Origin of the sequence: uncultured Sphingomonas sp. (assembly GCF_964237335.1) — a bacterium.
Classification (GTDB): domain Bacteria; phylum Pseudomonadota; class Alphaproteobacteria; order Sphingomonadales; family Sphingomonadaceae; genus Sphingomonas.
Map to the genome: position 1 here is coordinate 93,312 of NZ_CAXSHM010000002.1, position 55,631 is coordinate 148,942.

55 protein-coding genes (1 of these 55 only partly in view) are annotated in these 55,631 nt (G+C 68.3%); 31 read left to right on the forward strand and 24 right to left on the reverse strand.

Features of this window, described 5'->3' with window-relative positions; translation table 11 throughout:
• The first annotated feature begins 477 nt into the window (after nt 1-477).
• From ruvA to ACFE65_RS01895, 5 genes are all read left to right on the forward strand, one after another.
• Nucleotides 478-1,074, forward strand: a complete 597-nt coding sequence (ruvA, locus tag ACFE65_RS01875; RefSeq protein ID WP_375380634.1) for a Holliday junction branch migration protein RuvA — start codon at nt 478-480, stop codon at nt 1,072-1,074.
• A gap of 21 nt (nt 1,075-1,095) precedes the next feature.
• On the forward strand, nt 1,096-1,299 hold the full coding sequence (locus ACFE65_RS01880) for a type II toxin-antitoxin system HicB family antitoxin (RefSeq protein WP_375380635.1): 204 nt from the start codon (nt 1,096-1,098) through the stop codon (nt 1,297-1,299).
• On the forward strand, nt 1,292-1,513 hold the full coding sequence (locus ACFE65_RS01885; RefSeq protein WP_375380636.1) for a type II toxin-antitoxin system HicA family toxin: 222 nt from the start codon (nt 1,292-1,294) through the stop codon (nt 1,511-1,513). The genes ACFE65_RS01880 and ACFE65_RS01885 overlap by 8 nt, the downstream gene beginning before the upstream one ends.
• Before the next feature lies 1 nt (nt 1,514).
• Nucleotides 1,515-2,534 carry a Holliday junction branch migration DNA helicase RuvB gene (gene ruvB / locus ACFE65_RS01890; protein ID WP_375380637.1) on the forward strand — a complete coding sequence of 340 codons (1,020 nt, stop codon included), beginning with the start codon at nt 1,515-1,517 and terminating at the stop codon, nt 2,532-2,534.
• Nucleotides 2,535-2,605: 71 nt separating this feature from the next.
• On the forward strand, nt 2,606-3,766 hold the full coding sequence (locus ACFE65_RS01895) for a hypothetical protein (RefSeq protein ID WP_375380638.1): 1,161 nt from the start codon (nt 2,606-2,608) through the stop codon (nt 3,764-3,766).
• Between the two features lie 494 nt (nt 3,767-4,260).
• Here ACFE65_RS01895 and ACFE65_RS01900 read toward each other — a convergent pair whose 3' ends face one another.
• Nucleotides 4,261-4,620, reverse strand: a complete 360-nt coding sequence (locus ACFE65_RS01900; RefSeq protein ID WP_375380639.1) for a VOC family protein — start codon at nt 4,618-4,620, stop codon at nt 4,261-4,263.
• 142 nt (nt 4,621-4,762) lie between these two features.
• Between ACFE65_RS01900 and ptsP the strand changes: the two genes are divergently transcribed.
• The 5 genes from ptsP (at nt 4,763) to ftsH (ending at nt 12,341) form a co-directional block, all read left to right on the forward strand.
• The gene (gene ptsP / locus ACFE65_RS01905) at nt 4,763-7,033 is read left to right on the forward strand and encodes a phosphoenolpyruvate--protein phosphotransferase (protein WP_375380640.1); all 2,271 of its coding nucleotides are present in this window, start codon (nt 4,763-4,765) and stop codon (nt 7,031-7,033) included.
• 67 nt (nt 7,034-7,100) lie between these two features.
• Nucleotides 7,101-8,102, forward strand: a complete 1,002-nt coding sequence (locus ACFE65_RS01910) for a helix-turn-helix domain-containing protein (RefSeq protein WP_375380641.1) — start codon at nt 7,101-7,103, stop codon at nt 8,100-8,102.
• Nucleotides 8,103-8,179: 77 nt separating this feature from the next.
• Nucleotides 8,180-9,139: a YbgF trimerization domain-containing protein gene (locus ACFE65_RS01915; protein WP_375380642.1), complete on the forward strand. Its 960-nt coding sequence runs from the start codon at nt 8,180-8,182 to the stop codon at nt 9,137-9,139.
• A 100-nt stretch (nt 9,140-9,239) separates the two neighbouring features.
• Nucleotides 9,240-10,241, forward strand: a complete 1,002-nt coding sequence (tilS, locus tag ACFE65_RS01920) for a tRNA lysidine(34) synthetase TilS (protein WP_375380643.1) — start codon at nt 9,240-9,242, stop codon at nt 10,239-10,241.
• 102 nt (nt 10,242-10,343) lie between these two features.
• Nucleotides 10,344-12,341, forward strand: coding sequence for an ATP-dependent zinc metalloprotease FtsH (gene ftsH / locus ACFE65_RS01925; RefSeq protein WP_375380644.1), 1,998 nt, complete (start codon nt 10,344-10,346; stop codon nt 12,339-12,341).
• A gap of 41 nt (nt 12,342-12,382) precedes the next feature.
• Here the strand turns inward: ftsH and ACFE65_RS01930 are convergent, their stop codons facing one another.
• Nucleotides 12,383-13,456: a DUF3667 domain-containing protein gene (locus ACFE65_RS01930; RefSeq protein ID WP_375380645.1), complete on the reverse strand. Its 1,074-nt coding sequence runs from the start codon at nt 13,454-13,456 to the stop codon at nt 12,383-12,385.
• A 74-nt stretch (nt 13,457-13,530) separates the two neighbouring features.
• Between ACFE65_RS01930 and ACFE65_RS01935 the strand changes: the two genes are divergently transcribed.
• A complete protein-coding gene (locus ACFE65_RS01935) occupies nt 13,531-14,817 on the forward strand; it encodes a glutamate-5-semialdehyde dehydrogenase (RefSeq protein ID WP_375380646.1) in 1,287 nt (428 codons plus the stop codon).
• A 42-nt stretch (nt 14,818-14,859) separates the two neighbouring features.
• On the opposite strand, the gene ACFE65_RS01940 is transcribed toward ACFE65_RS01935, so the two are convergent.
• Nucleotides 14,860-15,210 (reverse strand): DUF6481 family protein, encoded by a 351-nt coding sequence (locus ACFE65_RS01940; protein WP_375380647.1) that lies wholly within the window; start codon nt 15,208-15,210, stop codon nt 14,860-14,862.
• A gap of 212 nt (nt 15,211-15,422) precedes the next feature.
• Here ACFE65_RS01940 and ACFE65_RS01945 point away from each other — a divergent pair, with 212 nt between their 5' ends.
• The 4 genes from ACFE65_RS01945 to ACFE65_RS01960 all read left to right on the forward strand — a co-directional run bounded on the left by ACFE65_RS01945 (nt 15,423) and on the right by ACFE65_RS01960 (nt 19,194).
• Entirely contained in the window at nt 15,423-16,451 is a 1,029-nt protein-coding gene (locus tag ACFE65_RS01945) for an aldo/keto reductase (protein ID WP_375380648.1), read from the forward strand.
• Entirely contained in the window at nt 16,448-17,092 is a 645-nt protein-coding gene (locus ACFE65_RS01950; protein WP_375380649.1) for a nicotinate-nucleotide adenylyltransferase, read from the forward strand. Before ACFE65_RS01945 ends, ACFE65_RS01950 begins: the two co-directional genes overlap by 4 nt.
• Before the next feature lie 80 nt (nt 17,093-17,172).
• Nucleotides 17,173-17,526, forward strand: a complete 354-nt coding sequence (gene rsfS / locus ACFE65_RS01955) for a ribosome silencing factor (RefSeq protein ID WP_375380765.1) — start codon at nt 17,173-17,175, stop codon at nt 17,524-17,526.
• A 138-nt stretch (nt 17,527-17,664) separates the two neighbouring features.
• Entirely contained in the window at nt 17,665-19,194 is a 1,530-nt protein-coding gene (locus ACFE65_RS01960; RefSeq protein WP_375380650.1) for a peptide chain release factor 3, read from the forward strand.
• 150 nt (nt 19,195-19,344) lie between these two features.
• Here the strand turns inward: ACFE65_RS01960 and ACFE65_RS01965 are convergent, their stop codons facing one another.
• The 5 genes from ACFE65_RS01965 to rpmF all read right to left on the reverse strand — a co-directional run bounded on the left by ACFE65_RS01965 (nt 19,345) and on the right by rpmF (nt 22,426).
• Nucleotides 19,345-19,656, reverse strand: coding sequence for a MerR family transcriptional regulator (locus ACFE65_RS01965; RefSeq protein WP_375380651.1), 312 nt, complete (start codon nt 19,654-19,656; stop codon nt 19,345-19,347).
• A gap of 74 nt (nt 19,657-19,730) precedes the next feature.
• Nucleotides 19,731-20,027, reverse strand: a complete 297-nt coding sequence (locus tag ACFE65_RS01970; protein ID WP_375380652.1) for an integration host factor subunit alpha — start codon at nt 20,025-20,027, stop codon at nt 19,731-19,733.
• A 101-nt stretch (nt 20,028-20,128) separates the two neighbouring features.
• A complete protein-coding gene (locus tag ACFE65_RS01975) occupies nt 20,129-21,091 on the reverse strand; it encodes a beta-ketoacyl-ACP synthase III (protein WP_375380653.1) in 963 nt (320 codons plus the stop codon).
• A gap of 10 nt (nt 21,092-21,101) precedes the next feature.
• Nucleotides 21,102-22,169 (reverse strand): phosphate acyltransferase PlsX, encoded by a 1,068-nt coding sequence (plsX, locus tag ACFE65_RS01980; protein ID WP_375380654.1) that lies wholly within the window; start codon nt 22,167-22,169, stop codon nt 21,102-21,104.
• Between the two features lie 77 nt (nt 22,170-22,246).
• Nucleotides 22,247-22,426 carry a 50S ribosomal protein L32 gene (rpmF, locus tag ACFE65_RS01985; protein WP_375380655.1) on the reverse strand — a complete coding sequence of 60 codons (180 nt, stop codon included), beginning with the start codon at nt 22,424-22,426 and terminating at the stop codon, nt 22,247-22,249.
• Nucleotides 22,427-22,640: 214 nt separating this feature from the next.
• Between rpmF and ACFE65_RS01990 the strand changes: the two genes are divergently transcribed.
• Nucleotides 22,641-23,078, forward strand: a complete 438-nt coding sequence (locus ACFE65_RS01990; protein ID WP_375380656.1) for an MAPEG family protein — start codon at nt 22,641-22,643, stop codon at nt 23,076-23,078.
• Here the strand turns inward: ACFE65_RS01990 and ACFE65_RS01995 are convergent, their stop codons facing one another.
• Nucleotides 23,079-23,765, reverse strand: a complete 687-nt coding sequence (locus ACFE65_RS01995) for an MBL fold metallo-hydrolase (protein ID WP_375380657.1) — start codon at nt 23,763-23,765, stop codon at nt 23,079-23,081.
• Between the two features lie 81 nt (nt 23,766-23,846).
• Between ACFE65_RS01995 and pabB the strand changes: the two genes are divergently transcribed.
• From pabB to msrA, 4 genes are all read left to right on the forward strand, one after another.
• Nucleotides 23,847-25,619 (forward strand): aminodeoxychorismate synthase component I, encoded by a 1,773-nt coding sequence (gene pabB, locus ACFE65_RS02000; protein WP_375380658.1) that lies wholly within the window; start codon nt 23,847-23,849, stop codon nt 25,617-25,619.
• 11 nt (nt 25,620-25,630) lie between these two features.
• Nucleotides 25,631-26,830 carry a pyridoxal phosphate-dependent aminotransferase gene (locus ACFE65_RS02005; protein ID WP_375380659.1) on the forward strand — a complete coding sequence of 400 codons (1,200 nt, stop codon included), beginning with the start codon at nt 25,631-25,633 and terminating at the stop codon, nt 26,828-26,830.
• Between the two features lie 129 nt (nt 26,831-26,959).
• Nucleotides 26,960-27,100, forward strand: coding sequence for a hypothetical protein (locus tag ACFE65_RS02010; RefSeq protein WP_375380660.1), 141 nt, complete (start codon nt 26,960-26,962; stop codon nt 27,098-27,100).
• Nucleotides 27,101-27,280: 180 nt separating this feature from the next.
• Nucleotides 27,281-27,937 (forward strand): peptide-methionine (S)-S-oxide reductase MsrA, encoded by a 657-nt coding sequence (gene msrA, locus ACFE65_RS02015; protein ID WP_375380661.1) that lies wholly within the window; start codon nt 27,281-27,283, stop codon nt 27,935-27,937.
• Nucleotides 27,938-28,064: 127 nt separating this feature from the next.
• Here the strand turns inward: msrA and pdeM are convergent, their stop codons facing one another.
• Nucleotides 28,065-28,727 carry a ligase-associated DNA damage response endonuclease PdeM gene (gene pdeM / locus ACFE65_RS02020; protein WP_375380662.1) on the reverse strand — a complete coding sequence of 221 codons (663 nt, stop codon included), beginning with the start codon at nt 28,725-28,727 and terminating at the stop codon, nt 28,065-28,067.
• Between the two features lie 111 nt (nt 28,728-28,838).
• Between pdeM and ACFE65_RS02025 the strand changes: the two genes are divergently transcribed.
• Together ACFE65_RS02025 and ACFE65_RS02030 are read left to right on the forward strand one after the other, a co-directional pair.
• Nucleotides 28,839-30,776 carry a potassium transporter Kup gene (locus tag ACFE65_RS02025; protein WP_375380766.1) on the forward strand — a complete coding sequence of 646 codons (1,938 nt, stop codon included), beginning with the start codon at nt 28,839-28,841 and terminating at the stop codon, nt 30,774-30,776.
• Nucleotides 30,777-30,790: 14 nt separating this feature from the next.
• A complete protein-coding gene (locus ACFE65_RS02030; protein WP_375380663.1) occupies nt 30,791-31,174 on the forward strand; it encodes a hypothetical protein in 384 nt (127 codons plus the stop codon).
• Nucleotides 31,175-31,178: 4 nt separating this feature from the next.
• On the opposite strand, the gene ACFE65_RS02035 is transcribed toward ACFE65_RS02030, so the two are convergent.
• The 3 genes from ACFE65_RS02035 to ACFE65_RS02045 form a co-directional block, all read right to left on the reverse strand.
• Complete coding sequence (locus tag ACFE65_RS02035) at nt 31,179-32,588, reverse strand: M20/M25/M40 family metallo-hydrolase (RefSeq protein WP_375380664.1); 1,410 nt, start codon at nt 32,586-32,588, stop codon at nt 31,179-31,181.
• A gap of 37 nt (nt 32,589-32,625) precedes the next feature.
• Nucleotides 32,626-35,043, reverse strand: coding sequence for a ligase-associated DNA damage response DEXH box helicase (locus ACFE65_RS02040; RefSeq protein ID WP_375380665.1), 2,418 nt, complete (start codon nt 35,041-35,043; stop codon nt 32,626-32,628).
• A gap of 105 nt (nt 35,044-35,148) precedes the next feature.
• Complete coding sequence (locus ACFE65_RS02045; protein ID WP_375380666.1) at nt 35,149-35,325, reverse strand: hypothetical protein; 177 nt, start codon at nt 35,323-35,325, stop codon at nt 35,149-35,151.
• Nucleotides 35,326-35,431: 106 nt separating this feature from the next.
• Between ACFE65_RS02045 and ACFE65_RS02050 the strand changes: the two genes are divergently transcribed.
• On the forward strand, nt 35,432-36,454 hold the full coding sequence (locus ACFE65_RS02050) for a ligase-associated DNA damage response exonuclease (RefSeq protein ID WP_375380667.1): 1,023 nt from the start codon (nt 35,432-35,434) through the stop codon (nt 36,452-36,454).
• A 1,782-nt stretch (nt 36,455-38,236) separates the two neighbouring features.
• On the opposite strand, the gene rpoN is transcribed toward ACFE65_RS02050, so the two are convergent.
• The 5 genes from rpoN to ACFE65_RS02075 all read right to left on the reverse strand — a co-directional run bounded on the left by rpoN (nt 38,237) and on the right by ACFE65_RS02075 (nt 42,736).
• Nucleotides 38,237-39,751 carry an RNA polymerase factor sigma-54 gene (gene rpoN, locus ACFE65_RS02055; RefSeq protein ID WP_375380668.1) on the reverse strand — a complete coding sequence of 505 codons (1,515 nt, stop codon included), beginning with the start codon at nt 39,749-39,751 and terminating at the stop codon, nt 38,237-38,239.
• Between the two features lie 168 nt (nt 39,752-39,919).
• A complete protein-coding gene (gene lptB / locus ACFE65_RS02060) occupies nt 39,920-40,708 on the reverse strand; it encodes an LPS export ABC transporter ATP-binding protein (RefSeq protein WP_375380669.1) in 789 nt (262 codons plus the stop codon).
• A 186-nt stretch (nt 40,709-40,894) separates the two neighbouring features.
• The gene (locus ACFE65_RS02065; RefSeq protein ID WP_375380670.1) at nt 40,895-41,446 is read right to left on the reverse strand and encodes an LptA/OstA family protein; all 552 of its coding nucleotides are present in this window, start codon (nt 41,444-41,446) and stop codon (nt 40,895-40,897) included.
• A 5-nt stretch (nt 41,447-41,451) separates the two neighbouring features.
• Nucleotides 41,452-42,105: an LPS export ABC transporter periplasmic protein LptC gene (lptC, locus tag ACFE65_RS02070; RefSeq protein ID WP_375380671.1), complete on the reverse strand. Its 654-nt coding sequence runs from the start codon at nt 42,103-42,105 to the stop codon at nt 41,452-41,454.
• Complete coding sequence (locus ACFE65_RS02075) at nt 42,098-42,736, reverse strand: ribonuclease D (RefSeq protein WP_375380672.1); 639 nt, start codon at nt 42,734-42,736, stop codon at nt 42,098-42,100. Before ACFE65_RS02075 ends, lptC begins: the two co-directional genes overlap by 8 nt.
• Nucleotides 42,737-43,082: 346 nt before the next feature.
• Here ACFE65_RS02075 and ACFE65_RS02080 point away from each other — a divergent pair, with 346 nt between their 5' ends.
• Together ACFE65_RS02080 and ACFE65_RS02085 are read left to right on the forward strand one after the other, a co-directional pair.
• On the forward strand, nt 43,083-43,997 hold the full coding sequence (locus tag ACFE65_RS02080) for a cold-shock protein (protein WP_375380673.1): 915 nt from the start codon (nt 43,083-43,085) through the stop codon (nt 43,995-43,997).
• A gap of 155 nt (nt 43,998-44,152) precedes the next feature.
• On the forward strand, nt 44,153-44,431 hold the full coding sequence (locus ACFE65_RS02085; protein ID WP_375380674.1) for a hypothetical protein: 279 nt from the start codon (nt 44,153-44,155) through the stop codon (nt 44,429-44,431).
• 10 nt (nt 44,432-44,441) lie between these two features.
• Here ACFE65_RS02085 and ACFE65_RS02090 read toward each other — a convergent pair whose 3' ends face one another.
• The 3 genes from ACFE65_RS02090 to ACFE65_RS02100 are packed head-to-tail and all read right to left on the reverse strand — an operon-like array spanning nt 44,442 to nt 47,019.
• Complete coding sequence (locus ACFE65_RS02090; RefSeq protein WP_375380675.1) at nt 44,442-46,067, reverse strand: cisplatin damage response ATP-dependent DNA ligase; 1,626 nt, start codon at nt 46,065-46,067, stop codon at nt 44,442-44,444.
• Between the two features lie 46 nt (nt 46,068-46,113).
• The gene (locus ACFE65_RS02095) at nt 46,114-46,677 is read right to left on the reverse strand and encodes a TMEM165/GDT1 family protein (RefSeq protein WP_375380676.1); all 564 of its coding nucleotides are present in this window, start codon (nt 46,675-46,677) and stop codon (nt 46,114-46,116) included.
• 15 nt (nt 46,678-46,692) lie between these two features.
• Complete coding sequence (locus ACFE65_RS02100; RefSeq protein ID WP_375380677.1) at nt 46,693-47,019, reverse strand: hypothetical protein; 327 nt, start codon at nt 47,017-47,019, stop codon at nt 46,693-46,695.
• Nucleotides 47,020-47,163: 144 nt separating this feature from the next.
• Between ACFE65_RS02100 and rpmG the strand changes: the two genes are divergently transcribed.
• Nucleotides 47,164-47,331 carry a 50S ribosomal protein L33 gene (rpmG, locus tag ACFE65_RS02105; RefSeq protein ID WP_375380678.1) on the forward strand — a complete coding sequence of 56 codons (168 nt, stop codon included), beginning with the start codon at nt 47,164-47,166 and terminating at the stop codon, nt 47,329-47,331.
• Nucleotides 47,332-47,523: 192 nt separating this feature from the next.
• Here rpmG and ACFE65_RS02110 read toward each other — a convergent pair whose 3' ends face one another.
• Nucleotides 47,524-47,886 carry a response regulator gene (locus tag ACFE65_RS02110; RefSeq protein WP_375380679.1) on the reverse strand — a complete coding sequence of 121 codons (363 nt, stop codon included), beginning with the start codon at nt 47,884-47,886 and terminating at the stop codon, nt 47,524-47,526.
• Between the two features lie 33 nt (nt 47,887-47,919).
• On the opposite strand from ACFE65_RS02110, the gene ACFE65_RS02115 reads away from it, so the two are divergent.
• The 3 genes from ACFE65_RS02115 to ACFE65_RS02125 are packed head-to-tail and all read left to right on the forward strand — an operon-like array spanning nt 47,920 to nt 49,390.
• Complete coding sequence (locus tag ACFE65_RS02115; RefSeq protein WP_375380680.1) at nt 47,920-48,216, forward strand: DUF3572 family protein; 297 nt, start codon at nt 47,920-47,922, stop codon at nt 48,214-48,216.
• Nucleotides 48,213-48,905 carry an HAD family hydrolase gene (locus tag ACFE65_RS02120; RefSeq protein ID WP_375380681.1) on the forward strand — a complete coding sequence of 231 codons (693 nt, stop codon included), beginning with the start codon at nt 48,213-48,215 and terminating at the stop codon, nt 48,903-48,905. Before ACFE65_RS02115 ends, ACFE65_RS02120 begins: the two co-directional genes overlap by 4 nt.
• On the forward strand, nt 48,902-49,390 hold the full coding sequence (locus tag ACFE65_RS02125; RefSeq protein ID WP_375380682.1) for a RidA family protein: 489 nt from the start codon (nt 48,902-48,904) through the stop codon (nt 49,388-49,390). The genes ACFE65_RS02120 and ACFE65_RS02125 overlap by 4 nt, the downstream gene beginning before the upstream one ends.
• 355 nt (nt 49,391-49,745) lie before the next feature.
• On the opposite strand, the gene ACFE65_RS02130 is transcribed toward ACFE65_RS02125, so the two are convergent.
• Nucleotides 49,746-50,402, reverse strand: a complete 657-nt coding sequence (locus tag ACFE65_RS02130; RefSeq protein WP_375380683.1) for a hypothetical protein — start codon at nt 50,400-50,402, stop codon at nt 49,746-49,748.
• A 623-nt stretch (nt 50,403-51,025) separates the two neighbouring features.
• Here ACFE65_RS02130 and ACFE65_RS02135 point away from each other — a divergent pair.
• Nucleotides 51,026-52,195, forward strand: coding sequence for a GNAT family N-acetyltransferase (locus ACFE65_RS02135; protein WP_375380684.1), 1,170 nt, complete (start codon nt 51,026-51,028; stop codon nt 52,193-52,195).
• Here the strand turns inward: ACFE65_RS02135 and ACFE65_RS02140 are convergent.
• Nucleotides 52,179-53,864: a hypothetical protein gene (locus tag ACFE65_RS02140; protein WP_375380685.1), complete on the reverse strand. Its 1,686-nt coding sequence runs from the start codon at nt 53,862-53,864 to the stop codon at nt 52,179-52,181. The genes ACFE65_RS02135 and ACFE65_RS02140 overlap by 17 nt on opposite strands.
• A 236-nt stretch (nt 53,865-54,100) precedes the next feature.
• Here ACFE65_RS02140 and ACFE65_RS02145 point away from each other — a divergent pair, with 236 nt between their 5' ends.
• On the forward strand, nt 54,101-55,631 hold the 5' portion of the coding sequence (locus ACFE65_RS02145) for a hypothetical protein (protein ID WP_375380686.1). It continues 140 nt past the right edge of the window; only the first 1,531 of its 1,671 coding nucleotides appear in the window; its start codon is at nt 54,101-54,103; its stop codon lies off the right edge, out of view.

The following is a 55,631-nucleotide window of genomic DNA, read 5'->3' on the forward strand; positions in this document are numbered from 1 at the left end:
GACGCCCTGACGAGAGAGGGATTTATCGATTCGCTTTCGCAGCGTCAACGGAAAAGTAAAATTTTTTCGAATCCTTCTTGCAGAGCAGGTTGTCAGCCAGTTTTCGCGCTATCCGGAAAAATCTATGCCTTTTTCCAGCGCTGTGTCTTTTAGCCACCGCATCGGGACCATCTTGCTCTCCTGGAATCCGTGTCGGCGGAAGAAATGCTTGGACATTTCATCCGGCCGGTCGGTCAGCAACGTGATCCGCACCAACGAGCCGCAAGTGTGGTTCCTGGCCGAGCATCTGACCGAGACGACGCTGGTCCGCGAGAAGTAGGTCCGGCTATCGACGGATTATGAGGAGGGCGGGGCCGCGGCTCCGCCCTTGTCATATCGGCTTCCATCGACCCAGCGAACGCCGCCACCGCACGCCCGGGAGCCGTTCGCGATGCGGCACAGGTGACGGCCCGCCCGCCTTGCTCTACCGCGCCCTCGATGATCGCGCATCTCAAGGGCAGGCTGGAGGCGACCGGGGTCGACCATGCGGTGATCGACGTGGGCGGCGTCGGCTATCTGGTCGGCGCGTCGGCGCGCACGCTGGCGGCGATCGGCCCGGTGGGCGAGGCGGCGACCCTGTTCACCGAGATGCTGGTGTCGGAGGAGTCGATCCGCCTCGTCGGCTTCGCGCATGCCGCCGAGCGCGACTGGTTCCGGCTGCTGACGGGCGTGCAGGGCGTCGGCGCGCGCGTCGCGCTGGCGATCCTGTCGGCGCTGGAACCCGCCGAGCTGTCGCGCGCGGTGATGGCGCAGGACAAGGCGACCGTCGCGCGCGCCAACGGCGTCGGCCCCAAGCTCGCCGAGCGGATCGTGCGCGAGCTGAAGGACAAGGTCGGCGGGGTCGCGCTCGGCCCGGGCGCGGCGGCGCAGGTGGTCGCGGTCGGTGCGGGCGCGGACGCGGTGTCCGCGCTCCTCAACCTCGGCTTTCGCCCAGGCGAGGCCTCGGCCGCGGTCGCATCGGCGGAGGATGAACTGGGCGCGGGCGCCACGCTCGACGCGCTGGTGCGGCTGGCGCTGAAGAAGGCGGCGCGGTAGGGTGGGGCGAGGAGAAGCTTCATGCAGGTCACCGCCGTTCTGACTCCGGAAGACGACGGGTACGTCGCCTATAATCCGGAGACGGGCATCGCTTCCCAAGGCGATACCATCGAGGAGGCGCTGACCAATCTCCGCGAAGCGGTGGAGCTTTACCTCGAAGATCAACCGCTGCCGTCCGGACGTCCTCCGATCGTGACCTCGATCACCGTCGACGTCCATGCCTAAACTTCCGGTCCTTCCCGCTCGCGATATCGTGCGCGGACTGGACCGGCTGGGTTTCGAACAGATCAGCCAGCGTGGCAGTCACCTGAAGTTGCGTCGCCACGCTGCAACCGTCATCGTTCCGATGCACCGAGAGGTGAGGCGGGGAACGCTGGCTTCCATTCTCGAACAGGCGGGCGTCTCCGTCGACGAACTGATTGACGCGCTGGCCAACTGACATGACCGACGACCGCCTCCTCTCCCCCGCCCGCCGCGCCGACGATGTCGACGCCGCGCTGCGTCCGCGGCATCTCGACGAGTTCGTCGGCCAGCGCGCCGCGCGCGAGAACCTCCGCGTGTTCATCGATGCTGCGAAACAACGCGGCGACGCGCTCGACCATGTGCTGTTCTTCGGCCCCCCCGGGCTCGGCAAGACGACGCTCGCGCAGATCGTCGCGCGCGAGATGGGCGTCGGGTTCCGCGCCACCTCCGGCCCCGTGATCGCCAAATCGGGCGACCTCGCGGCGCTGCTGACCAATCTCGAGGACGGCGACGTGCTGTTCATCGACGAAATCCATCGGCTCCAGCCCGCGGTCGAGGAGGTGCTGTACCCTGCGATGGAGGATCGCGCGCTCGACCTAATGATCGGCGAGGGTCCGTCCGCGCGCAGCGTCCGCATCGATCTGCCGCGCTTCACGCTGATCGGCGCGACGACGCGGCAGGGCCTGCTGACGCAGCCGCTGCGCGACCGGTTCGGCATCCCGGTGCGGCTGCAGTTCTACACGGTGGACGAGCTCGGAAAGGTGGTCGCGCGCGCTGCCCGGCTGCTCGACCTGCCGACGTCGACGGACGGCGCGCGCGAGATCGCGCGGCGCGCGCGGGGCACGCCGCGCATCGCGGGCCGGCTGCTGCGCCGGGTGCGCGATTTCGCCAACGTAGCCGGCACGCCGGTGGTGGACGCGCCCGCCGCCGACCGCGCGCTCAACCGGCTGGAGGTCGATCAGCTCGGCCTCGACGCGATGGACCGGCGGTATCTGACGATGATCGCCGACATCTATCGCGGCGGACCGGTGGGGGTGGAAACGCTCGCCGCCGGCCTCAGCGAACCGCGCGACACGATCGAGGAGGTGATCGAGCCGTACCTCATCCAGCTCGGCCTGATCGCCCGCACCGCCCGCGGGCGTTTCCTGAATGCAGGCGGATGGAAGCACCTGGGGCTGGACCCTCCGGCGGGGAGCCAGGACGGGCTGTTCGATTGACGGGCGGATGAGGTCGTGGCGAACTCTTTTCCGCTTGATACGGCGGCGGGCGCCCGTTGTCGGACACTCAGATGGCATGCGCGAGCCTGAAAGCAGCCATTCGCCAGGCGCGATCCTTGCCGTTTTCCCATCTCCGAGCGGCAATTGCGGGAAAGAGCAATCGGGAACAGATTTTGGGAAAGCAGTCGCGCTCGCCGGCTGTCGGCACAATCGGCCCGACGAATATCTCGCTATGGGTTCCCAATCGAGAACCTCCGGCCGTCTCGATTGCCTCGTTTGAGAGATTGCCAGATCGCTTACCTGGGTCAGGATCACGACCTAACGTCGTTCAGAAAGGAGACGGAAGTGGTGCTAGTCAGACAGTCTACACCTCGTCACTTAGCGCCCGCGAAGCAGATCGGAAGGTTGCTTCGCTCTTTGTATCAACAGCACTCATCGCGGTATGTTTATCGACGGCAGCGTGCGACAATTCGGATTTGAACTCGAAGACCGAGCCAGTCAAGTTAGAGTCATTCCAAGATGGCACCTGCAGCATGGCGCCGGTAAAAACCAGCCTCTACCGCTATGTCGGAACGGTTGCTGATAGGCAGAAGTATTTTCGAGTAACCTCCGATCCACCGGTCACCTTTGCTTTTCCTGCAGCATACCTCCACTATAAGTCGAACTTGAAGGGAGGCCCACAAGCATCCATCGACCTTTCAACGGATAAGAACACGCTAAAACCTTGGAGATATACCCCTCTTGGAGAGTGTAAGCTTCCTCTGACTGACTCTGACCGGCGGCTAGAAATTGAAATAGATTCAAATGTCCTGGGAAATACGGCGTCGGTCAACCCCGAGCATCAGAGACTCAGCGCTGCCGACTTGGCGCACGTCGGTCACGGCCGAGTTAGCGGAGTCGGTGTCGTGAACGGATTTAGAATGTATTCGTATGACGAGCCAGGATATGCCAAGCTTCCACAAGGGAAGCATCGCATCGTAAGCGGACTCGATCTTGACGTAAGTACCCACTTCGGCGTGCCCGTTCATCCCGAAGTTTCAACAATCAAGTTTATTTACTGTGGGGTGATAGATCTCGCTTGTGCCGTAACCTTCTTCTACAAGAATCAGACGGTGACTGCTTTTATCGATAAAAAGGAACTTGATAGATACACGGTGCAAGTCTCCCATATTATTGATCTACTTAAACTGTACGACGTTACAGATAAACAAAGCAAAGAATTAAATCCATGATAATACAGAATCACGTTACTGCTTGTCGCTAAAATCATCAAATGATCCGCCACTTTGCGAAAGATGGCGAGGTACGATGCCGATTATATAGTATTAGCGAAAAGTAATAGAGACTCTGCGTCCACTCACCCTTCGCAGTACTTAAAATGTTAACATTCTCTCTTTGAGTACGGAGGTGAGTTTCGACAGTCCAGCGGCTTTCTCGATCAACCATCCTTTTTGGGGAAAGGCAGCAGCGCCGCGTAAGGTCGGCTATCTGCGTGACGCTGCCAGAGGCGAACGGTCCGGTTCACCAATCGCGACCATCCGCCTTCCGACTGCCGCCGCTTGCGATGTTGGAAAGCGCATGCGACCATCGGTTTCGTTCTTTCACATGGCCCAAGACCTTAATCAGCCAGCGAGTGCTTCGATGCCTTCGCCGCGGCGGTGCGTTTGGTGTTACCTACTGTTACCTACTTTTGGGTCGGGTCGCGATTAGCGCGCCCCGTAACGCCTCAATCCTCCACCGGCGGCTCCCACAGCTCGATCAAATTGCCTTCCGGATCGGACAGCCGCGCGAAGCGGCCCGTCTCGGGCGTGTCCCAGGCGGGGTCCGTCGTCACCGCGATCCCCGCCTGCGCCAGGCCCGCCAGCAGCGCGTCGAGGTCCGTCACGCGGTAGTTCAGCATCCACTGCTTGCCCGCCGGCCACATGTCGGTGCCGGCGGCGGACGGCATGAACAGCGTCGGCCCAGCCGCCTGCTCCCACGGCTTATAGCCCTGCCCGCCGACGCCGAGGTGGGCGAAGTACCACGCCCGCAACCCCTTGGGATCGTCCGCGCGGAAGAAGATGCCGCCGATGCCGGTCACGCCCATATCTTCCCCCTTGCAGGTCTCGCCGTCGCAAATGATTGCGTAAGCGTAACAGGTCGGCGCACAAAGCCAAGCGACGCTTCGACCGTCGTCATCCATCTTTTGTTGCGTGGCACCCAGGCCCCGCCCCTGCTAGGCGACGGCCATGCCTGCGACCGCCGCCGCCTCCGCCCGCGAGATATTGGTCCGCCTGCACGACGTGATGGCGTCGCGCACCTCGGCGCAGGGAAAACTCAACGCAGTGGTCGGCATCATCGGCGCGGCGCTCGATAGCGAGGTCTGCTCGATCTACCTGCTGCGCGAGGGGTGTCTGGAGCTGTTCGCGACGCAGGGCCTGGACGAGGCGGCGGTGCACGTCACCAAGCTGGCGCTGGGCGAGGGCCTGGTCGGCACGATCGCCGAACAGGGCGAGGTGCTGAACCTCGACCAGGCCGCCAGCCACCCCGATTTCGCCTATCGGCCCGAGACGGGCGAGGAGCGGTTCCACTCGTTCGCGGGCGTGCCGATCATCCGGCGCGAGCGCTCGGTGGGCGTGCTGGCGGTGCAACATGCCGAGCCGCGCCGCTATGCCGACGTCGAGATCGAGGCGCTGCAGACGGTGGCGATGGTCTTGGCCGAGCTGATCGCCAACGCCGGCCTGGTCGACGCCGCCGCCGGCCCCGCGCGGCCGCAGCCCACCGCCAGCGTGCGCGTCGCGGGGCTGAAGCTGGTGGACGGCATGGGCGCTGGCCATGCGGTGTTCCACCAGCCGCGCATCACCGTCGAACAGGTGGTGGCCGAAGATGGGGAGGCGGAGCGCCGCCGCGTCTATGCCGCCTTCGCCAAGATGCGCGAGCAGATCGATCGCATCGCGGCGCAGGCGGAGTTCGGGGTCGGCGGCGAGCATGAGGAGGTGCTCGCGACCTACCGGATGTTCGCCTATGACGAGGGCTGGGCGCGGCGGATCAACGAGGCGATCGACAGCGGGCTGACCGCGGAGGCGGCGATCGAGCGTGTGCAGCAGCGCACCCGCCAGCGGATGCGCCAGATCGACGATCCGCTGCTCGCCGACCGCATGCACGACCTGGAGGATCTGGCCAACCGGCTGCTCCGCATCGTGTCGGGGCAGATGGGCACGGCGGCGCAGCTCGGCCTTCGCCAGGACACGATCCTGATCGCGCGCAACCTGGGCCCCGCCGAGCTGCTGGAATACGACCGCCGCCGGCTGAAGGGCGTGGTGCTGGAGGAGGGGTCGCTGACCGCGCACGTCACCATCGTCGCGCGGGCGATGGGCGTGCCGGTGCTCGGCCGGGTGCGCGACGTGCGCCGGCTGGTGGCGGAGGGCGACCGGCTGCTGCTCGACGTGGGCGAGGGCACGGTGACGGCGCGGCCGTCGGCGCCGATGGAGGAGGCGTTCGAGGGCCGGCAGATGCTCCGCCAGCAGCGCCGCGCGGTGTTCGACGCGCTGCGCCATGTCGCGCCGGTGACGCGGGACGGCCAGCGGATCACGGTGATGATCAACGCCGGGCTGCGCGACGACGTGGCGGCGCTCGACGCGACGGGCGCGGACGGGATCGGGCTGTTCCGAACCGAGTTCCAGTTCCTCGTCTCCGCGACGCTGCCGCAGCGCGAACGGCAGCAGCGCCTGTACCAGGACGTGCTCGACGGCGCGCGCGACCGGCCGGTGGTGTTCCGCACCGTCGACATCGGCGGTGACAAGGCGCTGCCGTATCTGACGCCCGGCGGCGGCACGGAGGAGAACCCCGCGATGGGCTGGCGCGCGCTGCGGCTGGCGCTGGAGCGCGACGGGTTGATGAAGGCGCAGGCGCGCGCGCTGCTGGAGGCGGGCGCGGGGCGGACGCTGAACGTCATGTTCCCGATGGTGAGCGAGCCCTGGGAGTTCGACGAGGCGCGCGCGCTGTTCGAGGCGCAGCGGACGTGGCTGGCCGGGCGTGGCCGGCGCACGCCCGACGACGTGCGCTATGGCGCGATGCTGGAGGTGCCCGCACTCGCCGAGCAGCTCGACGTGCTGTTGCGGCGCGTCGACTTCCTGTCGGTCGGCACCAACGACCTGACGCAGTTCCTGTTCGCCGCCGATCGCGCGAACCCGAAGCTCGCGGAACGCTACGACTGGCTGAGCGCGTCGATCCTGCGGTTCCTCGTGCGGCTGGTGGGCCCGTGCGATGCGGCCGGCGTGCCGCTGGCGGTGTGCGGCGAGATGGGCGGGCGACCGCTGGAGGCGATGGCGCTGATCGGGCTGGGCATCCGGCGCCTGTCGATCACGCCCGCCGCGGTCGGCCCGATCAAGGCGATGGCGCGGTCGCTCGATGCGGGCGCGCTGGCGGCCCGCATGACGGATCTGCTCGCCGATCCGCCGCGTGACATGCGCGGCGCGCTGGCAGACTGGGCGGCGGCGAACGGGGTCGAACTGGCTTGATCCAGCGCAAGGCGCCCGTTGACACGCTGGTGCCCCTCTGGGACATCGTCGGGCTGGAGGGAACAAGATGAGCGACACCGACCGCGTCGAAGAGCTGTCGTCATCCCCCTTGCCGGCGGGCGAGCGGTTGCGGGCGGCGCGCGAGGCACAGGGATTGTCGCTGACCTCGATCGCCGAGCGCACGCGCGTGCCGCTGCGCCACCTCGAGTCGATCGAGGCGGGCGACTACGAGAGCCTGCCGGCGCCCGCATATGCGACCGGCTTCTCGCGCGCCTATGCCCGCGCGGTCGGCGTCGACGAGGTGGCGATCGCGCGCGACGTTCGGGCGGAGGCGGCGAAGCTCGGACGGCGCCAGCCCGAATACGCGCCCTATGTCACCGCCGATCCGGCGCGCCTGCCCTCGCGCGGGCTGGCGATGGTGACGGCGGGGATTGCGCTTGCGATCATCGTGCTGGCGGCCTTGTGGTTCGGCACCGGCTGGTTGCGCGGCCGGGGCGGCGAGACTTCGCCCGCGCCGGCCGTGGCGCCCACCACGGCCGCGCCGGTCGCCGCGCCGCCGGCGCCCGCGTCCGCGCCGCCGCGCCGGGTGACGCTGACCGCCAACGACACGATCTGGCTGCGCGTCTACGACGCCGCTAACAAGACGCTGTTCCTTGGCACCATGAAGCCGGGCGACACGTTCGACGTGCCGCCGGGCGCGGACCATCCCAAGATCAACGTCGGCCGTGCGGACAAGCTGGCGGTGACGCTCGACGGCAAGCCGGTCGCGGCACTCGGCACCGGCGAGCGGCCGATCAAGGACGTGCCCGTGGACGCCGCATCGATCGCCGCGAGGGCCGGCGGCAGTGGGGTCGCGACGCCGGTCCCAACGCCCACGCCTCAGCCCACCGCGGCGCCGACAGCAGCCGGGACCCGCGCTACATCGCACCACGGTACACGCCACAGCGCAGGCGACGAGACGCAGCGCGCGAACCGCAGCTCGGCCCGCGCCGCCGAGAAGGGCGAGGCTCCGCCCGTCCCGACGCCGGCCGCCGCTCCGTCGACCTCGTCCGAGACGCCGCATCCATGATCGAGCAGGCCGGAAGGCTGGCGACGGGCGTGTGGCTGCGGCATAAGGCGCGCGTCCGTCAGCCCGAAAGAGGTCCCATGCGTCGTTATGCCGCCGCCGTTCTGTTGTCCGTCGCGGTGCTGCCGGCCACGCCTGCCATGGCGCAGGAGATCGATGCGCGGGTCGGCCGGCTGGAAAGCGAGATGCGCGCGGTGCAGCGCAAGGTGTTCCCGGGCGGCGCCGGCCAATATGTTCAGCCCGACATCGCGCCCGACCGGACGGCGCCCGATCGCGCGCCCGGAACCCCAGCGTCCAGCCCGGTCGCCGACCTGACGCAGCGCGTGTCCTCGCTGGAGGGGCAGCTGCAGAGCCTGACCGGGCAGATCGAGCAGAACCAATATCGCATCCGCCAGCTCGAGGATCAGTTCAACGCCTATCGCCGCGCAACCGATGCTCGGTTGGCGGGAACGGCCCAGGGCGCCGGGCCCGGGCCCGGACCTGGATACGGCCCTTCCGCGCCGACCGGCGCCGCCGACCGGCCGCCTCCGGGGGACGACGACACGCCGCCGCCCGCCGCGACCGGGTCCCGTTCTGGCGCCGGCCCCGCCGCCGGCGGCGATCCCGCCCGTTCCACGCGCGCGGCGGCGGTGGAGAAGCCCGATACCGGCGTGCCGGATGAAGACGCCTATCTGTACGGCTATCGGCTCTGGCAGGCGAAATTGTACCCGGAAGCGGAGACGCAACTGAAGCAGGTCGTCGCCGACTATCCCAAGTCCAAGCGCGCCAGCTATGCGCAGAACCTGCTCGGCCGATCGTATCTCGACGACGGCAAGGCGAATAGCGCCGCCACCGCCTTCTACGAAAGCTACAAGAAGTTCCCGGACGGCGAGCGCGCGCCCGACAGCCTTTATTACCTTGCCACCACATTGATGAAGCTCAACAAGCCAGCCGATGCGTGCAAGGTGTATGGCGAACTGACCGACGTCTATGGCGCGAAGATCACGCCGGCGATGAAGGCGGATGTGGCAAAGGGACGGGTCACGGCCAAATGTTCGTGATCGATGGTCCGCGTGCAACGGTCGGTTGGGGCGGCTCGACTGATCGCCGATGCTTGTAATGCCAAACGCGTCTTGATGCGTCGCTCCATCCGGCGGTCGAATGCCGATCGGGCCTGAACTCCTAGACCGTTTCGCCCGCGACTGGTCGGTGCTAACCCGTAGTCGTCGCCATCAGCGTACCCTGGTGGCCGTATCGGGAGGGGCCGACAGCGTGGCGCTCCTTTTGCTGATGCGGGCCTATCTCGGCGACAATTGCGTCGCCGCGACCGTCGATCACGGGCTGCGCGAGACCTCGACCGCCGAGGCGGCGGGGGTGGCATCGCTGTGCGCAGCACGGGGGATCGCGCACTCGACGCTGTCGGGTCCGCTTCCCGGACGGGTGGGCCGGACCGCCAACGTCTCCGCGCGCGCGCGCGCGCTTCGGTACAGCCTGTTGCGGGAGCACGCCGCCAGCTCCGGCGCGGAATGGATCGCCACCGCCCATCATGCCGATGACCAGTTGGAGACGATGGTCATGCGCCTGAACCGAGGCGCGGGTATCGGTGGCCTGGCCGGGATCAGACGCTGGGATCATGGCGGGTCCTTGTCTTCCACGGTCGTGCGGCCGTTGCTGGGGTGGCGTCATCAGGAACTGGCCGCGCTGGTGGCGGGCGAGGGCATCGTGCCGGTGGACGACCCGTCCAACTCCGACGATCGGTTCGACCGCGCACGCCTCCGGAAGCTGCTCGCCCGCACTGAGTGGCTCGATCCCGTCGCGGCGGCACGGAGCGCGGCGGCGTTGGGCGATGCGGAGGAGGCGATCCAATGGATCGTCGAACGCGAACGACACGAGAGCTGCCAGTTCGGCGATGGCCAGGCGATCCTGCGCTTCACCAACGGTCCGGCCGAGCTGCGGCGCCGTCTGGTGGAGATCTGCCTTCGCCACGTCGATCCGACCATCGCTCCGCGGGGCCGCGAGATCGATTATCTCATCGATAAACTGGAGTCGCTGGGACCGTGTACGCTGGGCCATGTTCGTTGCGGCCACAGCATGTACCGCGCCAATGACCTGTCGCTGATCGCCTGGACCTTCCAGGTGGCACCGGTACGCCGTACGTCGTGATCCACTCCTTAGATCGTGCTGTCCGATCGTCGTTTCGGGTCACCTTTGTTCCATTGCCATTAACCGGCATCGGCCTATCTTGAACGCTCGAAAGGTACGTGCATGAGCGACGACAAGAAGCAGTCCGGCGGCTCCGATGGCGGCGGGAACACCGGGGGCGGCAATGGGGGTGGCCCGGGCGGCAATCCCTGGATGAAGAGCCTGGTGATCTGGGTCGGCATCCTGTTGGCGCTCGCGTTGTTCGTCGCGCTGTTCAATGGCGGGGCTTCGCAGCAGGCGGGCAACACGATCGCCTATTCCACCTTCCTCGACAAGGTGGACGAGGGAACGGTGAAGAAGGTCGCGATTAGCCGCGACGTCATCACCGGCACGTTGTCGTCGGGCGAGACGTTCCGCGTCTATCCGATCCAGGACGTGACGCTGGTTCCCAAGCTGCGCGACAAGCATGTCGAAATCGCCGCGAAGCCCGAGGAGGGCACGTCGATCTGGATCATGCTGCTGTACAACTCGCTGCCGTTCCTGCTCTTCCTCGGCTTGGGCTTCTTCGTCGTGAAGCAGATGCAGAAGTCGTCGGGCTCGGGCGCGATGGGGTTCGGCAAGAGCCGTGCCAAGATGCTGACGCAGAAGGAAGGCAAGATCACCTTCGACGATGTTGCCGGCATCGACGAGGCGCGGTCGGAGCTGACCGAGATCGTCGACTTCCTCAAGGACCCGACCAAGTTCGCCCGGCTCGGCGGCAAGATCCCCAAGGGCGCGTTGCTGGTCGGCAGCCCCGGCACGGGCAAGACGTTGCTGGCGCGCGCGATCGCGGGTGAAGCGGGCGTGCCGTTCTTCACCATATCGGGCTCCGACTTCGTCGAGATGTTCGTCGGCGTTGGTGCCAGCCGTGTGCGCGACATGTTCGAGCAGGCCAAGAAGTCCGCGCCGTGCATTGTGTTCATCGACGAGATCGATGCGGTAGGCCGTCATCGCGGCGCAGGGCTGGGCAACGGCAACGACGAGCGCGAGCAGACGCTCAATCAGTTGCTCGTTGAGATGGACGGGTTCGAGGCCAATGAGGGCATCATCATCGTCGCGGCGACTAATCGCCCCGACGTCCTCGACCCTGCGCTGCTGCGTCCCGGCCGCTTCGATCGCCAGGTCGTCGTGCCGCGCCCGGATATCGAGGGCCGGATCAAGATCCTCGAAGTCCATATGAAGAAGGTGCCGCTGGCGCCCGACGTCGATGCCCGCGTCATCGCGCGCGGCACGCCGGGCTTCTCGGGCGCGGACCTTGCCAATCTGGTCAACGAGGCGGCGTTGAACGGCGCGCGCAAGGGCAAGCGGCTGGTCGCGATGGCCGAGTTCGAGGAGGCCAAGGACAAGGTCATGATGGGCGCCGAGCGTCGCAGCATGGTGATGACCGAGGACGAGAAGCGGATGACCGCCTATCACGAGGCGGGCCATGCGATCGTCTCGATCCACGAGGGTGCGTCCGACCCGATCCACAAGGCGACGATCATCCCGCGTGGCCGCGCGTTGGGCATGGTGATGCGACTGCCTGAGCGCGACTCGTACAGCTACCATCGCGACAAGATGTACGCGAACCTCGCGGTCGCGATGGGTGGGCGTGTCGCAGAGGAAGTGATCTTCGGCTACGACAAGGTGTCGTCGGGTGCCTCGTCGGACATCCAATACGCCACCGGCCTCGCGCGCGACATGGTCACCAAATGGGGCATGTCGGAGAAGGTCGGGCCGGTCGAATATGCGCAACCGGAAGGCGAGTCGTTCCTGGGCTATTCGTCCAGCCAGCCGGTCCGCATGTCGAACGCGACGGCGCAGTTGATCGATGACGAGATCAAGTCCATCGTCGAGGGCGGGCTCGGCCGGGCCAAGCAGTTGCTGACTGACCATGTCGACCAGCTCCATCTGCTCGCTGACGCATTGCTCGAATATGAGACGCTGTCGGGCGAGGAGATAAAGAAGCTGATCGCTGGTGAGGACATCGGCCGCCGCGACGTCGGTCCCAAGTCGACGCCATTGCCGACGGCGGGTACGTCGATCCCGAAGACCCGCCGCCCGAGCGGGCCGTTCGGCAACCCGGCACCCGCCGGCGCGTGACGGATCGGGGGCGATGCCGGACGGCGTCGCCCCCTTCCGCGTCAGCCCATGAGGCCTAGCGCGAGCAGCAGCAGCACGAAAGCGGTCAGCGCTACCCAGGCGAACACCAGCAACGCGACCGTTCGCCACGCTGCGGAGAACCATCGCAGCCGATAGGCGCCGCGTAGCTGAAGCAGCAGGTGGATCGGCGGCACGACCAAGATCAGCACGCCCGCCACCCCGCTCGGCAGCCCCGCCGCGATCTCCAGTGTCAACAGCGTCGCGAGCAGCAGCATGAAGTCGAGCGAATAGGTCACGAAGATCGCGTGATCGTACAGCGTGAACCGCCGCCGCCACAGGAACAGCAGCGCCACGAACGGCGTTGAGAGCGGGATCAGTGCCCAACTGTATTTATACGCGCTCGTCTGAAACTCGTAGAACGCGAGGCCGGGATTGTCGCGGGCACGTGCGATCCCGCGATCGATGCGCGGCCAGCCGGTCACGTTATCCGGAATGTCGGCGAGCAGCGAGGTCGTCTCGTCCCGACTCATCACGCGCCGCGCCGCGATCAGCGTGGTCAGCGCCGCGCGCTCGGCCGCTATGCTCTTGCTCCGGTCCTCGTCACCGGCCGGACGCGCTTCCGCTTGGGCGATCATCGCACGCTGGCGGGCCATCTCCGCATCGATCCGGGCAATCTGGTCTGGTGGGCGCGCATGCGGCGCGGCGAGCATCGTCTCGTCGAGCTCCCCACCGCCGAGCGCATGGATGACGGCGAACATCAGGAACACGGCGAACAGGAACAGCGGTAGCGGCGCCACGAACCGCTGCCGCTCGCCCGCGATGTAGCGCCGCGTCAGCCCGCCGGGATCGCGCACCAGCATCGGTAGCGCCCGAAAGATGCGGCCCTCGAAATGGAACGCGCCGTGCGCCAGGTCATGCCCGATCGATGCGAGCGTCTTGTGGACATGCGCGGACTGGCCGCACGCGTGGCAATAGGCGCCGGTCAGCACCGTGCCGCAATTGAGGCACTTCGCCCCCGCGTCGCCATGGCCGCCCACCGCCTCTGCGTCATCCGCCGCGTGCGCCCAGACGAGCCCGGTCGCGATATCGCCGGCAGCCCCGATCTCTCCCGCCATGCGTCCCCCTTGCTCGCGATAGCCAAAGGCTAACAGCTTCCGCCAGGGTAGGCGAGCGTGGTAGCCTTTCGCGCATGGATGCCGCCGTGACACCCGACCCCACCGTCCTCGACGCGCCTGCGTTGATCGTCGCCATGGGCGCGCGGGCGCGGGTCGCGGCAGGCTTGCTCGCGCGTACGCCGACGCCCGCCAAGGCCGCCGCGCTCGCCGCGGCCGGCGCGGCGATCCGGGATGACGCCGAGGCGATCCTCGCCGCCAACACGCGCGACCTCGCGCGGGCAGAGGCCGCTGGCCTGTCGGGCGCGATGCTCGATCGGCTGCGGCTGGACGCGGCGCGATTGGCCGGGATCGCCGACGCGGTGGCGGCGGTGGGCGGCCTCGCCGATCCTGTCGGGCAGACGATCGACGAGACGCGCCGTCCCAACGGCCTGGTCCTCAGCCGCGTCCGCGTGCCGATCGGCGTGATCGGCATCGTATACGAAAGCCGCCCCAACGTCACCGCCGACGCCGCCGCGCTGTGCGTGATGAGCGGCAATGCGGCGATCCTGCGCGGCGGCACGGAGGCGGTGGACAGCAACCGCGCGCTCCACGCCGCCTTCGCACGCGGGCTCGCCTCAGCGGGCCTGCCGGTGGACGCGGTGCAGCTCGTGCCGACGCAGGACCGCGATGCGGTGGGGGCGATGCTGGGAGCCGAGGGCGTCCTCGATCTGGTGGTGCCGCGCGGTGGCAAGGGGCTGGTCGCGCGGGTGCAGGCGGAGGCGCGGGTGCCCGTACTCGCGCATCTCGACGGGATCAACCACGTCTATGTCGATGGCTCGGCCGACCCGACGATGGCGCGAGCGATCGTGCTCGACGCCAAGATGCGCCGCACCGGGATCTGCGGCGCGATGGAGACGCTGCTGATCGACCGCGCCTATCCCGATCCTGCAGGCCTGATCCGCGCGCTCGCGTCGGCCGGCTGCGCGGTGCGCGCAGACGCGGAGGCGCTGGGGGTTGCGCCTGACGTCGCGACGCCCGCGTCCGACGCGGATTGGGACACCGAATATCTGGGCGCGATCGCCTCCGTCGCGATCGTCGCGGGCGTCGATCGCGCACTGGCGCATATCGCGGCGCATGGTTCACACCACACCGACGCGATCGTGGCCGCGGACGAGGCCGTCGCGCGGCGCTTCCTGGCGGAAGTCGATTCGGCGATCGTGCTGTGGAACGCCTCCACGCAGTTCGCGGACGGCGGCGAGTTCGGTCTCGGCGCGGAGATCGGCATCGCCACCGGCCGCCTCCACGCGCGCGGCCCGGTCGCGCTGGAGGGGCTCACGACCTACAAATGGGTGGGGCTGGGCACAGGACAGGTGAGGGGGTGAGGACGCCGGCCCCGATGCCGTCGACGCGTGCCGCCGCCGAGCTTACTTCGCGCGGATCTTGCGCGCGGCATAGCGGGCATCGCGCGCCGCCTTCATCTCCGCTGCCGTGGCGGGCTTCAGCCGCGCGGCCTTAAGCGCCGCCGCCGCTTCCTCTTCGGCGATCGCGGCCGCCTTGATCGCGGCCTTCTCGGCCTTCGCCGCCGCGAGCACCGCAGCCTTGGCGGCCCGCTCCTCTGCGAGCGCCTGATCGCGCAGCTCACGCGCCTGACGCCGCTCCGCCATCAGCGCCTCATCGACCGGAGGCTTGGCCTTGAGCTGGTCGAGCGCCCGCTGCTTGGCCTGGCCGGCCGACGACATGCGATCCTGGAACGAAGGGTCTTTGAAGGAAGCCACCGAGTGTCCTTGAAGGTTGATAGGAGAAGGTCGATCCGGGAAGATGCGATCTGTTCCGAGGCCGTCGCCGCATATGGCGTCGTCGCGATCCGTTCAAGCTGGTGTCGACGTGCCGCCAAGTCAAACCCGGACCGCCGGCACGATGCGCCGCTTGCCCGGCGGGGCCGCGGCCCCCACCTCTTAGTATCGACTCCGTCCCCCCGAGGTTCCCCATGCGCTACAATCGTCTCGGCCGCACCGGCCTGTTCGTGTCGGAGCTCTGTCTTGGCACCATGACGTTCGGCGGTGCGGGGTTCTTCGAATATATGGGTGGCCTGGGGCAGGACGCGGCCGACCCGCTGGTGAAGGCCGCCGCCGACGCGGGCGTCACCTTCTTCGATACCGCCAACGTCTATTCGCAGGGCCTGTCGGAGACGATCACCGGCCAGGCGATCAAGAACGTCGGCCTCGATCGTCACTCGGTCGTCCTCGCGACCAAGGTGATGGGCCAGATGGGCGAAGGGGCTAATGATCGCGGCCTGTCGCGCGCGCACATCATCGAGCAGTGCAAGGCGAGCCTGAAGCGGCTCGGCACCGATTATATCGATCTGTATCAGGTCCACGGCTTCGATCCCGCAACGCCGATCGAAGAGACGTTGCGTGCGCTCGACATCCTCGTGAGCCACGGCCATGTCCGCTACGTCGGCGTGTCCAACTGGGCGGCGTGGCAGGTGGAGAAGGCGCTGGGCCTGTCGGAGCGGCTGAACCTCGCGCGGTTCGAGACGATCCAGTCCTATTACTCGCTCGCTGGCCGCGACTTGGAGCGCGAGATCGTGCCGATGCTGGCCGATTCGCAGATGGGCCTACTGGTGTGGAGCCCGCTCGCCGGCGGCTTCCTCAGCGGCAAGGGCGATGCCGAGGGCCGTCGTGCGACGCGCGCCTTTCCGCCGGTGAACGAGGCGCGGGGCAGGGCGGTGCTCGACGCGATGCGGCCGATCGCGGCGGCGCACGGCATCTCGCTGCCGCAGGTGGCGCTCGCCTGGCTGCTCGCCCGGCCCGCGGTGACGAGCGTCATCATGGGCGCCAAGCGGCTGGATCAGTTGACCGACAATCTGGCTGCGGCGGACGTCACGTTGTCGGCGGATGACGTGACGGCACTGGATGCGGCAAGCGCGCTTCCGCCCGAGTACCCCGGCTGGATGCAGCAGGTCCAAGGTGCCGGTCGCCGCGTCGGTCCGAACCAGGCCCTCACCCAGGCGTGAGCGGCGGCAGGCCCGGTCGGCGCGTGGGTCTGCTGGGGGGCTCGTTCAACCCCGCGCATGGCGGCCACCGCGCGATCACGCTGGCCGCGATCCGCGCGCTGGCGCTGGACGAGGCGTGGTGGCTGGTGTCGCCGGGCAATCCGTTGAAGGACGGGCGGGCCGACATGGCGCCGCTGTCCGCGCGGCTCGCCTCCGCGCGGCGCCAGGCGCGCCGGGCGCCGATCCGCGCGAGCGACGTGGAGGCGCGGCTCGGTACGCGCTACACGGTCGACACGCTGCGCGCGCTTGTGCGCCGGCATCCGCGTATCCGCTTCGTCTGGCTGATGGGCGCGGACAATCTGGCGCAGTTCCACCGCTGGCGCGACTGGCGCGGGATCGCGCGCACCGTTCCCATTGCGGTGATCGCCCGGCCGGGGTATGACCAACTCGCCCGGACGACGCCCGCCTCGGGCTGGCTGCGGCGCCACCAGCGGCCCGCACGCCAGGCGAAAGACTGGACGCAGTGGAGTCTGCCGGCCCTCGTGGTGCTGCGCTTTCGCCCCGACCCGACCTCCGCCACGGCGATCCGCGCCGCCCATGGCGACTGGGCCGATCCCGTCCGACCTTCCCAGTCCGCATCCGTCCGCCATCCGGCACCTTAGGAGTTCCCTTGCCCACAACCCCCACCGCCCATCGCACCGCCAGTTCCACCTCGCCCGAGGGCGCAGCGGCCGTCGAGGCGCTGCACAGCCTGATCCTCGCCAGCCTGGACGACGACCAGGCGGTGGAGACGGTGTCGATCCCGCTCGCGGGCAAATCGTCGATCGCCGATTACATGGTGATCGCCAGCGGCCGCTCGACCCGGCAGGTCGCGTCGATGGCGTCCAAGCTCGCCGAGCGCGTGAAGGCCGAGACCGGCCGACCGACACGGATCGAGGGCTTGCCCACCGCCGACTGGGTGCTGATCGACGCGGGCGACGTGATCGTCCACCTGTTCCGGCCGGAGGTGCGGTCGTTCTACAACCTCGAGAAGATGTGGTCGTTCGGCGAAGCGCCAGTCCCGACGGCCGAGGAGGCCGCGCCGGGCAACGCGTGAGCCCACCGTCATCCCCGCGAAGGCGGGGACCCATCTCGTACCCCTGACGAGTGGACGCAGCGCCCGAGGTGGGCCCCCGCCCTCGCGGGGGTGACGATCATGGGCATGTGCCGAACCCGTCTTTCCGAGTCGCTTCCCATGACATCCCCCCGCCGTACCTTCGCGATCATCTCGCACCCCGACGCCGGCAAGACGACGCTGACCGAGAAATTGCTCCAGGTCGGCGGCGCGATCCATCTGGCGGGGGCGGTGAAGGCGCGCGGCCAGGCGCGGCGTGCACGGTCGGACTGGATGAAGATCGAGCAGCAGCGCGGCATTTCGGTCACCTCGTCGGTGATGACCTTCGAAACCAGGGGCATCACCTTCAACCTGCTCGACACGCCGGGCCATGAGGATTTCTCGGAGGACACCTACCGTACGCTGACGGCGGTCGACTCGGCGGTGATGGTAATCGACGCGGCGCGCGGCATCGAGGCGCAGACGCGCAAACTGTTCGAAGTGTGCCGATTGCGGTCGGTGCCGATCATCACCTTCGTCAACAAGGTGGACCGTGAAGGGCGTGACCCATTCGAGCTACTCGACGAGATCGCCGACATCCTGCAGCTCGACGTCTGCCCGATGAGCTGGCCGGTCGGCATGGGCGGCGATTTCCGCGGCGTGTACGAGATCGCCGCCGATCGCGTCCACCGGCCGGACGGCGATAGCCGCACCTACCAGGGTCGCAGCGAGGATGCGCCGGTGCTGCCCGATACGGTCGTGGACGAGGTAGAGCTGGCAAAGGGCGGTTATGCGAGCTTCGACGCGGACGCGTATCGCGCGGGTGACCTGACGCCGGTGTTCTTCGGCTCCGCGCTCAAGGATTTCGGCGTCGCCGAGCTGATCGCCGCGCTGGCCGAGTTCGCGCCCGGGCCCCGCCCGCAGCCTGCCGAGCCTGCCCCCGTCGCGCCCGACGGCGACGAGGTGACGGGCTTCGTGTTCAAGGTCCAGGCCAACATGGACCCGCAGCACCGCGACCGGATCGCGTTCATGCGGCTATGTTCCGGCACGTTCAGGCGCGGCATGAAGCTGACGCCGTCAGGCAGCGGCAAGCCGATCGCGGTGCACTCGCCGATCCTGTTCTTCGCGCAGGACCGCGAGATCGCGGACGAGGCATTCCCCGGCGACATCATCGGCATCCCCAATCACGGCACGCTGCGCGTCGGCGACACGCTGTCGGAGCGCGCCGACGTGCGCTTCACCGGCCTGCCGAACTTCGCGCCCGAGATCCTGCGCCGCGTGGTGCTGAAGGACCCGACCAGGACCAAGCAGTTGCGCAAGGCGCTGGACGACATGGCCGAGGAGGGGGTGACGCAGGTGTTCTACCCGGAGATCGGCTCAAACTGGATCATCGGCGTCGTCGGGCAACTCCAGCTCGACGTGCTGCTGTCGCGGCTGGATGCCGAATACAAGGTCGCGGCCGCGCTGGAGCCCGCGCCGTTCGACACCGCGCGCTGGGTGAGCGGCGAGGTGGCGGACCTGAAAGCGTTCGCCGAGGTCAACCGTTCGGCGATGGCAAAGGATCGCGACGGCAATCCGGTGTTCCTCGCCAAGACTGCATGGGAAATCGGCTATGTCGCCGATCGCTATCCCAAGGTGCGCTTCGCCGCGACACGCGAGCGCGAGCGCTAGAGGGGTCTGCGATCAGGCTGACCCAAATAGACCCGTTCGTGCTGAGCCTGTCGAAGCACCTGCCCCCGGAACACACCCTTCGACAAGCCTGTCCTGAGCATCGCCGAAGGGCTCAGGGCGATGGTTCATGTTGATCGAAGATCGCTCTAGTCAGTCGTCGGAAAGCGCGGCGGCCAGCGCGTCGCGAATGCGGCGGACGCTGTCGAGCATGATCGGATTGACCGATATCGTCGGGATGGAGGCAGCCGGCGCAGGCGCGTCGTCGCCATCCTCCAGCAATTTCTGTACACCCCGGATCGTGTAGCCGCGCCCGTTCAGCAGCGCATCTATCCGGCGCACCAGCGCTACGTCCTCGGGCCGGTAATAGCGTCGCTGCCCGGCGCGGACGACGGGGCGCAACTGGAGGAAACGTGTCTCCCAATAGCGCAGCACGTGCGGGGGTACGCCGGTGTCGCGCGACACTTCGCCGATCGTGCGGAATGCGCCGTCGGCCTTGGCCGGCGCACCGGGCGCCGGCGGATCTGTCGGGATGACGGTCAGTCCGACCCCGTGATGCGCTCGCGCATCGTCTGGCTAGCGCGGAAGGTTAGCACCCGGCGCGGCGCGATCGGCACTTCGACGCCGGTCTTGGGGTTGCGGCCGATCCGCTCGCCCTTATCGCGCAACACGAACGTGCCGAAGCCCGAAATCTTGACGTTCTCGCCCTGCGTCATGGCTTCGCACATATGCGTCAGAACCTGTTCGACAAGGCGCGACGACTCGGCGCGAGACAGGCCGATCTGGCGATGCAGCGCTTCGGCGAGGTCGGCCCTCGTCAGTGTATCGGAACTCATCGGTGACGTTCCCCCCGGACACGAAAGTTAATTCGTATCAAATCCGGCGCGCAGCCGAAAGCCCAAGGATCATAGCTACCGTCCCGCTTTGCGGCAGTCGATCAGAATCGGACGACCGCGGCGCCCCAGGTGAAGCCGCCGCCCATCGCCTCCAGCACCACGATCTGGCCTGGCCTGATGCGACCGTCGCGTACGGCGGTGTCCAGTGCCAGCGGCACGGATGCGGCGGAGGTGTTGGCATGCTGGTCGACCGTCATGACCACGCGCGCGGGATCGAGCCCGAGCTTCTTGGCCGTCGCCTCCAGGATGCGGGCGTTCGCCTGATGCGGCACCAGCCAGTCGACGTCGGCTGAGGTGATCCCGGCCACTGCCAGCGTTTCGGTCATGACCGCGGCGAGGTTCGTCACCGCATAGCGGAACACCTCCCGCCCCTTCATGCGCAGCTTGCCGACCGTGCCGGTGGTGGAGGGACCTCCGTCGACGTAGAGCAGGCCGTTGTGGCGGCCGTCGGCATGGAGGCGAGTCGCGAGGATGCCGTTGGGCGCGTCGTCCGCCACCGCCTGCAGCACGACCGCGCCGGCACCGTCGCCGAACAGGACGCAGGTCGCGCGGTCGTCCCAGTCGAGGATGCGGCTGAACGTCTCGGCACCGATCACCAGCGCGCGGCGATGCGCGCCGACGCGGATCATGCTGTCGGCGACCTGCAACGCGTACAGGAACCCAGAGCATACCGCGGCGACGTCGAACGCGACGCAGTCGTGGATGCCCAGCATCGCCTGGATCTTGGTTGCGCTGGCGGGGAAGGTCTGGTCGGGCGTCGCCGTCGCCAGCACGATCAGGTCGATGTCCTGCGCGGCCAGTCCGGCGGCGGCGATGGCGGCGGACGCGGCGTCCGCGCCCAGCGTCGCGGTCGTCTCGTCGGGGCCGGCGATGTAGCGGAAGCGGATGCCGGTGCGCTCGACGATCCAGTCGTCGGTGGTGTCGACCCGTTCCGCGAGTTCCGCGTTGGACACGCGCCGCGCCGGCAGCGCCGATCCGGTGCCGACGATCGCCGAGCGTGTCACGCCCAAATCCTCATGCTGCGCCTCGGACGGGCACGGCCGCGACTGCGACGCCCGCCAGATCGGCGGCGATGCGGCGCGTCAGGTCGTCGCGCACCATCTTGGCGGCGGCGCCGATCGCGGTCGCGACGCCCAGTTCGTTGGCGCTGCCGTGGCTCTTCACGACGATGCCGCCCAGCCCCAGGAAGATCGCGCCATTGTGGTTGTTGGGATCGAGATGATCGCGCAGCAACTGGGTCGCCGGGCGCGAGATCAGGAAGCCGAGCTTGGACCGGGCCGAGCTGCGGAACGCGCGCTTGAGCAGGTCCGCGACGAAACGCGCGGTGCCCTCGGCGGTCTTGAGCGCGATGTTGCCCGAGAAGCCGTCGCACACGATCACGTCGACCTCGCCGCTCGCCAGCCGATCACCCTCGACGAAGCCGATGAAGTCGATCGGCAACCGGTCGGCCGCCGCGTCCTTGAGCGTCGCCGCCGCCTCGCGGATCTCGTCCGTGCCCTTCTGATCCTCGGTGCCGATGTTGAGGAGTGCGACGCGCGGCCGCGCGAGGTCGAGCGCGGTGCGCGCATAGGCGGCGCCCATCACGGCGAACTGGACGAGGTTGCGCGCGTCGCACTCGGTGTTCGCGCCCAGGTCCAGCATCACGACGTCGTTGTCGCCCAGCGTCGGCAACAGCGCGGCGAGCGCGGGGCGGTCGATGCCCGGCAGCATGCGCAAAGCGATCTTCGCCATCGCCATCAGCGCGCCGGTGTTGCCCGCGGACACGGCGGCCGCGGCGTGACCCTGTTTCACCAGGTCGATGGCAATGCCCATCGACGTCGTCTTGGCGCGGCGGATCGCCTGGGTCGGCTTTTCCGACGACTCGACGACGCCCGGGGCATGGACCACCTCGGACGCCTGCGACAGGTTGGGATGCTTCTTCAGTCCGGCCAGGATCGCCGGCTCGTCGCCGACCAGCAGGAAGCGGGTGCCGGGATGCGAGCGTCGCGCGCGCGCGACACCGGCCAGCATCACCGCCAGCCCCTCGTCGCCACCCATCGCATCGACCGCGATCACCGGCGCATCGATAGGGGTCTCGCGCATCGCCGCGGCGGAAGCAGGTATCGACTTCATGACCGCGTCACCATGGCCTGCCGCGCCCGTCGGGGCACGGGGCCGTCTCAGCCCTCGACCGCGATGATCTCTCGGCCGTTATAGTGACCGCAATGACCGCACAGGTTGTGCGGTCGCTTGAGCTCGCCGCAGTTTGGGCACTCCTGGAACGAGTCGATCGAGAGCGCATCGTGCGCACGGCGCATGCCCCGGCGGGACGGCGAGGTCTTTCTCTTGGGAACGGCCATGTCGGCACCTTGGTCCTTGGAACAAAAGTCTTGGAAAACTGAATCGATAGGTCCCGGAGCGCCGAGCCGACCGCCCGAAACCGGAGGCGATCACGCTAGCCGCCGACCGGGCCGGACACATCGCGAAGTCCGGCGCCTATAGCGATTTGCCGCGATGTTGCAAGCCGGATGCCGGAGTGGCACGGAGCGGCTCCCCGCCGAAGGAAGCCGACCGATGATCCTGCTGCCCATCTCGCTGGTGACCGCGTCGGCGCTGACGCTCATCCATCTGTGGCTCGCCTTCCGCGTGTCGCAGCGACGCATGGCGGCGAAGGTGATGATCGGCGACGAGGGGGACCAGCTGCTGCTGGCCCGCCAGCGCGCGCATGCGAACAACGCGGAATATGCGCCGTTCGCGGTGATCCTGGTGGTGCTGGTGGAGCTCGCGCGCGGGCCAAGCGTGACGTTGTGGGTACTGGCGACGCTGTTCGTGGTCGCACGGCTGGCGCATGGGTTCGGCATGGTTCGCCCTGCGCCCAATGCGCTGCGCGCCGGCGGCATCGGGGTGACATGGGTGGTGCTGGCGGCGCTGGCGGTGTGGGGCATCGGTATCGCCCGCCAAATGCCGTCCGCCGGTCACGAGACGGTGATCGAGGCCGCTCCCACCGCCTGACTATCTCCGACCGACTTGGCGCGTCAGTGCCGCGTCCGACACGAACGGGTTGGTGCGGCGTTCGGCGGCGAAGCTGCCGGCAGGGCCATGGCCGGGAATGAAGGCGGTGTCGTCGCCCATCGGCCATAGCTTCTCCACCACCGACCGGATCAGCGCGTCGGGGTCGCTCCGCGGGAAGTCGGTGCGGCCGACCGAGCCCTGGAACAGCACGTCGCCCACGAGTGCGACACGCGACGGCCGGTGGTGGAACACGACATGGCCCGGCGTGTGACCGGGCGTCTCGTAGACGTCGAGCGTCAGGTCGCCGACGCTCACCGTGTCGCCCTCCACCAGCCAGCGGTCGGGCGCGTCGAACGAGACGCCGGTCACGCCGTACTGCCGCCCGGCCTCGGCGAGCGACTGCAACAGCCATGCGTCCTCGCGGTGCGGTCCCTCGATCGGCACGCCTAGCTCGTCCGCCAGCGGCTTGGCCTCGCCCGCGTGATCGATATGGCCGTGTGTCAGGATGATCTTCTCGACGGTGACGCCGTGCTGCGCCGCCGCCGCCTTCAGCCGCGGCAGGTCGCCGCCCGGGTCGACGAACGCGGCGCGCATGGTGGCCGTGCACCAGAGCAGGGTGCAATTCTGCTGGAGCGGCGTGACGGGCACGATGACCGCGCGGAGCGGGGATGTGGGCGAGTTGCTCATCGTCGCCGCATGACCGCGCCCGGCTGGCCGGTCAACGAGGAGGGTTGCCGATCCGCGCCGCGCGGTACATCCCGTCGGGCGATGAGGCCGCCGTTCGTTCTGCTCGACGACGCACGTACCGGGGGCGCCCCCGCGCGACTGTACCGCGATCCCGTGCGGGTGCTGACGGCCGACACGCCGGCGGAGGTGCCTGCGCTGCTGGACGCCGTCCGCGCGGGCACCGCTGACGGCCTGTCGGCGGCGGGGTTCCTGTCCTACGAAGCGGCGGCGGCGTTCGAGCCTCGGCTTGCGGCCGGGCTGCCCGATCCGGCGGTGCCGCTCGCCTGGTTCGGGCTGTTCTACGGGTGGGACGAGGTGGCGGACGTTCCCGCCTGGCTGCCCGATCCGGCCGGCGCGCGGGTCGGTGCCGCGCGGCCGCTGATCTCCCGCGAGGATTATGGCGCACGGTTCGCCGCGGTGCAGGCGCTGATCGCGGCGGGCGATTTGTACCAGGCGAACCTTACCTTCCCCGCGACGGTGCCGCTGCTCGGCGACCCGCTCGCGGTGTACGCGGCGGTACGCGGACGCGCGGCGGCGGGGTGGGGCGCGGTGGTGGCGACCGGAGACGCCACGATCCTGTCCTTCTCGCCTGAGCTGTTCGTTGCGCTCGACGGCGACGCGCTCACCGCGCGGCCGATGAAGGGCACCGCGCGCCGGCTGACCGATCCGGCGGCGGACGCGGCTGTCGCGTGTGCGCTCGCCGCCCATCCCAAGCAGCGCGCCGAGAACCTGATGATCGTCGATCTGATGCGCAACGACCTGTCGCGGGTGGCGGTGCCCGGCAGCGTCGCGGTGCCGACGCTGTTCGCGGTGGAGACATACCCGACCGTCCACCAGATGACCTCGACCGTCACCGCGACGCTGGCGCCCGGCAACGACGCGATCAACGTGCTCGCCGCCGCCTTTCCCTGCGGATCGATCACCGGCGCGCCCAAGCTGCGCGCGATGGAGGCGCTGGCGGCGATCGAGGACGCTCCGCGCGGGCTCTACACCGGCGCGATCGGCCGGATCGATGCGGGCGGCTCTTTGGACGGCGGAGCGCAGTTCAACGTCGCGATCCGGACGCTGACGGTTCACGTTGGCGCGGCGGAAGCTCGGATGGGGCTGGGCGGCGGCATCGTCGCCGACAGCGACGTCGAGGCGGAGTGGAACGAGGCGTTGGCGAAGGGCGCGTTCCTCGTCGCCGGCCAGCGCGCCGTCGACCTGATCGAGACGATGGCGTTCGATCCCGAGATCGGCCTGTTGCGACTGGACCGGCACCTCGCGCGGCTGCGCGCGTCGGCGGCCGCGCTGGGCATCGGTTTCGACCGGCACGGGCTTCGCAACGAGTTGCAGGCGGCGACCTTCCGGCTGCGCCAGTCCGCCCGCGTACGCGTGGCGGTGGCGACGGGCGGCGCGGTCGGGATCGAGGTCGCGCCGATGCCGGCCGCCGTCGCGGGTCCCCTGGAGGTGGCGATTGTGCCGCTGCCGGTCGCCACCTGCGATTGGCGGCTGCGCCACAAGACCAGCGACCGCGGCTTCTACGACGCCGCGCGTGCCGCCGCCGGCGCGGCCGAGGTCGTGTTCGTCGATCCCGCCGGCCGGCTGACCGAGGGGAGCTTCACCAGCCTGTTCGTGCCACGCGGCGATCGGCTGGCGACGCCGCCGCTGACGCTTGGCCTGCTGCCCGGCGTGCTGCGCGCCGAGCTGATCGAGGAGGGGCGGGCGGTGGAAGCGGAGCTTCGCGCCGAGGACCTGGCCGGCGGGTTCTTCGTCGGCAACGCACTGCGCGGGCTGATGCCGGCGACGTTGCGGCGCAACAACGCGGGTGTATAGACGAGGGCGCCATGCACCAGTCCGCCGCGCTCGCCCGTATCAGCCCGTCCCCCACCCTCGCGATGACCAGCCGCGTGCTCGACCTGAAGCGCCAGGGGATCGACGTGATCGGCCTGGGCGCGGGCGAGCCGGACTTCGACACGCCCGACCATGTCAAGGAAGCCGGCATCAAGGCGATCCGCGACGGCAAGACGAAATACACCAACGTCGACGGCACGCCCGAGCTGAAACAGGCAATCTGCGCCAAGTTCGCGCGCGACAACCACCTGACCTACACGCCCGACCAGGTCAGCGTGAACGTCGGCGGCAAGCACACGCTGTTCAACGCGATGGTCGCGACGCTGGACGCGGGCGACGAGGTGGTGGTGCCCGCACCCTATTGGGTCAGCTACCCGGACGTCGTCCAGTTCGCAGGCGGCACGCCCGTGTTCGTGGCGGCGGGCGCGGACCAGGATTACAAGCTGACCCCCGAGGCGCTGGACGCCGCGATCGGCCCGCGCACGAAGTGGGTGATCCTCAACTCGCCGTCCAACCCGACCGGCGCCGCCTATACGGTCGACGAGCTCAAGGCGCTGGGCGCGGTGATCGAGCGGCACCCGCACGTGTGGGTGTTCGCCGACGATATGTACGAGCATATCGTCTATGACGGGTTCCGCTTCGCGACGATCGCGGAGGTGTGCCCCTCGCTGTACGAGCGGACGCTGACGGTGAACGGCTGTTCCAAGGCCTATGCGATGACGGGCTGGCGGATCGGCTTCGCCGCCGGCGCGCCGTGGCTCATCAAGGCGATGGCGAAGCTCCAGTCGCAATCGACCTCCAACCCCTGTTCGATCGCGCAGGCGGCCGCGGTGGCGGCGCTGACCGGTCCGCAGGGCTTCCTGGCGGAGCGAGCGGCGGCGTTCCAGTCGCGCCGCGATCTGGTCGTCTCGATGCTCAACCAGGCGGACGGCATCACCTGCCCCCGGCCCGAAGGCGCCTTCTACGTCTATCCCGCGATCGACGGCGTGATCGGGCGGACGAGCCCCAAGGGCCGGCTGATCGACACGGACGAGGCGTTCATCGGCTATCTGCTCGACGACGCGCGCGTTGCGGCGGTGCACGGCGCCGCGTTCGGGCTCAGCCCCGCGATGCGGATCAGCTACGCCACCAGCGAGGCGCTGCTGCGCGAGGCGTGCGAGCGCATCCAGACGGCGACCGCCGCACTACGCTAGCGGTCCGTTGCGGTGGCCTGTTGCGTCGCTGCGACAGGCAACGCAGCGTTTCGCGGTCACAATCTGGTCGAAACCTTTTGGCGCTCTATGTGACGCCATACGGCCTGTTGCCGCAAGTGAGAGGTCGGGATGCGGTTGTTGCGGCAGGGGTTCGTCTGGCAGTTCGCGGGCGGCTTCGCGCTCGGCGCAGTAGCGTTGCTGACGCTGCAGCCATCGGAGGGCCGTCATGCGCTGGCCAGCCACGTCGTGTCCGCGATCTTGCACCGCTGATCGGTCGACCCGTCGCGGTACTTGCAATGTTGGATAGCTGAAGAGAGGGTTTAGCCGATCCTGTTGACAGCGACATTATAATACGCCCCTGCGCGCCCGCGCGGGGTTGGTAAGACTTTTGTGACCTTTGATGCGATCGGGCGCGCTGGATCGTTCGAGGCGCTATCCTATATTAGAGGCATGACACGCTTTCCTGCCATCGCCCTCAGCCTGCTGGGTTCCGGGCTTCTCCTGGGATGTTCCGCCGCCGAGGCGCAGCATGCCGTATCGCTGCCGCTGCCCAAGCATGACGTGTCGGCGACCGCGACGCCGCAGACCGCCGTGTTCGCCGGCGGCTGCTTCTGGACGCAGCAGGCGGTGTTCGAGAACGTGAAGGGCGTGCTGTTGACCACCGCCGGCTATGATGGCGGGACCGCGGGCACCGCGACCTACGATCAGGTGAGCAGCGAGACGACGCGCCATGCCGAATCGCTCCGCATCACCTTCGATCCACGCCGCGTGACCTATGGGCAGCTGTTGCGCGTGTTCTTCTCGATCGCGCACGATCCGACCGAACTCAACCGGCAGGGCCCGGACACGGGCGCGAGCTATCGCTCGGCAATCTTCCCCCAGTCGCCCGTGCAGGCAGCGGTGGCACGCGCATACATCGCGCAACTGGATGCCGCGCACGCCTTCCCCAAGCCGATCGTCACCCATCTGGAGACCGGCACCTTCTATCCGGCGGAAGCCTATCACCAGCATTTCTACGACCGGAACCCCGACTATCCGTACGTCGTGATGTGGGACAAGCCGAAGGTTGCAGCGTTCAAGGCGGCGTTCCCGGCGCTGGCGCGCTAGGTCGATCCGCTCACGCGGATGCGGCACCGGCCCGCTCCCCCACCCGGCCTCCCATTCAGGATACGCTGTGGGAGGCCGGGTGGGGGAGCGGGCCGGTGCCGCGGTCGGCGACGCCGGCCTTGACGAACTACGCCGCGATCGGGAAGCGAAGCAGTCGGTCGGCGAGCGGCACCAGCGCCTCGCCGCCGGTGCCGACGGCGCGGACGATCTCCGGATGGTCGACGTCTAGCCCGCCGGTCAGCGCGCCGAACGCGGGTAGCACCAGCTTGGTGGCGGTCGCGACGAAGCAGCGGCGCTGGATCAGCTTGCCGCGCACCCGGACGCGGAGCTTGGGGTGGAAATGTCCGGAGAGTTCTGGCCGCGGCTCCGCAGGGTCTGCCTCGTGGCGCAGCACCACGCCGTCGACGACCGCCTCGTCCACGACCCGGCCGCCGCACCGGTCGACCAGCGCGGAGTCATGGTTGCCGGTGATCCACGTCCACGCGGTCGCACCCGCCAGCCGCCGCAGCATCGCCTGCGCCGCCGCCGGCAGCCGCTCGCACCCGTCCGAGTCATGGAAGCTGTCGCCCAGGCACCAGATTTCGCGCGCGGCGGTCGCGGCGATCAGCGCCTCCAGCTCGGCGAGCGTCGCCAGCGTGTCATAGGGGGGCAGCATCTGGCCGCGGATCGCGAACCAGCTCGCCTTCTCGAAATGGAGGTCGGCGACCAGCAGCGCGCGCCGCGCCGGCCAGTACAGCGCTCCGCCCGGCAACGCGCGCCACTCCTGACTACCGAACGAAAAGGGAACCATTGGGGCGCCATGCCGCAAGCCGCCGCGCCGCACAATCCGCTTGGCGTCCCTCGGGCATCGGCGTAGAGCGCGCCGTCCACCTGAAGGAAGCCGTGGCCCGTGACGTCTCCCGTGTCGGCCACGCACGACGCGCCCTCCGATGATCCGCACCCACCCGCTTCGCTCGCGCTGCTGACCGTCGGCGCGTTGGGGGTGGTGTTCGGCGACATCGGCACCAGCCCGCTGTACGCCTTCCGCGACGCGCTGACCCCCGCTGCCGGCGACGGGATCGATCCGTCGGAGATATTGGGCGTGCTCAGCCTCGCCTTGTGGGCGCTGTTCCTGGTCGTGACCGTCAAATACGTGCTGTTCCTGATGCGCGCGGACAACCAGGGGGAGGGCGGCGTGCTCGCGCTGGCGGCGCTGGCACGGCGGGCACTGGGCTGGCGGTCGCGCACCGCGCTGCTGCTCGGCGCGGCGGGCGCGGCGCTGTTCTATGGCGACGCGATCATCACACCCGCGCTGTCGGTGCTGTCGGCGGTGGAGGGCATGCAGACGATCCCCGCGACGGCCGCCTTCTTCGACCAGAACACCGTGGTGATCGTCACGATCGTGATCCTCGTCGCGCTGTTCGCGATCCAGGCGCGGGGCACGGCGGGCATCGCCCGGCTGTTCGGGCCGATCTGCATCCTATGGTTCCTGACCATCGGCGCGCTGGGCGTGTGGCATATCGCCGACGAGCCATCGATCGTCCGCGTGCTGTTGCCGACCTATGGCGTCGAGCTGCTGGCGACGCACGGCATCACCGGACTGTTCGTGCTGGGCGCGGTGTTCCTGACGGTGACGGGCGCGGAGGCGCTGACCGCCGACATGGGCCATTTCGGGGTGAAGCCGATCCGCATCGGCTGGTTCTTCCTCGCCGCGCCCGCGCTGGTGCTCAACTACCTCGGCCAGGGCGCGTTCGCGCTCGCCGCGCTCGAGCGGGCGCACATCGCGCATGTGCCGTTCGTCAACCAGAGCTGGTTCTTCCTGATGGCGCCCGAGCCGGTCCGCGCCGAGCTGATCGTGCTGGCGGGGCTCGCCACGATCATCGCCAGCCAGGCGGTCATCACCGGCGCCTATTCGCTGACGCAGCAGGCGATCCAGCTCGGCCTGCTGCCGCGGCTGCGCATCCGCAACACGTCCGCGACCAGCTCGGGGCAGATCTACCTGCCCGCGATCAACTGGCTGCTGATGATCGGCGTGCTCGTGCTGGTCGTGCAGTTCCGCACCTCGTCGGCGATGGCCGCCGCCTATGGGATCGCGGTGACCGGCACGATGGTGATCACCACCTGCCTCGCCTATGTCGTGGTGCGGCATCGCTGGAATTGGTCGCGCGCGCTCGCGATCGCGGTGATCCTGCCGTTCCTTACGCTCGACCTCGTGTTCTTCGGCGCCAACATCCTGCGCGTGGTGGAAGGCGGCTGGGTACCGCTGCTGGTGGCGGCCGCCGTCGGCATGCTGATCTCCACCTGGTGGCGCGGGCGCGGCATCGTGCGCCGGTTCGAGGCGACGCAGGCGATCCCACTCGCCGACCTCGCCGCCGCGCTCGCCAAGCGACCGCCCGAGCGGGTGGAGGGCACAGCGGTGTTCCTGACGGCCAACCCCGTCGGCGCGCCGGGCGCGCTGCTCCACAACCTCAAGCACAACAAGGTGCTGCACCAGCGCAACCTGATCGTGTCGATCCGCACCGCCGATCGCCCGCTGGTGTCCGACGAGAAGCGGCTGTCGGTCGAGCGGATCGACGACAATTTCTCGACGGCGGTGCTCAGCTACGGGTTCATGGAGTCGCCGGACGTGCCGCGCGACCTCGGCCTGTCGCGGCGGGACGGGAAGGGGCTGGTCGGCGATCCGATGCGAACCTCGTTCTTCATCGGGCGCAACACGTTGAAGCCCGATGCGGAGCAGGGCATGCCCTTGTGGCAGGACCGCATCTTCATGTTCCTGCAGCGCAATGCCAGCGATCCGACCGAGTTCCTGCGCATCCCGCCGGGCAAGGTGCTCGAACTCGGCGAGCAGGTTACCGTCTGAGGGGATAGCCGTTGATGCCGACCGCCGCCGCCCTGCTCGCACTGATCCTCCTCCAGGCGGCGCCGATGCCGGCGCCGGTTCCGACGCCCGCTCCCCCACCCGCCGTATCGCCGGATGTGGCGGACGAACGCTGCCTCGCCGCCTTCGCTTACCTCGCTGGCGATCCCGCGCAGACGAGCGCGGTGGCGCAGGCCAACCGCTACGGCACGCTGTTCTTCTACGGCAAGCTGATGGGCCGCAACCCGGGCATCGACCTCGGTGCCTCGCTGCGCACCGTGGCCAACGACATCGCGGCCCAGATGGACGCCGAGACCGCCCGCTGTCGCCGCGAGGTGGAGGCCGCGGGCCATGCGATGGCCGAGGCCGCCACGACCGCCCGGAGCACGCCTGCTCGATAAGCCTTCAGCCCGCGTAGGCGCGGACCAGGTCGTAGAGATAGTCGCGCCCGTCATACAGCGCGCGGACACCCATCTTCTCGTTCAGGCCGTGGATGTTGTTCAGATCCGGATCGGTGAACAGCCCCGGCGCGCCATAGACCGGGATGCCGATCGCCTCCAGGAAGATGCCGTCGGTGGCGCCCGTCGACATCAGCGGCACCAGCGGCATCCCCGGGAAATGCTTCGCCGCGACCGCGCGCATCGGGTCGATCACCTTGGGATCAAGCGCGGGCGGCTGCGCGACCGGTCGGATCGGCTCGTTCGCGGTCACCGTCACCTTGGGTCCGCCCAGCATCTTCAGCGTCGCCAGCGTGTCCGCCACCGTCTCGCCGGGGAAGATGCGGCAGTTCACGTTCGCGGTCGCGCGCTGCGGCAGCGCATTCTCCGCATGGCCGGCCGACAGCAAGGTCGCGACGCACGTGGTGCGCAGCGTCGAGTGCATCGCCTTGTCCCGGCTGACGATCGCATCGGCGGCCTTGTCGTTGGGATCGGCCAGCAGGCGCGCGATCGCCGCTCCCGTCTCGCCGCCGGTCTGCCTGGCGGTCGCGGTGAAATAGGCGCGCGTGGTGTCGGTGAAGCGGACCGGGAACTCGTGGCCGCGCACCCGCTCCAGCGCGTCGGCGAGGTCGTAGATCGCGTTGTCGGGCAGCGGCTGGCTGGAATGGCCGCCCGGGTTGGTCACCAGGAAGGTATAGTTCTGCGCCGCCTTCTCGCCGACCTGCACGTTCAGCTGCTGGCGCCGGCCGGCCGCGTCGTTGCGCCCGCCGCCGCCCTCGTTCAGCGCGAACTCGGCGGCGACCAGGTCGGGCCGGTTCTTCGCCAGCCACTCCGCACCGTCGAACGCGAAGGTCGTCTCCTCGCCGCAGGTGAGCGCCAGCTTGACCGTCCGGCGTGGGCGGGCGCCGGCGCGCAGGCGGATCATCGTGTCCGCCCAGATCGCCGCCATGGCCTTGTCGTCAGTCGCGCCGCGAGCGTAGAAATAGCCGTTCTCCTCGACGAGGCGGAACGGGTCGCGCGTCCAGTCCTCGCGCTTGGCCTCCACCACGTCGAGGTGCGCGAGCAGCAGGATTGGCTTGGCCGCCGGGTCGCTGCCCGACAGCACCGCGACCAGCCCGCCGTCCTTGGGATGCTCCGGGACCGAGAAGCGGGTGACGTCGGCGGCGGGATATCCGGCCGTCGCCAGCCGATCAGCGATCTGCCCCGCCGCCTGCGTACAACTGCCGGACGAGAGCGTCGTGTTGGTCTCGATCAACTGTTGATAGATCGCGCGGAACGCCTGCTGGTCGGGGCGCAACTGCGCCGGTGCGGCGGTCGCCCCGGCCGCCGTTGCCAGCATCGCCGCCATCATCAGTCGCCGCATCGTCATGTCCCCCATAGCCCCTGTGCGAATAGAGCCGATCGCGCCGGCGTTATCAATCCAGCGTCATCGCTTCGGCGGCCAGCGCCTCCGCCTCGATCAGCAGCGCGTCGTCGGCGCTGCCCGTCGCCACCCGCTCGCGACCGATCAGCGTCAGCACTGGCACCGCCAGCGGCGTGACGCGGGGCAGGTCGACGTGCACCATCCGCGCCGCGGCGGTATCGAGCAGGTTTGCGAGCCGGCCGACATCCGTCATCCGCGCCCGCGCGTCGGCCCAAGCCGCCTCCAGCAGCAGGTGGCCCGGCTCGTATTTGCGCAGCACGTCGTAGATGAGGTCGGTCGAGAAGGTCACCTGTCGGCCCGTCTTGCGCTTGCCCGGATGCTGACGCTCCACCAGCCCGCCGATCACCGCCACCTCGCGGAACGCACGTTTCAGCAGCGCGGAGCTCTGCACCCACTCGACGAACTCGTCCTCCAGCAGGTCGGGCGAGAACAGCGCGGCGGGATCGGTGATCTTCGCCAGCCCATAGGTTGCGAGCGCATAATCGTTCGACACGAAGCCGATCGGCTTCAGTCCGCGCGCCTCCATCCGCTGCGTGACGAGCATGCCGAGCGACTGGTGCGCGTTCCACCCCTCGAAGCTGTAGGCGACCATGTAATGCCGTCCCTCGCGCGGGAACGTCTCGACGAGCAACTGGCCGGGGCGGGGCAGGACCGAGCGTTTCGACTGATATTCCAGCCATTCGCGCACGTCGTCAGGGAAGCGCGCCCATTCGTCCGGCGCGGCCAGGAACCCGCGCACGCGATCGGCGAGATTGGTCGACAGCGGCATCCGGCTGCCGCCATAGGTCGGGATGCGCGCGGGCTTGCTCGTCGCGCGGACCACCAGCTGCTCGGTGTCCATCCGCTCGACCTCGAGGCTCAGCCCGGCGAAGAAGAAGGTGTCGCCTGGGCTCAGCGTCGCGCCGAACGCCTCCTCGACGCGGCCGAGGTTGCGGCCGTTCTTGAACCGCACCTCGAGCATCGTCGCCTCGACGATGATGCCGGCGTTCATGCGGTGCTGCGCGATGAAGCGGGGGTGGGCGACGCGCCATGTACCATCCGCCTCCTCAACCAGCCGCTTGAATCGGTCGTACGCCCGCAGCGAATAGCCGCCGTCGCGGATGAAGCCGAGCACGCGGGTGAACAGCTCGTCGGTCAGCGCGGAGTATGGGAGCGCCGAGCGGATCTCGTCCAGCAGCTCCGCCTCGCGGAACGGGCCGGCGCAGGCGACCGCCATCACATGCTGCGCCAGCACGTCGAGCGCGCCGGGGCGGAAGATGTCGGGATCGAGCTCGCCCGCCTCCACCGCGTCGAGCGCGGCGCGCGCTTCGAGATACTCGAACCGGTTGCCGGGCACGAGAATCGCCTCCGACGCCTCGTCCAGGCGGTGGTTGGCGCGGCCGATCCGCTGGAGGAGGCGCGATGAGCCCTTGGGCGCGCCCATCTGGATCACGCAGTCGACGTCGCCCCAGTCGACGCCGAGGTCGAGGCTGGCGGTCGCGACCAGCGCGCGCAGCCGGCCGTCGGCCATCGCCCCCTCCACCTTGCGCCTCGCTTCCAGCGCCAGGCTGCCGTGGTGGACGCCGATCGGCAGCGACAGGCTGTTCACCTTCCACAAGTCCTGGAAGATCAGTTCGGCGAGGCTGCGGGTGTTGCAGAAGACGATCGAGGTGCGATGCGTCTCGATCTCCGCCATCACCTGCGCGGCTGCATAGCGACCGGAGTGGCCCGACCAGGGGATGCGCCCCTCGGGCAGCAGGATCGTGATGTCGGGATCCGCGCCCGGTTCGCCGAGCACCAGGTCGACCGCGTCGATGTCGCCGTCGGGCGCGAGCCAGGCGCGGTAGCCGTCCGGGTCCGCCACCGTCGCCGACAGTGCGACGCGGCGCGTCTCGGGGGCCAGCCGCTGCAGCCGCGCCATGCACAGGCTCAGCAGGTCGCCGCGCTTGCCGGTGGCGAACGCGTGGACCTCGTCGACAACGATCGTGCGGAGCCCGGCGAACAGGAGCGCCGCATCGGGGTAGCTGAGCAGCAGCGACAGCGACTCGGGCGTCGTCAGCAGGATCTGCGGCGGCTTGATCCGCTGGCGCGCCTTGCGGTCGGACGGCGTATCGCCGGTGCGCGTCTCGACCGCGATGTCGACGCCCATCTCCTCGATGGGGCCGAGCAGGTTGCGGCGGATGTCGACCGCCAGCGCCTTGAGCGGCGACACGTACAGCGTGTGGAGGCCGGCGCGTGGACGCTCGATCAGATCGACCAGGGTGGGCAGGAACCCCGCCAGCGTCTTACCCGCCCCGGTCGCGGCGACCAGCAGCGCATGCCGCCCGGTCTGCGCCCGCTCCAGCATCTCGGTCTGGTGGCGCCGGGGCCGCCAGCCACGGGCAGCGAACCAGTCGGCGAGCGGGGCAGGGAGCGCAGCAGCCTCGCTCAAACCACTCCGTTCATGCTGAGCTTGTCGAAGCACTGTTCTTCTTCGCGGCGGAGAAAGGACAGCCCTTCGACAAGCTCAGGGCGGACGGTGTCGAGGGCTCGACCGCTACCGCGGCGCCTCGTCCTGACCCGGCTTCTCATCGTACAGCGCGCGCGTGGCTTCCTCGGTGCGGCGTTCCTCGTGCGGTGTCTGCTTGTTGCGCGCCATGGCATAGGCGATCGCGGCACCCAGGATGATGAAGCCCGCGATCACGACCAGCCCGTATAAAGTGGGGTTATTCACGATCCGCTCCCGTATCCGTCGACCCTTGCAACGAGCGACGGCCGCGAAACGATCCTGTCGGCGGGACATGGTTGGCGGCCGTGCCGTTCGGCGCCATATCGTCGATATGGCGAACGGCAGCAGCAGGTTGGGCGACTGGATCGAGCCGCACCCGCACGGCATCTACGTGCGGCCGGCGGACGCGTGGATCGACCCGTCGGAGCCCGTCGCCCGCGCGCTCATCACCCACGGCCATGCCGACCATGCGCGCGGCGGCCATGGCGCGGTGTGGGCGACGCCGCAGACGCTGGCGATCATGGACTGCCGCTACGGCGCGCAAGCGGGCCATCCGGTCGAATACGGCCAGACGATCCGCATGGGCCCCGAGGGCAATGAGGTCGACGTGGGCTACGTGCCCGCCGGCCACGTGCTCGGCTCCGCGCAGATCGTGCTCGACTGGCGGGGCGAGCGGATCGTCGTGTCGGGCGACTACAAGCGCCGCGCGGACCCGACCTGCGCCCCGTTCGAGCCGGTGAAGTGCGACGTGTTCGTGACGGAGGCGACCTTCGCGCTGCCGGTGTTCCGCCACCCCGACACGGGCGACGAGATCGACAAGCTGGTCGCCGCGCTCCACGCCAACCCCGATCGCTGCGTGCTGGTCGGCGCCTATGCGCTCGGCAAGGCGCAGCGGGTCATCGCCGAGCTGCGGGTGCGCGGGCACGAGGCGCCGATCTATCTCCACGGCGCGCTGCAACGCCTGTGCGACCTGTACGTCGAGCAGGGCGTGGTGCTGGGCGACCTGCGCCCGGCGGCGGGGGTGGCGAAGGCGGAGATCGCGGGCCATGTCGTGATGTGTCCGCCGTCGGCGCTCAACGACCGCTGGTCGCGGCGGCTGCCCGATCCGATCACCGCGATGGCATCGGGCTGGATGCGGGTGCGCCAGCGGGCGCGGCAGAAGAACGTCGAACTGCCGCTGATCCTGTCCGATCACGCCGACTGGGACGAGCTGACCGACACGCTGACCGAAATCGCGCCCAAGGAAGTGTGGGTGACACACGGCCGCGAGGAGGCGCTGGTCCACTGGTGTGCGCAACGGCAGATGAAGGCGCGCGCGCTGGCGCTGGTGGGGTTTGAAGATGAGGATGACTGACGCGCTGGCGAGCCGGCAGTGGAGCTGCCGACGAGCGCACTAAGCGCGTCCGGCCGACGGCGCGTGAGGCGCCGATCGACGGCAGCATCGGGTAAAGGCTGCCCCGCAGTCTTTAGGTCATGCCGGGGCATGACCGACCCGTTGCTCTTTGCCACGGCGCCCCTTCTTAAACCGGTCAAAAACACCACCGCCGCGAAAAGTAGGTAACAGTAGGTAACACCGAAATCCTATTTGCCGAAGCTGACCGGGACGGGGTGCCGCCACCAAAATCGAAATGACTTCTCGAAGGTCGAGCTCAGGCGCGGCCCATCGATGATGTGAGTTTCCGCGCTTGACCGAGCCGCCACGGTCGCGGAAGTCCCACGCCCTTCGCGTACGCGCGAGGCGAGGCGACAATAACGATGCCAAAGAGCACGGCTGCGCTCTCACGGCCGATCCAACATTGCAAGCCGGGGTCAGCCGGCGACCAGGATGGCTCGCAGCCGTCCTGAATGGTAAGATGTCGACAAACCTTACTTGGGGGGTTGTCGCACAGTCCGCTAATCCGACAGGGTTTGTCGGTCAGTATGGCTCATAGGCGGATGGCAAGCCGCTCGGCTGCGTTCGCCCGCACGGGAGTCATATGTTATCCGACAGAAGCGAAAAAAAGCTCCCACTGAGACGAGCCAACCCGATGAACGTTTAGCTCCGAGCCAAGCTGCTGTTCACCTCACGCCAAGAATTAGTCATTAGAGCGTTTTCGGCCTTTTCATTGGTAGAGGACAAGGCTTTTCCCCGGTAGGCAGATCACATGGAGACGATCATAGTAAGCAGTCGAACGGTGGAATACCGATCGGCGATTGGCGTCGACGGTCGTCACTCTCCTACGTACGACCGGTCGTGCTACGTGTCAAAGTGTTGCCTATGAGAGAAAATCTCTTAGGGTTGGTGACTTGCGCAGTTGTATGTGCTGTCTTCTCGGGTTGCGATCGAAAGCCATCGCAAGAACAATCACCTAAGTTATTTCGGACGTACCTCGTCGCAGGACCCTCACATCTGGATATTCCTAAACTCTATACGTTTGGAGGCGAGTATTATAATATTTACAAAGGGCAGGAGATTGCGAGCGTCCTCAGAGGTCGCGCGATTGAGAGGGGGTTTCAGAAGATGTCTTTTTTGGAGCTGACGGCAGTATCTCTGTAACTCACGACTATGCTCCGCCAGAGAAGGGGCACTGGGAAATTAGAGGCCCATTCCTTTGTACGGTGTTGCCCGACACTCCGCCTGCTAAGCCTCGTGTGTATTGTGGGCTACTGCTACGGCGACCTGCTACGGACCATGTTTGGTTTACTGATCTCTCTAAGTCGTTTAATGGTATATCTGGTGAACTAATTTGAGCCTATCATCTTAAGTCTTGCGATAGCTACCTGGCCCGGAGGCTGCAGTTCTGTTTATCGCCGTGTCGTGCCGTTCAGGTGTCGGATACGGGAAAGCCGGTCTCTAATCACGAAGTACGACAAACAGGTGGTTCCCGACAGCCCGGCTAGTCCGGACGAGGCCGTTCGGGTAGATTGCCGTCCGCACTCATTTTAACAGCCTCGCTCGTTTGAGAGTTCCCGGACTTCGCAAACCTCAAGACCTCGGTTTTTCCGGGCGGCGATGTCCGTTGCGATAACAAGCCTTGGCACGTGATGTCGAAGGCCTCGGGTCGCTGGCTTAGGGCTTCTTCATGTCGGGCCACGGCGGTCCGCCTCGCGGACCGGGCGTAGCGGGCGACCTGCCCCCGGCAGGTCGCTTGATCCGCTACGCCCCCGCCATCACCCGCGCCCTTCTCCGCTGCACCGAGCTCCCGATGCCCAGCGCTTCCCGATATTTCGCCACCGTCCGCCGTGCGATGTCGAACCCCGCATCATTCAGCCGTTCCACCAGCGTGTCGTCGGACAGGACCGCCGCGCCCTCGGCCGCGATCAGCGTGCGGATCGCGGCCTTCACCGCCTGCGCCGACACCGCCTCGCCGCCGTCCGCCGCCTGGATCGCGCTGGTGAAGAAATATTTGAGCTCGAACAGCCCGCGCGCGCACGACAGATATTTGTTGCTCGTCACCCGGCTGACGGTGGACTCATGCAGGCCGACCGCGTCCGCCACCGTGCGTAGCGTCAGCGGGCGCAGGTGGGCGACGCCGCGTAGGAAGAACGGCTCCTGCTGCTTCACGATCTCGGCGGCGACCTTGACGATCGTGCGCTGGCGCTGGTCGAGCGCCTTGACCAGCCAATTGGCGCTCGCGAGCATGTCCGACAGCCAGGCGCGGCCGGCCTTGTCCTGCGGTCCGGTCGACAGCTCGGCATAATAGCGCCGGTCCACCAGCACGCGCGGCAGCGTCGCGGCGTTGATCTCCACGGCCCAGACCGCGCCCGCCCCGGTGCCGCGCCGCGCCACGAACAGGTCGGGCACCACCGCCTGCGCGGGCTCGCCGCCCAGCCGACAGCCCGGCTTGGGATCATAGCCGCGCAGCTCGCGGATCATGTCGGCCATGTCCTCGTCATCGACGCCGCACAGCCGCTTGAGCCGGGCAAGGTCGCTGCGCGCGAGGTGGTCGAGGTTGTCGATCAGCCGCGCCATCGCGGGATCGTAGCGGTCCGCCTCGCGCGCCTGGAGCGCCAGGCATTCGGCCAGGTCGCGCGCGCCGACGCCGGTGGGCTCGAACGCCTGGATCGCGGCGAGCACGCGCTCGACGGTGGCCAGCGGCACGCCCAGCCGGTCGGCGACCTCGCGCAGCGTGACGCGCAAGTAACCGGCCTCGTCGATCTGGTCGATCAGGTGGGCGGCGACGAACAGGTCGACGCCCGACAGCACCTCGCCCGCCTGCGCGAGCAGATGCTCGGCAAGCGTCGTCGCGGCACCCGGCAGCGCGTCGAGGTCCGGCAGCTCGCCGCCTTCGCTCCCGCCGCCGCCCGGCGCAGACCCGCCCGACAGGCCGAGGGCGCCGTCGAGCGATCCGGCCATGTCGCTGGCGGAGTCGTCGAAGGCGGAGGTGGTCAGGTCCGCGTCGAGCGACGCCTCGCCCGCGCCGGCACCCGCCATCACCAGCTCGTCGGCGCCCGCTGGTTCGTCGCGGAGGGTTGCGAGAGGCTCGGGCGCGCCGACCGCATCGGCCTCGGGCGCCATGGCTTCGAGCAGCGGGTTCTTCTCGATCTCCTCGGCGATCACGCCCTCGATCTCGAGGTTGGACAGGGCGAGCAGCTTGATCGCCTGCTGCAACTGCGGCGTCATCACCAGCGACTGCGACTGGCGAAGGTCCAGGCGCGGGGCGAGGGTCATGGACGATATGCTTTCCTCCCCCGCCAGGGGGAGGTGGCTCGCGCAGCGAGACGGAGGGGGCGGATGGCAATCACGACTGCGGTCTTGTCCTCCCCCTCCGAGCCGCTGACGCGGCCCACCTCCCCCTGGCGGGGGAGGATGAAGAAAGGGACCGGCGTTGTCATGTCCCTACAAACTGAAACTCTCGCCCAGGTAGAGCCGGCGCACGTTGGCATCGGCCACCAGTTCGGCCGGCGAGCCCGCGAACAGCACGCGGCCGTCGTAGATGATGTATGCGCGGTCGACGATGTCGAGCGTCTCGCGGACATTGTGGTCGGTTATGAGCACGCCGATGTCGCGGCGCTTCAGGTCCTTCACCAGATCGCGGATGTCGGCGATCGAGATCGGGTCGATGCCGGCGAACGGCTCGTCGAGCAGCATGATCGAGGGTTCGGCGGCGAGCGCGCGGGCGATCTCGGCACGGCGGCGCTCGCCGCCCGACAGCGCCATCGCGGGCGCGTCGCGCAATCGCGTCAGGCCGAACTCGCCCAGCAGCCGCTCGAGCTTGGCCGCGCGCACCGTCTTGTCGGACTCAGCGAGCTCCAGCACCGTCGAGATGTTCTTCTCGACCGACAGTCCGCGGAAGATGCTCGTCTCCTGCGGCAGATAGCTCAGGCCGAGGATCGCGCGCCGGTACATCGGCAGGCCGGTGATGTCGTCACCGTCGAGCATGATGCGGCCCGAGTCGGGCTTCACCAGGCCCATGACGGAATAGAAGCACGTCGTCTTGCCCGCGCCGTTGGGGCCGAGCAGCCCGATGACCTCGCCGCGCCCGACCGAGACGGAGACGTCGGTGAGGACGGTGCGCTTGTCGTAGCTCTTGGCGATCGACACGACCTGCAGGCCGCGGCCGACGGGGGCCTCGTGGATCGCGTCGATCTCGGCGAGATGGGAAGGAGGGGCGGCGGTGTCGGTCATGGCGCGGTATCGGCCTCGCAGAAGCTGGTTGAGCGTTCGTTACCGCCGATCGGGTTGGCAGGGAACATGCATGATGCGGCTCGTGACCCCCAGCGAACGCTGAGGTCGCCTCGACAGGCATCCGGCCACGACCTGGAGACCCCAGCGTTCGCTGGGGTGACGACGTTTGGCGGAGGTGGCTAAGTCTTACTTTGCGGTCGCCCCATCGCGCTTCGGCACGGAGAACGTGCCCGTCACGCGTCCGCCCGGGGCCGCCTGGGTCGTGCCCGGCGTGCCGCCGCCGCCCGCCACCGCCGAGCCGTCGACCACCGCACGGCCAGTGTCGAGGTTCATCGTCAGCCGCGATCCGTTGACGGTGTTGGCGCCCTGGTGGAGCGTCACCCCGCCCAGCATCGTGACGAGCCGCCGGTCAATGTCATAGACGCCGAACCGGCCGGTCGCGGTCTGGTCCGGGCGCTTCACCACCACATCGCCCGCCGCGTCGACGCGGGAGATCTGCGGGTGCCCATCGGCGACCTTGCCGGTGTAGGCGACCGTCATCCGCTGCGCGGTCAGCGTCATCTCGGCCTGCGTCACGATGACGTTGCCGGTCAGCACACCGCGGTTCGCCTTGTCCTGCAGCTCGATATGGTCCGCGCCGAAGTTCATCGGCGCGTTGGAGTCGTGGCGCGACTGCGCGGCCGCGGGGACCGCCATGGCGAGCAGGATCGGCAGGACGGGCAGGAGCAGGACACGCATGGCCGCTATTTCGCCCGTCCCGGCACGATCCGCAAGCGGGCATGGCCGTCGAGCCGGACGTCCTGGCTGTCGAGGTCCGCGTCCAGATGGTCGGCGCTGAACACGCCCTGCGGCAGCGTGCCGGTCGCGAGGCCGCCGCTCGCCATCTTGCGCGTCTTCAAGTCGAGGACCGCGTCGTGCGTGTCGAGCCGGTAACCGCGCGGCCCGTCGACGCGCACCGGGCCGACGATTGCGACCTTGTCGGTGCCCATGTCGTAGCGGCCACGGTCCGCCTTGACCGTCGCGGGGCCGTCCGCGAGCTTCAGCGTGGCGTCGAGCGTCTTGATCTGGACGATCGGCTCGGCGGAGCTTTTCTGCACCGCCTGGCCAGCGTCGAGCGTGAAGGGCTCGCCCTTGCCGTCCTGCCCGCGATAGCGCGCCGCCTGGATGCGCAGGCGTTCGTGCGCCACCTCCACCTTGTTCTTGTCGAGCAGGAACGACACGTCGCCGCCGCCGGTCAGCGGCGCCATCACCAGGAAGGCGAACAGCACGCCGATCGCGACCGGCAGGCCGACGCGCAGCACCGCGACCAGCCGATCGTGGTTGCTGCCCGGCAGCGCCCAGCGCTGGCGCGCGGTACGGGGCGGCCGGCCGATGGGCAGTACCAGCCCATCAGACATGCGCGAAGATGTCGATCTCTGGCCAGCCGGCAAGGTCGAGCGCGGCGCGCGTCGGCAGGAAGTCGAAACACGCCTGCGCCAGTTCCATCCGCCCCTCGCGCACCAGCCGGCGCTCCAGCTCGTCCTTCAGACGGTGAAGGAAGCGGACGTCGGAGGCGGCGTAATCCTTTTGCGCGTCGGTCAGCGTGGGCGAGCCCCAGTCTGACGATTGCTGCGCCTTGGACAATTCCTGCCCCAGCAACTCGCGCACCAGTTCCTTGAGGCCGTGGCGATCGGTGTAGGTGCGCACCAGCCGCGACGCGATCTTGGTGTCCCAGGCCGGCGCGGCGAGGACGCCGAGGTAATGCTGCACGGCGGCGATGTCGAACCGCCCGAAATGGTAGAGCTTCAGCCGGGCGGGATCGGCGAGCAGCGCCTTCAGTCGCGGCGCCGCATAGCCGCTGCCGGCGACGAAGCGCACCAGATGCTCGTCCCCGCGACCGTCCGACAGCTGCACGACGCACAGCCGGTCGCGCGGGGTGACGAGCCCCATCGTCTCGGTATCGACGGCGATCGCCGCGCCGGGGGCGAACAGGTCCCCGCCGTTCGGATGGGCCGACGATAGGTCTTCCTCGTGGAGATATACGCTCATGCCTTGGCCCTAGCGGGGCGCGGGGCAAGCCTCAATGGGGCGGGAACGGGGCACACCGACTTGATGAAGGGTTGACCGATCCGAGCGCCACCGGCGTCGCGAGCGCGGGCCAGGCCGCGGGTTCGCTACGCCGATCGAGCGCCAAGTCGCGGCAAGGACTGCCATCACCGCGCGATTTGCCATCATACGACGCGTCGCTGCGAAGAATCTCCCTCGCAGGAAGGCGTCAAATAGGATATGGCGAGAATGTGGCGCATGCGAGACGGCGCCCGAAGGCCTGCGTTCGTCGTCCGGATCGGGTCCTTTAGAGGCACATACGGGCGAACGTGGAAGACGAACAGGGCTTATGAGTTTCGACAAGGGTGGCCGCGGAAACCGTGGCGGGCGTGGCCGCGACAAGCGCGACAGCTTCGGCGGCGGCGACAGTGAGTTCGGCGGCGGTAGCAGCTTCGGTGGCGGCGGCAGCAGCTTTGGCGGCGGCAGCAGCTACGGTGGCGGCAGCAGCTACGGCGGCGGTGATCGCGGCGGCTTCGGTGGCGGCAGCAGCTTCGGCGGCGGCGGTGGTGGCGGTGGCTATCGCGGCGGTGGCGGCGGCGGCTTCTCCGGCGGTGGCGGTAGCGGCGGCTTCTCGGGCGGTGGCGGCGGCGGTGGTCGCGGCATGCCTCCCCAGGTGGTCGGCGAGGGCAAGGGAACGGTCAAGTTCTTCAACGCGCAGAAGGGTTTCGGCTTCGTCGTGCGCGATGATGGCGGCGAGGACGTGTTCGTCCACATCTCCGCGGTCGAGCAGGCCGGCCTGACCGCGTTGGCGGAGGGCCAGCCGCTCGGCTTCACGCTCGTCGACCGCGGCGGCCGCATCTCGGCTACCGAGCTCAAGATCGAGGGCGAACCGATGGCGGTCACCGATCGCGGCCCCCCGCGTGAGCCGCGCGAGGGCGGGTTCGAGCGTGGTGGTGATCGTGCTCCCCGTCCTGCGGGTGGCGATCGCGGCGGCTTCGGCGGTGGCGCGGGTGGCGGTGCCGGTGGCGCGCCCCAGCGTCAGCTGACCGGCGAGAAGGCGACCGGCACGGTCAAGTTCTTCAACGCCATGAAGGGCTTCGGCTTCATCCAGCGCGACGATGGCCAGCCCGATGCGTTCGTCCACATCTCGGCCGTTGAGCGCGCCGGCATGCAGACGCTGAACGAGGGCGACAAGCTCGAGTTCGAGCTGGAGGTCGACCGTCGCGGCAAATATGCGGCGGTGAACCTCCAGGCGGGTGGCTGAGTCCACCCGGTCGCCGTCACCGACGTGATGCGATAGCGGCCCGTCCGGAGCGATCCGGGCGGGCCGTTTGCATTGGTCCTTCGAATCCGGTGCGGCTGGAGGCGCGTGGCACGAGCGGCGACGCTGCGCGTTCCAGCGATACAGGAGATTGCGCGATGACCAGCCCCGACGACGACCACGACAAGGTCGATCCCGATCACCGCCGTGACGGCAACCCGTTCGACCAACCGGATCACCGCACCGGCGAGGATTACGACATCGGCCGCGAGCGCGCCGAGGGCCGGGCGCTCCCGAGCGGGCAGGAGGATCGCGTCGAAGCCGGCGGCGATCCCGCGACCCCCGCCGAGGGCGACAATCGCGCCTCGTTCGATCCCGCGACGGGCGAGGTGCACGCGATCAAGCTGCCGGAGGACGGCGGGCTCCCGTCGGCCTAGCCTGCTCGGGTCACGCAGGCCCGTCCGCGATCATCCGGCGCAGCGTGTCGATATGGTCGGCCTCCGCCGCCGGCTTGTCGGTGCGCAGCCGCGCGATTCGGGGGAAGCGCATGGCGATGCCGGACTTGTGCCGCGTCGAGCCGTGGAGCGAATCGAACGCGATCTCCAGCACCAGCTCCTTCGTCACCTCGCGCACCGGACCGAAGCGGTTGAGCGTGTGGTTGCGTACCCATTTGTCCAGCCAGGCGAGCTCCGCATCGGTGATGCCGGAATAAGCCTTGCCGACCGGCAACAGCTCGCCGCCTGAGGCCGGGTCTCCGGTCCAGCAGCCGAAGGTGAAATCGCTGTAGAAGGACGAGCGTCGCCCGTTGCCGCGTTGCGCGTACATCACGACGCAATCGGCGGTCAGCGGATCGCGCTTCCATTTGTACCACAGCCCGGCGCGTCGCCCGGGGACGTAGGCACTGTCGCGGCGCTTGAGCATCACGCCCTCGATCGCCGCGTCACGCGCGGTCGCGCGGATCGCCTCCAGCTCGGTGAAGTCCGTCGCCTCGATCACCTGGCTGAGGTCGAACCGGGCGGGATCGAGCCGGGCCGCGAACGCCTCCAGCCGCGCGCGCCGCTGCGTCCAGCCGAGCTCGCGCAGATCCTCCGCGCCATCGAACAGGATGTCGTAAAGGCGGACGAAGGCGGGATAGTCGGCCAGCATCTTCGCCGACACCGTCTTGCGCCCGAGCCGCTGCTGCAGCGCGTTGAAGCTCGCTGCGCCGCCGCCGTCCTCCAGCGTGCCACCCTGATGCTCGCCGCGCACCAGCAGCTCGCCATCCACCGCGCCCGGCGTCGAGAAGGCGGCGGCGACGTCCGGGAAGCTGCCGGTCACGTCGTCGCCGGTGCGACTGTAGAGGCGCGTCTGGCCGCCCTCCGCATTCGGGACATGGACGATCTGGACGCGGATGCCGTCCCATTTCCACTCGGCGGCATAGTCGGCGAGGTCGACGCGAGCATCTTCCAGCCCGTGCGCGAGCATGAACGGGCGGAATACCGGCACGTCGGCCGGGGTCGGGCGCTCGCCGCGCCCCTGGCCCCAGGCGAATATCTCCGCATAGGGCGGGGCGAGGCCGTGCCACACCTCCTCGACATGGTCGACGTCGAGCCCGAACGCCTGCGCGAGTGCCGTCTTGGCGAGCCGGGCGGAGACGCCGACCCGCAAGCCCCCGGTCGCCATCTTGAGCAGCGCGAACCGCTCCTCCGCGTCCAGCCGGTCGAGCATCCCGGCAAGCGCGCGCGGGGCGTCGGATCGCGAGAGGTGGAGCAACGTGTCGACCACACCCGCCACGCTCAGTTCGCTCGTGTCCTCCGTCGGCTGCTCGGGCCACAACAGCGCGATCGTCTCGGCCGTGTCGCCGACATAGTCGCGGCTCATCCGGAACAGCACCGGGTCGACGCGCTCCTCGATCAGCGCGCGGATCACCGCCGGCTTGACACCCGGGATGTCGAGGTCCCCGGTCAACGCCGCCATCGCCCAGCCGCGATCGGGATCGGGCGTGGCGAGCAGGTAATCGGCGATGAGCTTCAGCTTCGCGTTGCGCGAGCGCGTGTAGATCAGCGAATCGAGCAGCGTGGCAAAGGCGTGCATGGGGTTCAGGAACGGCCTTGCAGCCGGTTCGCTCCCGCGCCGCGGATCAGGTCAGCCGCAGCGCCTGCAGCCCCAGCACGACGCCCGCCAGCAGCAGCACGCCGCCAGACCCCCAGCGGATCGCCGTCAGCGGCAGCCGGCGCCAGCCCGCCTCGCCCAGCACGGCGGCGGGCGCGATCACCGCGAGGCTGCCGAGCGTCGCCCCGACCGCAGCGAGCCAGGGAACCGGGCTGCGTGCGGCCAGGGCGGCGGTAATGAACTGGGTCGCGTCGCCGAATGCCATGATGAACAGGCCGAACAGCGCGGTGAGGGCTCCGCCGATCCGCCAGCCGTCCAGCGCGTCGGGCCGCTTGGGCGCGAACGGTGCGCCGCCCGCCGCGAGCAGCAGCGACAGTGCGACCAGCAGCAGCTTGGCGTTGGGGCTGAGCATGGGTGCCGCGACCATGCCGGCCGCGGCGGCCAGCGCGTAATTGATCGCGAGCGCCAGCGTGGCGGCGGCGATCACCACCCCGGGCCGGTATCGGTCGGCGAGGATGGCGGCGAGCCACGCGGTCTTCTCGCCGGCCTGCGCGAGCGCGGCGGCGATCAGCGTCGCCATCAACGCGTCCATGGCCGACCCGCCAGCCTAGCCCGCCAGCCGCACCGAGCAGAGCGCGGCGTAGCTCGCGCTCGCCTGCGCATCGCCGCGCCCGCTCGCGGCCGCGTCGCGCAGCACGGGCAGCCATTGCGCGACCATCGCGCGCCCGATGCCGGCGGATGCGGCAAGCGCGATCAGGTGCGCGACCGTCCCTGCCGCGCGCAGCCCTCGCGCGTCGGCGATCGCGCGCACGTCGCCGAGCGTGCGGACGATCTCGTCGGTGCCCGCCCGTGGAAGCCGTGCGGTGAGCGCGGCGATGCGGTCGTTCAGGTCGCCGCTGGTCGACAGTAGGTCGCGATGCTGCGCTTTGGCCATGCCGCGACCATGGACCGGCGGCGATGAAGACGCGGTTAAGCGGCGCCCGATCTTGACTTTGCCCCCCCGCTGCGCGATGCGCCCGGCTTTCCACGTGGCCGCCCGCGCGTCCGCGTCAAATCGTTATTGCAAGGGACCGGGCCCATGGCCAAGCCGACCACCATCAAGATCAAGCTCGTCAGCTCCGCCGACACCGGCTTCTTCTACGTCACCAAGAAGAACCCGCGCACGAAGACGGAGAAGCTGTCGTTCAAGAAATACGATCCTGTCGTCCGCAAGCACGTCGACTTCAAGGAATCGAAGATCAAGTGAGATGACGGGCAGCCCACAGGCTGCTGTTATCTCATTCCGGCGAAGGCCGGGATCCATTCTTCCCGTCACCCCGGACTTGATCCGGGGTCCCGCTGTCCTGGTCGGTTGCGGGAGAGAAGAAGCGGGACCCCGGGTCGAGCCCGGGGTGACGGCGGAGTTGGTTAGACTGCCAGCAACTCACGCTCCAGCAACTTACGCGAGCGCCCGCACGCACTCAACGAAGCGCATCAGGCTGATCGGCTTGGACACATAGGCGTCCGCGCCCGCGGCGCGGATGCGGTCCTCGTCCCCGCGGCCGGCATAGGCGGTCACCGCCATGATCGGGATGGCGCGCAGGTCCTCGTCCGCCTTCAGCTCCAGGATCAGCTCGTAGCCGGTGACATGGGGCATCTGGATGTCCATCACGATTAGGTCCGGCGTCGTCTCGCGCGCACGCGCCACCGCCTGGCGTCCGTCGCGCACCGGCTCCGCGACATAGTCGTGCGCGCGTAACAGGTCGCAGAACAGCTTGAGATTGAGTTCGTTGTCCTCGACAACGAGCACCCGTTTTGCCACGCGTCCCTCCCGACAGCGGACGAGGGATAGGCGATGGCGGCGACGGAAGAAACCGGGAATGAGGAGGGCGAGGCGCTGGTGCTCGCGTCGGAGCTGGGGTTGCGCGCGCTGGTCTGGACGCTCGCCGAGCCCGCCCGCGCGCTGCGGCTGATCGACCTGACCGGGCTGAGCCCGCAGGATCTGAAGGCGCGCGCCGGTGATCCGGCGGTGCTCGCCGCGGTGCTGGGCTTTCTCGAAGGACACGAGCCCGACCTCGTCGCCTGCGCCGCGCAACTCGGCCGTCCGCCCGAGCTGCTGGTCGCCGCGCGCGGCGTGCTGGAGGACGCATGACCAATCCCCGCCCATTGCTCGTCACCGATTGCGACGAGGTGCTGCTCCACATGGTGCGCCATTTCTCGACTTGGCTGGACGAGGAGCATGCGATCGACTTCCGGATCGGTCACCACGATTTCATGACCGCGATGACCAAGGCCGACGGCAGCACGCCCGCCGCGGAGGAGATGTGGGCGCTGCTCGGCGGCTTCTTCCCCGGCCAGATGCACCGACAGACGCTGGTGCCGCACGCCGCCGAGGCGCTGGCCGCGTTGCGCGAGAGCGCGGACGTGGTGGTGCTGACCAACGTGTCGGACGCTTGCCGCCTGCCGCGGGCGGAACAGCTCGCGAGCCACGGCATCGCGGTGCGCGTCGAGACCAACCAGGGCGGCAAGGGCGCACCGGTCGCCGCGCTGGTCGCGGAGCATACGGAGGGCGGGCAAGCGCCGGTGACGGTGTTCGTCGACGACTTGGCGGTGCATCACGACTCGGTCGCGCGCCATGCGCCGGGCGTGTGGCGGCTGCACATGGTGTCGGAGCCGAGCCTCGCGCCGAACGTGCCGCCGGCGCCCGCGGCCCATGCGCGGATCGACGACTGGCGTGACGCGCGGGACTGGATCGCGGCGCGCTTCGCCGACGGCGTGCCCGCGCCCGACCCGAAGCCCGACTTGACGCCTGTACCCGCGCATGATGGAGCCCCCGCATGACCGACCCTGTTGCCGACCATGTCGAGCGCGCGCTCGCCGACCTCGGCCTGACGCTCCCCAAGGCGGCGGCCCCCGTCGCCGCCTATGTGCCGGCGGTCGAGGCGGGCGGGCTGCTCCATCTGTCGGGGCAGTTGCCGTTCAAGGACGGCGCGCTCGTCACCGGGCGGCTGGGCGAGGGGCTGAGCCTCGAGGAGGGGCAGGAGGCCGCCAGGCTGTGCGGGCTGATGGTCGCGGCGCAGATCAAGGCGGCGCTCGGCGGGTTCGGGCGGGTGCGCCGAATCGTGAAGCTCGGCGTCTACGTCAACTCCGCGCCCGACTTCACGCAGCAGCCGCAGGTGGCGAACGGCGCGTCCGAACTGATGGTCGCGCTGTTCGGCGACGCCGGCCGCCACGCCCGCTCCGCGGTGGGCGTGCCCGTACTGCCGCTGGGCGCCGCGGTGGAGGTCGACGCGATCGTCGAACTAAGCGCGTCGGCGCTGGATTGAGCGGGGCGATTATCCCGCCCAAGCAAAAGTAGGTAACAGTAGGTAACACCAAAACGCATCGTCGCGGCGCTGCGGCCGAAGCCGTGCGCGGAGGATGCAGGACGTAAGATGCGAAAGAGCGGCCTGAAGGTGTCATGGCAGTTCCAACATCCCAAGCAGTCACGACACCATAGGTCTGATTCTGGCGGCGAGCGGTCCAGCAGCTTTTGGCGACGTCGTGCAGATAGTAGATCATACATGGCGTGGCTGCCTTTCCCGAAAAGGATGGTGAAACGGGAATAAGGTAATCGCGCCCCGACCCGCTCGGGCTCGGATTTAGTATGAGCGGGTCAGTCACAAACTGAGTGCGCTGCGTTTAACGTTCTGAGATTGATCGCGAGTAGAGCCAGTCCTTGAGCGCTAGCCAATGGTTCGCTCCGGCTTCAACAAGAATTGTCCGACCGGGTAGAGCATGGCTATTTATCAGAGAAACCATGTTCAAGTTTCGCCGATAGCTTAAGTCATCAATGATTTTACTTCCTATCCCATTACCGCATGGTGTTCCGTTATTCAGATCGACCGTCTCACCATAATTATTCCTGTACCAAGCTGTGTAATCAAAGCTTGAAACTGGCCTTACAGTCGAAGCATAGCGTATTTGTCGCTCTACATCTCGCCCGCTGCCCTCTACGGAAAAGGGATTGATATGCGACCGGAGAAGATGCGCGCCAAGCGCGTCGTTGATCGTGTATCCGTCATCAACCAGGACTTTATAGTCCTGATCCGGACTGAAGTCCCAACCCGAGAAGTTAGCCCCAGCATCAGCAGCAAGTTTTACCGCATATAGGTTCTCGGATGCGTGCCCATCTTCTGTGCGTTCTTTGGCATCCTTTGCGAGCGCGTCGCGATACCATTCAAAGACGCTCTTTGTTGCGGAGGTTCCCTCGACCAAAACAAACGATGGTTTGTATTTATCAAATGCCGCTTTGATTTGTAGGTGCGTATCGTCCTCTTGGTTTTCGGTATGCTCCACCCCTATGAACACAAGAGTTGCGCCATTGCGAAAGTGATAAACGTAAGTGAACGGCTTAGACCATCCAGACGGGGTAGCGCACATATTGTGAGATACTGCCGCGAGAGATAGGCTTTTGTTGGAAGCTGACTGAGCATGTAGAGAAGCACAAGCGAAAACCGCGGCAAGTGCGGGCAGGAGGTGAGGCGATCGCAACAGCCGTCCTTTCCCATCTAGTTAGTGATCGTGAGATTAAACTCGGAGATTGTGGCAGGATGGCGACAATCGACTCATAGCGATCGACGCTGCCGCTTTTGGGTTCCCACAAATGAACTTATAGCGAGACAGTCGTCGCGCCGATTGCGCCGACAGCCGGCGAGCGCGACTGCTTTCGCAAAATCTGTTCCCGATTGCTCTTTCCCGCAATTGCCGCTCGGAGATGGGAAACGGGAAGGATCGCGCCTGACGAATGGCTGCTTTCGGGCTCGCGGATTGCCGATTTGGATCCCGCGGTTCCCTGCATGAGAGCGCGACGGAGACCTGTCTCAACTGGCCTTGTCCGCCTTGGAAGGTCCAGGAACACCGACCCCGCGACCGCGCTTTCCCATCGCGCATCCCGTTCCAAACCTCTACATGCGGCAACGATGAGCCGATCGTCGATCCCTCCCTCAGCCACCGTCACTGCCCGCCTCGCCGACGGCGTCGGCTCGATCGCGGCCGCGGAGTGGGATGCCTGCGCCGGGGCCGGCAATCCGTTCGTCTCCCACGCCTTCCTCCACGCGCTGGAACGGTCCGCCAGCGTCGGCGCGCGCACCGGGTGGCAGGCGATCCCGATCGTGGTCGACGGCGCAGATGGGCGCCCGGCCGCGGTCGTGCCCGCCTATGCCAAGAGCCACAGCCAGGGCGAATATGTGTTCGACCACGGCTGGGCGGACGCATGGAGCCGGGCAGGCGGCGATTATTACCCCAAGCTGCAGATCGCGGTGCCGTTCACGCCCGTGCCTGGCCCCAGGCTGCTGCTGCGCGACGACGACGCAGGGAGGGCGGCGGCGCCCGCGTTGCTCGCGGGGATCGAGGCGGTGGTGGATCAGCACGGCCTGTCGAGCGCGCACGCGACGTTCGTCGCGCCCAACCAGCTGCCGACGTTCGAGGCGGCGGGCTGGCTGGTGCGCGAGGGGACGCAGTTCCACTGGCGCAACGAGGGCTATGCGAGCTTCGACGATTTCCTCGCCGCGCTCGCCAGCCGCAAGCGCAAGGCGATCCGCAAGGAACGCGCCGCCGCGGTCGAGGGGCTTGAGGTCGTCCACCTGACCGGCGCGGCGATCACCGAGGGCCATTGGGACGCGTTCTGGCGCTTCTATCAGGATACGGGCAGCCGCAAATGGGGCCGGCCGTATCTGACGCGCCCCTTCTTCTCGATGCTGGGCGAAGCGATGGGGGACAAGGTGCTCCTGATCCTCGCGCTGCGCGGCGGCAGGCCCATCGCCGGTGCGCTCAACCTGATCGGCGCGGACGCGCTGTACGGCCGCTATTGGGGCTGCGCGCAGGAGGTGCCGTTCCTCCATTTCGAGCTATGCTATTACCAGGCGATCGACGCCGCGATCGCGCGCGGGCTGGCGACCGTGGAGGCGGGCGCGCAGGGGGAGCATAAGCTCGCGCGCGGCTATGCGCCGGTGCCGACCTGGTCCGCGCATTACATCCCGGACGCAGGATTCCGGCGCGCGGTGGCGGACTTCGTCGTGCGCGAGCGCGCGTCCGTCGAGAGCGACCAGGCCTATCTGGGCGAGATGACGCCGTTCAAGCGCGGGGGATGATCCGCGCCGGCGGGCGGATGTTGTCGGGCATCGCCGGCGGCGGGATCGCATGGTCCACCTTCAGCAGCGCGCTCGATCCGGTCGCGCCCGGCTCGCCGCTCCGCCACACCGGCACCAGCCCCTGTTCCAGCGCGGGATCGTAGGACGGCACGCGGATCAGCCAGACGTAATCGAACGCGTCGCGCGGAAAGCGCGCCAGGCTGCGCGAGATCGGCCGCCAATATTCGCGCGGGCACTGGACGGAAGTGACGATCTGCGACGGGTCGTGCGCATAGCGCTGCGCCGCGCGATACCGCGTCGTCAGCAGTTGCGCGCCGGCCATCGACCATTGGTCGTTGGTGTAGGCCAGCCGGCGTTCGAGCGCGATCGCGGGCAGATGCTCCAGCCGCGACATCGTCCACTGGTTGTGGCACGTTTCGCCGACGAAGCTGACGAGCCGCGCGCCGGGCGGCAGATGGTCGAGTGCGGCGAGCTGGCGGGAATAGCTGTCGGCGAACATCCAGTAGCTGACCGTGGTGGCGCCCATCCGCACGACGACGAAGACGAGCCCCGCGACCGCCAGCGTGCTCGCGCCGCGGAACGAGAGGCCACGCCGCGGTCGGATCGCGATCACCGCGATCGCGATGGCGAACGGCGCCAATCGCATGTCGGCATAGGCCGATCCGAACACGACGCGCGGCAGCAGCAGGAACACCGCCAGCAGGAACAGCGCCGCGAGGCCCAGCTGGCGCGAATATTCGATCGCGGGATCGCGGAACCCGCGGAACAGGATCAGCATCAGCACCGCGGTGGAGGCGACGTCGAACGCCATCCAGCGGTCGCGCAGCACCATCAGCAGCCACTGGAACTTGGCCTGCCAGTTGAACCAGTCGAACGTCTGGCCGCCGACATGCTCCCCCGACCGCCACAGCGCCATCAGCGCGAGCGGCAGCGCGAGCGGGACGACGCCGATGCCCGCGCGGATCCAGGCGATGCCCCACCGGCGCAAATCGCCAAGGCGCCACGGCACACGAGTCCCTGGCGTGGCGACGCCGAACAGACGATCATGCTGGCGGATCATCTCCGCGGAGAAGGCGAAGACCGCCAGCATGCCCCAACCGACGGTGTGGCACACCCACAACGCGCAGGAGAGCGGCACGAACAGCGCGGCGCGAAAGCCGAGCCGCCCCTGCCGCGCGAGCCGCAGCCACCAGGCGAACAGGTTGAGCGCCAGCGCGACCGACAGCATGAAGTTCACGAAGCCGAACTGGAACGGATAGCTGTACGCGAGCGGCAGCGCGAACAGCGCCGTCGCCGGGATGCGCCCGTGCACCTCCCGCGCGATCCACAGGAGGCCGGTGACGATCAGCGCCGGGATCGCCATCACGATCAGCTTGACGCCCAGCTCCAGCCCGAACAGCTTCGCCATCGGGATCACGGCGAGGTCCAGCCCGAGATTGCCGATCAGCTGCCAATGGAAATCATACCAGTTCGCCAGCCACGGCTGGTCCGCAATGCTGAGCTGCACGCGGTAGCGGCCCATGTGGCCGGGCAGATCGACCAGCGGCGGGATGACCGGACGGAGCAGCGGCACGATCGCGAGCAGCGCCATGACTGCGACGAACCGGCGCGTCTGCCACCAATATGGTCTCCCCTCCAGGCGTGAGGTAAGCGGCGGCGCGGGATTCATCTTCCGTTGCCTAGCGCCGGCAGGGGGGCATCGACAAGCGCCGCGAGGCGGCGCGCCCGCGGTACGGCACCGACCGCAGGGAAGCCGATCATCCCGGCCCCGGAACGCTGGATCGTAGTGAACGAGATCGCAACGTTTGTGGACGATCGTCGCCGTGCTCGTTTCAAAGAGGTCATCAGCCCTTGCCCATCACGACTTTCCGCGCCGGTTCGCCCATGGCGAATGCGCGTACGGGCATGTTACGGGCCAGTGCGGTTCGGCTGGCGTTGCTTCTGCTGGTGGCGATGGGCGTCATCGGTCTGGCGATGCCGCCGTCGATCCCCCGCTGGTATCTCTTCCACCAGGACGTTTTCCTCCTGACGATCGGCATCGTCGGATTGGCCGGACTGTCGCTGATCCCTGCTGGTGGCCGCGAGCCGGTACTTCCGGACTATGCGGTCTTTGCCGCGATCGCGGCGGCGGCCGTGATCGCCTATGTCGGCGCGGGGCTTCTGCTCGAACACTATCCGCTGTCGCGCGACGAAGAGCTGGCCGACTTGGCCACCAACTACTTCGGCCATGGGCGGCTTGGGCAGGCCATCCCGGCCGCGCTGGCGCCGATCGCCCGGCCGATGATGCCGCTCTGGGCAGATGGATGGATGGATCGCGGCTGGTGGGTCTCGCCCTATCTGCCGGTCAACTCGGCGTTGCGCGCGGCGGCTGCGTGGCTGGGCGATCGCTGGCTCGCCGGCCCGATCCTGCTGGCGACGGGTGCGGGCGCGCTCTGGGCGTCGGCGCGTCGGCTCTGGCCGGACATGCCCCAGGCAGCGACCGTCGCCGTCGTGTTGGCGTTGACCTCCTCGCAGGTGCTGGTGATGGCGATGTCCGCCTATGCCATGACCGCACAATTCGCGCTGAGCGCGCTGTGGCTATGGCAGTTCGTGCGCGGCGGTCGCCTGGGGCACGGGACGGCCATGCTGATCGGCTTTGCGGCGGTCGGGCTTCACGAGCTTCAGTTCCACCTGATCTTCGCCTCGGGATTCGTCCTGTGGCTGTACCGGACCGGACAGTGGCGGGTGGCGATGGCCTATGGCGCGGCGCTGGCCTGTTCGTTGCTGGCCTGGAAGATCGGCTACGGACATCTGCTCAGTGGCGTCATGGGCATCCCGACCGAACCCGTCGTGCTCGCGCAATCCCTGCCGGGCTGGACGGTGTCGATCGTGAGGCGCTTGCGCGAGTGGCAGCCGATCAACAGCCTCGTCCGGTTCGTCGCCTGGCAGAATGTGCTGCTTCTGCCGCTCGCGGCGTTTGGCGCGCGCCCGCGGCGGGACGGTCGGGGACGGCCGACCATCTTCTGGGCGATGCGCTTCTCCTGTGCCTTTGGGCTCGTCACGATGGTCTATCAGGCACACGGATACGGCTATCGGTATCTTCATCACCTTCTCCCCTGCTTCTGTCTCCTGGCGGCGGAAGGCTGGGTCCGCTGGAACGACCAGCATCCCGAGGCACCGCTGCGGGCCTCGATACTGGGAGGCAGCGTCGCGATCGCGATCGGCCTGACGATGCCGTTGTGCTTCTGGATGTCGCACGCCTTCGTCCGCCCCTATGCGGCGGTCTATCGCCTCGCGAAGTCTGCGCCGGCCGACATCGTGCTGGTCGACGCGCGGAACGCCGCCTTCGTCCAGGACATCGTGCGGATCGACGATCGCCTGAGCCGTCCGTTGCTCCTCGATCTGGCGGAGGTCGATGGCGACCAGCTGGTCACGATGTGCCGCCACCAGCGCGTCA

Coding starts and splice junctions, on each gene's coding strand:
- ruvA (WP_375380634.1), top strand. CDS start 478: ATGATCGCGCATCTCAAGGGCAGGCTGGAGGCGACCGGGGTCGACCAT.
- ACFE65_RS01880 (WP_375380635.1), top strand. CDS start 1,096: ATGCAGGTCACCGCCGTTCTGACTCCGGAAGACGACGGGTACGTCGCC.
- ACFE65_RS01885 (WP_375380636.1), top strand. CDS start 1,292: ATGCCTAAACTTCCGGTCCTTCCCGCTCGCGATATCGTGCGCGGACTG.
- ruvB (WP_375380637.1), top strand. CDS start 1,515: ATGACCGACGACCGCCTCCTCTCCCCCGCCCGCCGCGCCGACGATGTC.
- ACFE65_RS01895 (WP_375380638.1), top strand. CDS start 2,606: ATGGCATGCGCGAGCCTGAAAGCAGCCATTCGCCAGGCGCGATCCTTG.
- ACFE65_RS01900 (WP_375380639.1), bottom strand. CDS start 4,620: ATGGGCGTGACCGGCATCGGCGGCATCTTCTTCCGCGCGGACGATCCC.
- ptsP (WP_375380640.1), top strand. CDS start 4,763: ATGCCTGCGACCGCCGCCGCCTCCGCCCGCGAGATATTGGTCCGCCTG.
- ACFE65_RS01910 (WP_375380641.1), top strand. CDS start 7,101: ATGAGCGACACCGACCGCGTCGAAGAGCTGTCGTCATCCCCCTTGCCG.
- ACFE65_RS01915 (WP_375380642.1), top strand. CDS start 8,180: ATGCGTCGTTATGCCGCCGCCGTTCTGTTGTCCGTCGCGGTGCTGCCG.
- tilS (WP_375380643.1), top strand. CDS start 9,240: ATGCCGATCGGGCCTGAACTCCTAGACCGTTTCGCCCGCGACTGGTCG.
- ftsH (WP_375380644.1), top strand. CDS start 10,344: ATGAGCGACGACAAGAAGCAGTCCGGCGGCTCCGATGGCGGCGGGAAC.
- ACFE65_RS01930 (WP_375380645.1), bottom strand. CDS start 13,456: ATGGCGGGAGAGATCGGGGCTGCCGGCGATATCGCGACCGGGCTCGTC.
- ACFE65_RS01935 (WP_375380646.1), top strand. CDS start 13,531: ATGGATGCCGCCGTGACACCCGACCCCACCGTCCTCGACGCGCCTGCG.
- ACFE65_RS01945 (WP_375380648.1), top strand. CDS start 15,423: ATGCGCTACAATCGTCTCGGCCGCACCGGCCTGTTCGTGTCGGAGCTC.
- ACFE65_RS01960 (WP_375380650.1), top strand. CDS start 17,665: ATGACATCCCCCCGCCGTACCTTCGCGATCATCTCGCACCCCGACGCC.
- ACFE65_RS01970 (WP_375380652.1), bottom strand. CDS start 20,027: ATGAGTTCCGATACACTGACGAGGGCCGACCTCGCCGAAGCGCTGCAT.
- plsX (WP_375380654.1), bottom strand. CDS start 22,169: ATGCGCGAGACCCCTATCGATGCGCCGGTGATCGCGGTCGATGCGATG.
- rpmF (WP_375380655.1), bottom strand. CDS start 22,426: ATGGCCGTTCCCAAGAGAAAGACCTCGCCGTCCCGCCGGGGCATGCGC.
- ACFE65_RS01990 (WP_375380656.1), top strand. CDS start 22,641: ATGATCCTGCTGCCCATCTCGCTGGTGACCGCGTCGGCGCTGACGCTC.
- ACFE65_RS01995 (WP_375380657.1), bottom strand. CDS start 23,765: ATGAGCAACTCGCCCACATCCCCGCTCCGCGCGGTCATCGTGCCCGTC.
- pabB (WP_375380658.1), top strand. CDS start 23,847: ATGAGGCCGCCGTTCGTTCTGCTCGACGACGCACGTACCGGGGGCGCC.
- ACFE65_RS02005 (WP_375380659.1), top strand. CDS start 25,631: ATGCACCAGTCCGCCGCGCTCGCCCGTATCAGCCCGTCCCCCACCCTC.
- ACFE65_RS02010 (WP_375380660.1), top strand. CDS start 26,960: ATGCGGTTGTTGCGGCAGGGGTTCGTCTGGCAGTTCGCGGGCGGCTTC.
- msrA (WP_375380661.1), top strand. CDS start 27,281: ATGACACGCTTTCCTGCCATCGCCCTCAGCCTGCTGGGTTCCGGGCTT.
- pdeM (WP_375380662.1), bottom strand. CDS start 28,727: ATGGTTCCCTTTTCGTTCGGTAGTCAGGAGTGGCGCGCGTTGCCGGGC.
- ACFE65_RS02030 (WP_375380663.1), top strand. CDS start 30,791: ATGCCGACCGCCGCCGCCCTGCTCGCACTGATCCTCCTCCAGGCGGCG.
- ACFE65_RS02035 (WP_375380664.1), bottom strand. CDS start 32,588: ATGGGGGACATGACGATGCGGCGACTGATGATGGCGGCGATGCTGGCA.
- ACFE65_RS02050 (WP_375380667.1), top strand. CDS start 35,432: ATGGCGAACGGCAGCAGCAGGTTGGGCGACTGGATCGAGCCGCACCCG.
- rpoN (WP_375380668.1), bottom strand. CDS start 39,751: ATGACCCTCGCCCCGCGCCTGGACCTTCGCCAGTCGCAGTCGCTGGTG.
- lptB (WP_375380669.1), bottom strand. CDS start 40,708: ATGACCGACACCGCCGCCCCTCCTTCCCATCTCGCCGAGATCGACGCG.
- ACFE65_RS02065 (WP_375380670.1), bottom strand. CDS start 41,446: ATGCGTGTCCTGCTCCTGCCCGTCCTGCCGATCCTGCTCGCCATGGCG.
- lptC (WP_375380671.1), bottom strand. CDS start 42,105: ATGTCTGATGGGCTGGTACTGCCCATCGGCCGGCCGCCCCGTACCGCG.
- ACFE65_RS02075 (WP_375380672.1), bottom strand. CDS start 42,736: ATGAGCGTATATCTCCACGAGGAAGACCTATCGTCGGCCCATCCGAAC.
- ACFE65_RS02080 (WP_375380673.1), top strand. CDS start 43,083: ATGAGTTTCGACAAGGGTGGCCGCGGAAACCGTGGCGGGCGTGGCCGC.
- ACFE65_RS02085 (WP_375380674.1), top strand. CDS start 44,153: ATGACCAGCCCCGACGACGACCACGACAAGGTCGATCCCGATCACCGC.
- ACFE65_RS02090 (WP_375380675.1), bottom strand. CDS start 46,067: ATGCACGCCTTTGCCACGCTGCTCGATTCGCTGATCTACACGCGCTCG.
- ACFE65_RS02095 (WP_375380676.1), bottom strand. CDS start 46,677: ATGGACGCGTTGATGGCGACGCTGATCGCCGCCGCGCTCGCGCAGGCC.
- ACFE65_RS02100 (WP_375380677.1), bottom strand. CDS start 47,019: ATGGCCAAAGCGCAGCATCGCGACCTACTGTCGACCAGCGGCGACCTG.
- rpmG (WP_375380678.1), top strand. CDS start 47,164: ATGGCCAAGCCGACCACCATCAAGATCAAGCTCGTCAGCTCCGCCGAC.
- ACFE65_RS02115 (WP_375380680.1), top strand. CDS start 47,920: ATGGCGGCGACGGAAGAAACCGGGAATGAGGAGGGCGAGGCGCTGGTG.
- ACFE65_RS02120 (WP_375380681.1), top strand. CDS start 48,213: ATGACCAATCCCCGCCCATTGCTCGTCACCGATTGCGACGAGGTGCTG.
- ACFE65_RS02125 (WP_375380682.1), top strand. CDS start 48,902: ATGACCGACCCTGTTGCCGACCATGTCGAGCGCGCGCTCGCCGACCTC.
- ACFE65_RS02135 (WP_375380684.1), top strand. CDS start 51,026: ATGAGCCGATCGTCGATCCCTCCCTCAGCCACCGTCACTGCCCGCCTC.
- ACFE65_RS02140 (WP_375380685.1), bottom strand. CDS start 53,864: ATGAATCCCGCGCCGCCGCTTACCTCACGCCTGGAGGGGAGACCATAT.